This window comes from Mycobacterium sp. 852013-51886_SCH5428379 (assembly GCF_001665575.1).
Lineage (GTDB): Bacteria > Actinomycetota > Actinomycetes > Mycobacteriales > Mycobacteriaceae > Mycobacterium.
In genome coordinates this window covers 57,672-113,723 of the sequence record NZ_LZSU01000051.1, presented here as the reverse complement: position 1 = coordinate 113,723, position 56,052 = coordinate 57,672, and the positions used below count along the sequence as shown (strand labels likewise).

The 56,052-nt window shown below is 66.4% G+C and carries 59 protein-coding genes and 3 pseudogenes (2 of these 62 running past the window's edge); 27 read left to right on the top strand and 35 right to left on the bottom strand.

Annotated features, from left to right (window positions below; genetic code table 11):
* The 9 genes from A5757_RS20705 to A5757_RS20665 all read right to left on the bottom strand — a co-directional run.
* Window positions 1-871: the 5' portion of an MCE family protein gene (locus A5757_RS20705; protein WP_066838043.1), read on the bottom strand. It extends 500 nt beyond the left edge of the window; the window shows 871 of its 1,371 coding nt (coding positions 1-871); its start codon is at window positions 869-871; the stop codon falls past the left edge of the window.
* On the bottom strand, window positions 868-2,328 hold the full coding sequence (locus tag A5757_RS20700) for an MCE family protein (protein ID WP_066838040.1): 1,461 nt from the start codon (window positions 2,326-2,328) through the stop codon (window positions 868-870). The genes A5757_RS20705 and A5757_RS20700 overlap by 4 nt, the downstream gene beginning before the upstream one ends.
* Window positions 2,328-3,410: an MCE family protein gene (locus A5757_RS20695; protein WP_066838038.1), complete on the bottom strand. Its 1,083-nt coding sequence runs from the start codon at window positions 3,408-3,410 to the stop codon at window positions 2,328-2,330. The genes A5757_RS20700 and A5757_RS20695 overlap by 1 nt, the downstream gene beginning before the upstream one ends.
* Window positions 3,410-4,435 carry an MCE family protein gene (locus A5757_RS20690; protein WP_066838035.1) on the bottom strand — a complete coding sequence of 342 codons (1,026 nt, stop codon included), beginning with the start codon at window positions 4,433-4,435 and terminating at the stop codon, window positions 3,410-3,412. The genes A5757_RS20695 and A5757_RS20690 overlap by 1 nt, the downstream gene beginning before the upstream one ends.
* On the bottom strand, window positions 4,432-5,622 hold the full coding sequence (locus A5757_RS20685; RefSeq protein ID WP_082929604.1) for an MCE family protein: 1,191 nt from the start codon (window positions 5,620-5,622) through the stop codon (window positions 4,432-4,434). Before A5757_RS20685 ends, A5757_RS20690 begins: the two co-directional genes overlap by 4 nt.
* A 6-nt stretch (window positions 5,623-5,628) precedes the next feature.
* Entirely contained in the window at window positions 5,629-6,477 is an 849-nt protein-coding gene (locus A5757_RS20680; RefSeq protein WP_156618636.1) for an ABC transporter permease, read from the bottom strand.
* A gap of 17 nt (window positions 6,478-6,494) precedes the next feature.
* Window positions 6,495-7,292, bottom strand: a complete 798-nt coding sequence (locus tag A5757_RS20675) for an ABC transporter permease (protein WP_066838702.1) — start codon at window positions 7,290-7,292, stop codon at window positions 6,495-6,497.
* A gap of 252 nt (window positions 7,293-7,544) precedes the next feature.
* On the bottom strand, window positions 7,545-8,759 hold the full coding sequence (locus A5757_RS20670) for a CaiB/BaiF CoA-transferase family protein (protein WP_066838028.1): 1,215 nt from the start codon (window positions 8,757-8,759) through the stop codon (window positions 7,545-7,547).
* Window positions 8,756-10,258, bottom strand: coding sequence for an aldehyde dehydrogenase family protein (locus tag A5757_RS20665; protein ID WP_066838699.1), 1,503 nt, complete (start codon window positions 10,256-10,258; stop codon window positions 8,756-8,758). Before A5757_RS20665 ends, A5757_RS20670 begins: the two co-directional genes overlap by 4 nt.
* A gap of 254 nt (window positions 10,259-10,512) precedes the next feature.
* Here A5757_RS20665 and A5757_RS20660 point away from each other — a divergent pair, with 254 nt between their 5' ends.
* The 5 genes from A5757_RS20660 to A5757_RS20640 all read left to right on the top strand — a co-directional run bounded on the left by A5757_RS20660 (window position 10,513) and on the right by A5757_RS20640 (window position 14,266).
* Window positions 10,513-11,214, top strand: a complete 702-nt coding sequence (locus A5757_RS20660) for an SDR family NAD(P)-dependent oxidoreductase (RefSeq protein ID WP_066838025.1) — start codon at window positions 10,513-10,515, stop codon at window positions 11,212-11,214.
* 45 nt (window positions 11,215-11,259) lie between these two features.
* Entirely contained in the window at window positions 11,260-12,120 is an 861-nt protein-coding gene (locus A5757_RS20655; RefSeq protein WP_066838023.1) for a mycofactocin-coupled SDR family oxidoreductase, read from the top strand.
* Between the two features lie 44 nt (window positions 12,121-12,164).
* On the top strand, window positions 12,165-12,359 hold the full coding sequence (locus A5757_RS20650) for a ferredoxin (RefSeq protein ID WP_066838020.1): 195 nt from the start codon (window positions 12,165-12,167) through the stop codon (window positions 12,357-12,359).
* Window positions 12,360-12,396: 37 nt separating this feature from the next.
* On the top strand, window positions 12,397-13,770 hold the full coding sequence (locus tag A5757_RS20645) for a cytochrome P450 (RefSeq protein ID WP_066838017.1): 1,374 nt from the start codon (window positions 12,397-12,399) through the stop codon (window positions 13,768-13,770).
* Between the two features lie 148 nt (window positions 13,771-13,918).
* The gene (locus A5757_RS20640) at window positions 13,919-14,266 is read left to right on the top strand and encodes a hemophore-related protein (protein ID WP_066838015.1); all 348 of its coding nucleotides are present in this window, start codon (window positions 13,919-13,921) and stop codon (window positions 14,264-14,266) included.
* Window positions 14,267-14,293: 27 nt separating this feature from the next.
* Here A5757_RS20640 and A5757_RS20635 read toward each other — a convergent pair whose 3' ends face one another.
* Entirely contained in the window at window positions 14,294-15,469 is a 1,176-nt protein-coding gene (locus tag A5757_RS20635) for an acyl-CoA dehydrogenase family protein (RefSeq protein WP_066838012.1), read from the bottom strand.
* Window positions 15,469-16,464 carry an acyl-CoA dehydrogenase family protein gene (locus tag A5757_RS20630; RefSeq protein ID WP_066838009.1) on the bottom strand — a complete coding sequence of 332 codons (996 nt, stop codon included), beginning with the start codon at window positions 16,462-16,464 and terminating at the stop codon, window positions 15,469-15,471. Before A5757_RS20630 ends, A5757_RS20635 begins: the two co-directional genes overlap by 1 nt.
* Window positions 16,465-16,754: 290 nt before the next feature.
* Here A5757_RS20630 and A5757_RS20625 point away from each other — a divergent pair, with 290 nt between their 5' ends.
* Genes A5757_RS20625 through A5757_RS20610 form a run of 4 tightly spaced genes read left to right on the top strand, consistent with a single transcriptional unit; the run spans window position 16,755 to window position 20,354 of the window.
* Window positions 16,755-17,843 (top strand): amidohydrolase family protein, encoded by a 1,089-nt coding sequence (locus A5757_RS20625; RefSeq protein ID WP_197497403.1) that lies wholly within the window; start codon window positions 16,755-16,757, stop codon window positions 17,841-17,843.
* 30 nt (window positions 17,844-17,873) lie between these two features.
* Complete coding sequence (locus A5757_RS20620; protein WP_066837992.1) at window positions 17,874-19,016, top strand: amidohydrolase family protein; 1,143 nt, start codon at window positions 17,874-17,876, stop codon at window positions 19,014-19,016.
* Between the two features lie 4 nt (window positions 19,017-19,020).
* A complete protein-coding gene (locus A5757_RS20615; protein ID WP_066837989.1) occupies window positions 19,021-19,425 on the top strand; it encodes a Rieske 2Fe-2S domain-containing protein in 405 nt (134 codons plus the stop codon).
* Window positions 19,422-20,354, top strand: a complete 933-nt coding sequence (locus A5757_RS20610) for an alpha/beta fold hydrolase (protein WP_066837986.1) — start codon at window positions 19,422-19,424, stop codon at window positions 20,352-20,354. The genes A5757_RS20615 and A5757_RS20610 overlap by 4 nt, the downstream gene beginning before the upstream one ends.
* A gap of 10 nt (window positions 20,355-20,364) precedes the next feature.
* Here A5757_RS20610 and A5757_RS20605 read toward each other — a convergent pair whose 3' ends face one another.
* On the bottom strand, window positions 20,365-20,838 hold the full coding sequence (locus A5757_RS20605; protein ID WP_066837983.1) for a hypothetical protein: 474 nt from the start codon (window positions 20,836-20,838) through the stop codon (window positions 20,365-20,367).
* A 39-nt stretch (window positions 20,839-20,877) separates the two neighbouring features.
* Here A5757_RS20605 and A5757_RS20600 point away from each other — a divergent pair, with 39 nt between their 5' ends.
* The 9 genes from A5757_RS20600 (at window position 20,878) to A5757_RS20560 (ending at window position 29,416) form a co-directional block, all read left to right on the top strand.
* Entirely contained in the window at window positions 20,878-22,185 is a 1,308-nt protein-coding gene (locus A5757_RS20600) for an NADH-ubiquinone oxidoreductase-F iron-sulfur binding region domain-containing protein (protein WP_066837980.1), read from the top strand.
* Window positions 22,122-22,511, top strand: a complete 390-nt coding sequence (locus A5757_RS20595; RefSeq protein WP_082929603.1) for a ferredoxin — start codon at window positions 22,122-22,124, stop codon at window positions 22,509-22,511. Before A5757_RS20600 ends, A5757_RS20595 begins: the two co-directional genes overlap by 64 nt.
* Before the next feature lies 1 nt (window position 22,512).
* A complete protein-coding gene (locus A5757_RS20590) occupies window positions 22,513-24,168 on the top strand; it encodes an OB-fold domain-containing protein (protein ID WP_066837974.1) in 1,656 nt (551 codons plus the stop codon).
* A 44-nt stretch (window positions 24,169-24,212) separates the two neighbouring features.
* Complete coding sequence (locus A5757_RS20585; RefSeq protein WP_066838696.1) at window positions 24,213-25,052, top strand: alpha/beta hydrolase; 840 nt, start codon at window positions 24,213-24,215, stop codon at window positions 25,050-25,052.
* Entirely contained in the window at window positions 25,052-25,870 is an 819-nt protein-coding gene (locus tag A5757_RS20580; RefSeq protein WP_066837971.1) for an NAD(P)-dependent oxidoreductase, read from the top strand. The genes A5757_RS20585 and A5757_RS20580 overlap by 1 nt, the downstream gene beginning before the upstream one ends.
* Window positions 25,867-26,667 (top strand): NAD(P)-dependent oxidoreductase, encoded by an 801-nt coding sequence (locus A5757_RS20575; RefSeq protein WP_066837968.1) that lies wholly within the window; start codon window positions 25,867-25,869, stop codon window positions 26,665-26,667. Before A5757_RS20580 ends, A5757_RS20575 begins: the two co-directional genes overlap by 4 nt.
* 121 nt (window positions 26,668-26,788) lie before the next feature.
* Window positions 26,789-27,991 carry a cytochrome P450 gene (locus tag A5757_RS20570; RefSeq protein WP_066837965.1) on the top strand — a complete coding sequence of 401 codons (1,203 nt, stop codon included), beginning with the start codon at window positions 26,789-26,791 and terminating at the stop codon, window positions 27,989-27,991.
* Window positions 27,988-28,188 (top strand): ferredoxin, encoded by a 201-nt coding sequence (locus tag A5757_RS20565; protein ID WP_066837962.1) that lies wholly within the window; start codon window positions 27,988-27,990, stop codon window positions 28,186-28,188. Before A5757_RS20570 ends, A5757_RS20565 begins: the two co-directional genes overlap by 4 nt.
* 10 nt (window positions 28,189-28,198) lie before the next feature.
* Window positions 28,199-29,416, top strand: coding sequence for a cytochrome P450 (locus tag A5757_RS20560; protein WP_066837959.1), 1,218 nt, complete (start codon window positions 28,199-28,201; stop codon window positions 29,414-29,416).
* Window positions 29,417-29,518: 102 nt separating this feature from the next.
* Here A5757_RS20560 and A5757_RS20555 read toward each other — a convergent pair whose 3' ends face one another.
* The 5 genes and pseudogenes from A5757_RS20555 to A5757_RS20540 all read right to left on the bottom strand — a co-directional run bounded on the left by A5757_RS20555 (window position 29,519) and on the right by A5757_RS20540 (window position 32,975).
* Complete coding sequence (locus tag A5757_RS20555; RefSeq protein ID WP_066837956.1) at window positions 29,519-30,121, bottom strand: carboxymuconolactone decarboxylase family protein; 603 nt, start codon at window positions 30,119-30,121, stop codon at window positions 29,519-29,521.
* Window positions 30,118-30,873: an SDR family NAD(P)-dependent oxidoreductase gene (locus A5757_RS20550; RefSeq protein ID WP_066837953.1), complete on the bottom strand. Its 756-nt coding sequence runs from the start codon at window positions 30,871-30,873 to the stop codon at window positions 30,118-30,120. The genes A5757_RS20555 and A5757_RS20550 overlap by 4 nt, the downstream gene beginning before the upstream one ends.
* A 13-nt stretch (window positions 30,874-30,886) precedes the next feature.
* A pseudogene (locus A5757_RS23015) lies at window positions 30,887-31,129 on the bottom strand (cytochrome P450); the annotation flags it as partial.
* A 14-nt stretch (window positions 31,130-31,143) separates the two neighbouring features.
* Window positions 31,144-31,608, bottom strand: a complete 465-nt coding sequence (locus tag A5757_RS20545) for a hypothetical protein (protein WP_066837944.1) — start codon at window positions 31,606-31,608, stop codon at window positions 31,144-31,146.
* A pseudogene (locus tag A5757_RS20540) lies at window positions 31,605-32,975 on the bottom strand (SRPBCC family protein). The gene A5757_RS20545 and the pseudogene A5757_RS20540 overlap by 4 nt, the downstream one beginning before the upstream one ends.
* Before the next feature lie 194 nt (window positions 32,976-33,169).
* Between A5757_RS20540 and A5757_RS20535 the strand changes: the two are divergent.
* Window positions 33,170-33,655, top strand: a complete 486-nt coding sequence (locus A5757_RS20535) for a hypothetical protein (protein WP_066837941.1) — start codon at window positions 33,170-33,172, stop codon at window positions 33,653-33,655.
* A 4-nt stretch (window positions 33,656-33,659) separates the two neighbouring features.
* Window positions 33,660-34,259, top strand: a complete 600-nt coding sequence (locus tag A5757_RS20530; protein ID WP_066837939.1) for a TetR/AcrR family transcriptional regulator — start codon at window positions 33,660-33,662, stop codon at window positions 34,257-34,259.
* A 72-nt stretch (window positions 34,260-34,331) separates the two neighbouring features.
* Here A5757_RS20530 and A5757_RS20525 read toward each other — a convergent pair whose 3' ends face one another.
* The 15 genes from A5757_RS20525 to A5757_RS20455 all read right to left on the bottom strand — a co-directional run bounded on the left by A5757_RS20525 (window position 34,332) and on the right by A5757_RS20455 (window position 46,497).
* Window positions 34,332-34,619 carry a DUF1330 domain-containing protein gene (locus A5757_RS20525; protein WP_066837936.1) on the bottom strand — a complete coding sequence of 96 codons (288 nt, stop codon included), beginning with the start codon at window positions 34,617-34,619 and terminating at the stop codon, window positions 34,332-34,334.
* Window positions 34,620-34,667: 48 nt separating this feature from the next.
* A complete protein-coding gene (locus tag A5757_RS20520) occupies window positions 34,668-34,859 on the bottom strand; it encodes a ferredoxin (protein WP_066837933.1) in 192 nt (63 codons plus the stop codon).
* Window positions 34,856-36,160, bottom strand: coding sequence for a cytochrome P450 (locus tag A5757_RS20515; protein WP_066837931.1), 1,305 nt, complete (start codon window positions 36,158-36,160; stop codon window positions 34,856-34,858). The genes A5757_RS20520 and A5757_RS20515 overlap by 4 nt, the downstream gene beginning before the upstream one ends.
* Window positions 36,161-36,245: 85 nt before the next feature.
* On the bottom strand, window positions 36,246-36,770 hold the full coding sequence (locus A5757_RS20510; protein ID WP_066837928.1) for a carboxymuconolactone decarboxylase family protein: 525 nt from the start codon (window positions 36,768-36,770) through the stop codon (window positions 36,246-36,248).
* Window positions 36,767-37,612, bottom strand: coding sequence for a TauD/TfdA family dioxygenase (locus A5757_RS20505; RefSeq protein ID WP_066837926.1), 846 nt, complete (start codon window positions 37,610-37,612; stop codon window positions 36,767-36,769). The genes A5757_RS20510 and A5757_RS20505 overlap by 4 nt, the downstream gene beginning before the upstream one ends.
* Window positions 37,613-37,626: 14 nt before the next feature.
* Window positions 37,627-37,968 (bottom strand): hypothetical protein, encoded by a 342-nt coding sequence (locus A5757_RS20500; protein ID WP_066837923.1) that lies wholly within the window; start codon window positions 37,966-37,968, stop codon window positions 37,627-37,629.
* 1 nt (window position 37,969) lies between these two features.
* Window positions 37,970-39,241 (bottom strand): aromatic ring-hydroxylating dioxygenase subunit alpha, encoded by a 1,272-nt coding sequence (locus A5757_RS20495; RefSeq protein WP_066837919.1) that lies wholly within the window; start codon window positions 39,239-39,241, stop codon window positions 37,970-37,972.
* 36 nt (window positions 39,242-39,277) lie between these two features.
* Window positions 39,278-40,021, bottom strand: coding sequence for an SDR family NAD(P)-dependent oxidoreductase (locus A5757_RS20490; RefSeq protein ID WP_066837917.1), 744 nt, complete (start codon window positions 40,019-40,021; stop codon window positions 39,278-39,280).
* An 11-nt stretch (window positions 40,022-40,032) separates the two neighbouring features.
* Complete coding sequence (locus A5757_RS20485; RefSeq protein WP_066837914.1) at window positions 40,033-41,088, bottom strand: ferredoxin--NADP reductase; 1,056 nt, start codon at window positions 41,086-41,088, stop codon at window positions 40,033-40,035.
* Between the two features lie 66 nt (window positions 41,089-41,154).
* On the bottom strand, window positions 41,155-41,607 hold the full coding sequence (locus tag A5757_RS20480) for a MarR family winged helix-turn-helix transcriptional regulator (RefSeq protein WP_066838693.1): 453 nt from the start codon (window positions 41,605-41,607) through the stop codon (window positions 41,155-41,157).
* 35 nt (window positions 41,608-41,642) lie between these two features.
* Window positions 41,643-42,905, bottom strand: a complete 1,263-nt coding sequence (locus tag A5757_RS20475; protein ID WP_066837911.1) for an amidohydrolase family protein — start codon at window positions 42,903-42,905, stop codon at window positions 41,643-41,645.
* Window positions 42,902-43,246, bottom strand: coding sequence for a hypothetical protein (locus tag A5757_RS20470; protein ID WP_066837908.1), 345 nt, complete (start codon window positions 43,244-43,246; stop codon window positions 42,902-42,904). Before A5757_RS20470 ends, A5757_RS20475 begins: the two co-directional genes overlap by 4 nt.
* 4 nt (window positions 43,247-43,250) lie before the next feature.
* Window positions 43,251-44,528 (bottom strand): aromatic ring-hydroxylating dioxygenase subunit alpha, encoded by a 1,278-nt coding sequence (locus tag A5757_RS20465; RefSeq protein WP_066837905.1) that lies wholly within the window; start codon window positions 44,526-44,528, stop codon window positions 43,251-43,253.
* Window positions 44,529-44,673: 145 nt separating this feature from the next.
* Window positions 44,674-45,876, bottom strand: a complete 1,203-nt coding sequence (locus A5757_RS20460; RefSeq protein ID WP_066837902.1) for a cytochrome P450 — start codon at window positions 45,874-45,876, stop codon at window positions 44,674-44,676.
* A 15-nt stretch (window positions 45,877-45,891) separates the two neighbouring features.
* Window positions 45,892-46,497 carry a TetR/AcrR family transcriptional regulator gene (locus A5757_RS20455; protein WP_066837899.1) on the bottom strand — a complete coding sequence of 202 codons (606 nt, stop codon included), beginning with the start codon at window positions 46,495-46,497 and terminating at the stop codon, window positions 45,892-45,894.
* Between the two features lie 105 nt (window positions 46,498-46,602).
* On the opposite strand from A5757_RS20455, the gene A5757_RS20450 reads away from it, so the two are divergent.
* From A5757_RS20450 to A5757_RS20420, 7 genes are all read left to right on the top strand, one after another.
* Window positions 46,603-47,769, top strand: coding sequence for a spirocyclase AveC family protein (locus tag A5757_RS20450; protein ID WP_066838690.1), 1,167 nt, complete (start codon window positions 46,603-46,605; stop codon window positions 47,767-47,769).
* Window positions 47,770-47,771: 2 nt separating this feature from the next.
* Complete coding sequence (locus A5757_RS20445) at window positions 47,772-48,593, top strand: CbbQ/NirQ/NorQ/GpvN family protein (RefSeq protein WP_066838686.1); 822 nt, start codon at window positions 47,772-47,774, stop codon at window positions 48,591-48,593.
* On the top strand, window positions 48,590-50,281 hold the full coding sequence (locus A5757_RS20440) for a nitric oxide reductase activation protein NorD (protein ID WP_066837890.1): 1,692 nt from the start codon (window positions 48,590-48,592) through the stop codon (window positions 50,279-50,281). The genes A5757_RS20445 and A5757_RS20440 overlap by 4 nt, the downstream gene beginning before the upstream one ends.
* Window positions 50,282-50,378: 97 nt before the next feature.
* Window positions 50,379-51,155, top strand: coding sequence for an emopamil-binding protein (locus tag A5757_RS20435; RefSeq protein ID WP_066838683.1), 777 nt, complete (start codon window positions 50,379-50,381; stop codon window positions 51,153-51,155).
* Window positions 51,156-51,159: 4 nt separating this feature from the next.
* The gene (locus A5757_RS20430) at window positions 51,160-52,059 is read left to right on the top strand and encodes an NAD(P)-dependent oxidoreductase (protein ID WP_066837887.1); all 900 of its coding nucleotides are present in this window, start codon (window positions 51,160-51,162) and stop codon (window positions 52,057-52,059) included.
* 11 nt (window positions 52,060-52,070) lie between these two features.
* A complete protein-coding gene (locus tag A5757_RS20425; RefSeq protein WP_066837884.1) occupies window positions 52,071-52,814 on the top strand; it encodes a hypothetical protein in 744 nt (247 codons plus the stop codon).
* A 12-nt stretch (window positions 52,815-52,826) separates the two neighbouring features.
* Window positions 52,827-53,786: a TIGR03564 family F420-dependent LLM class oxidoreductase gene (locus A5757_RS20420; protein ID WP_066837881.1), complete on the top strand. Its 960-nt coding sequence runs from the start codon at window positions 52,827-52,829 to the stop codon at window positions 53,784-53,786.
* A gap of 18 nt (window positions 53,787-53,804) precedes the next feature.
* On the opposite strand, the gene A5757_RS20415 is transcribed toward A5757_RS20420, so the two are convergent.
* From A5757_RS20415 to A5757_RS20405, 3 genes and pseudogenes are all read right to left on the bottom strand, one after another.
* Window positions 53,805-54,635 (bottom strand): TauD/TfdA family dioxygenase, encoded by an 831-nt coding sequence (locus tag A5757_RS20415; RefSeq protein WP_066837878.1) that lies wholly within the window; start codon window positions 54,633-54,635, stop codon window positions 53,805-53,807.
* 5 nt (window positions 54,636-54,640) lie between these two features.
* Window positions 54,641-54,964, bottom strand: coding sequence for a hypothetical protein (locus tag A5757_RS20410; protein WP_066837875.1), 324 nt, complete (start codon window positions 54,962-54,964; stop codon window positions 54,641-54,643).
* Window positions 54,961-56,052: pseudogene (locus tag A5757_RS20405) on the bottom strand (aromatic ring-hydroxylating dioxygenase subunit alpha) (it continues 216 nt past the right edge of the window). The gene A5757_RS20410 and the pseudogene A5757_RS20405 overlap by 4 nt, the downstream one beginning before the upstream one ends.

Here is a 56,052-nt window from a genome sequence, read left to right as displayed (position 1 = left end):
GGTCCGGGCCGACGTCGGCGAACGCCTTGATCGCTGGTTCGAGGTTCTGCAGGTTCTTCACCAGGTCAGCCTGTGACTCGTTGACGAACTGTGTCGCGGTGTCGCTGAAGGTACCGAGCCGCTGCAGCGCCGTCGTCAACCGCGGCCGTTCCCTCACCAGCACCTCGATCGCCGGCGGGATGCGGTCGAGCGCCTCGGTGATGTCGTCGCGCTGCTGGGCGAACGTCGACGACAACCGGTTGAGCGACTCGATCGAGGCCACGATGTTGTCGCGCTGGGCATCCAGCGTGCCGACGAAGTTGTCGAGCCGGGTGAGCACTTCGCGCACCTCGCCCTGCCGACCGTCGAGTGCAGCACTGAAGTTGTGGATGACGTCCCCGATTTGGCCGAGGCCACCGCCGTTGACCACCGCAGCCAGCGATGACAGCGTCTGTTCGGTGGTGGGATAGGTCGACGTGTCGTTGAGCGAGATCGTGCCGCCCGGCGACAGCGCACCCTCGGGCGCTTCACCGAGGGGTGGGTTCAGCGCGAGATGCATCGACCCCAGCAGCGACGTCTGCGCGACGCTCGCCACCGCGTTCGCCGGAACCCTGATCTCGGGTTTCACCGAGATCTCGACGTTGGCATGCCAGTCCTCGACGGACATGCTCTTCACGCTGCCGACGACCACGTCGTTCATCATCACCGGCGAATTCGGTTCCAGCTGAGCGACGTTGGCGATCTCGACGCGGTAGGTGTGCGCATCGGCGCCGCGGCCCACCGCACCGGGCAGCGGCAGGGTGTTGACGCCCTGGAAGCCGCAACCACTCAGGGTGAGGGCAACACACGATCCCGCGATAATGGTGCAGCGCTTGGCTTTTCCGCCCGTCATGCCGGTGGCGTCCCTTCTGCCGGTGCCGATGCGGCGGCTACGGGCGCTTCTGCGGGCAGCGGCGGTCCGGCAGGAGGCGGCGGTCCCGGTAGCGCACCGGCCGGGTTGAGCACGTTGTCCACGGACGTCGGGAGGTTCGGCGGAATCACCGGTGCCGCACCGGGCAGCAGCTGCTGCGCACCCGGCCCCGGCACACCGGGGGGTCGCCCGGTGTAGGGCGGCGGTCCGGGCGCCACGCCCTCGTAGGCGGAGATGCTGGGCGGCACCAGCGGCGGCTGCGGCGAGCCGCCTGCACCGGGTGCGAGATTCGGCTCGGAGTAGATGATGTTCTCCGGGTTCGCCGAGGGGCTCAGATACGGGTCGAGTCCGAGCGGCAGGTAGTTGAAGTTCAGCAGTCGCAGCGCCGGTCCGAGGTACTGCGAGCAGAGCTTGGCGGTCTCCGGCGCGGTGGTGTTCTCGACTGCGCCGATGGCCCCGCAGATGAACTGCACCGGATTGGAGAAGTTGTTGAGCACGAACTGCCCGACGGCGCTGCCGGTGTCCGGGTTGTAGATGTTGTAGGCGTTGCCGAGCGCGTTCGGTGCGATGTGCAGCAGGTTCTCGATCTCGATCTTGTTGTCGAGCAGGTTGCGCGTGACGTTGGCGAGCCGCTGCACCTGTTCGGAGGTCTGGTTGCGGCTGCCGGCCACGAAGCGCTGGACCTCGACGACCGCGACCGACAGATCCTTCAGTGCCGCATCGAGATCCGAACGGCTGCCGTCGACCACGCTGGTCAGCGTGGCCAGCCGGTTCTGGAACAGCATCACCTGCTCGTTGCTGCCCTTGAGGGCGGTGATGAAGGTCTGCAGGTTCTTGATGATGTCGACGATGTTGCCGCTGCCCTCAGCCAGCACCCGGGCTGCGCCGGACAGCTCGGTGATCACCTGGCGCAGCTTGTCGCCGTTGCCATCCATCGCATTTGCGGCGCTGTCGATGAACCGCGACACCGAGGTGCCGTCGACACCGCCGGTCGGACCGAGGTCGGTCGCCAACCGGGTGAGCTGTTCCTTGACCTCGTCCCATTCGACCGGAACCGCGGTGCGGTCCAGCGGGATCACCGTGTCGTCGGGCATCGTCGGACCACTCGTCCGGTATGCCGGCGTCAGCTGGACGTAGCGCGCCGAGATGAGGTTCGGCGCGACGATGACGGCCTTGGCGTCCGCGGGGATCGGCACATCGCGATCGACGTGCATGACCAGCCGCGTCTGCGTGCCCTCCGGCTCGATGGACTCGATGGTGCCCACCTCGACCCCGGACACTCGCACCTCGTCCCCGGGATAGATTCCGGTCGCTGAGGTGAACAACGCGGAGATCGTCCGGGGTCCGAAGAACGTCTGGCGCAACAGCACTGCACCACCGGCCACCAGCAGGGCCACCAGGCCGATCGCCAGCAGCGTCATCGAGCGCTTGCGGTTCATCAGCGCGACCCTCCCGGAATTCCGTTGTAGGGCAACGGCAGTTCGGCGCGCGGACCCGCGGTGTCCGGCGGCTGGCCGGCATTGGTTCCGCGCCGGAACCCGAATGCGTAGTCCATGAACGGCTGCAGCAGCTGTGCCGGTTGCAGGTTCGGCACGTACGCGTTGTAGTACGGCCCGTTGGCGAGCGTCTCGCCCTGGGCCAGGATGAATTTCTTCAGGCTGGGCAGGATCTTGGCGATGTTGTCGCGGTTGCGCTCCAGCATCGCCTCGACCGAGTTCAGCCGCGCGAGAGTGGGCGCCAGCTCCGCTTCGTTGTCCGCCACCAGACCGGTGAGCTGCTGGGCCACCGCGGAGGTGTTGGCCAGCAGGTCGACGATCGCCTCCCGGCGCTCGTTGAGCACGCCGAGCAGATCGTTCGCGTTGAGGATCAGCGTGTTCAGCTGTTGGCTGCGCTGGGACAGCACGTCGGTGACCTCACTGGCGCTCTTGAGCAGCCCGGCAAGGTTCTCGTTACGGCTGTTGAGTGAACGCGACAGCCGGCTCAACCCGTCGAAGGTGGACCCGAGCTGCGGCGCCACCTGGTCGATGGTGGCTGCCAGGGTGTCCAGCGACTGGTTCAGCGAAGCGGTGTCGGTGTCGGTGGTGTTGGCGGCCAGATCACCGACGGCGTCGGTCAGCGAATAGGGCGACGACGTGCGCGATACCGGAATGACGGCCGACTGGCTGAGCGAGCCGCTGCCGTCGGATTCGAGGGTGAGGACCCGCTCGCCCAACAGCGAGCCGATGCGGATGTGTGCGGTGGTCTGCGATCCGAGCTGGTAGCGGCCGTCAGTGGTGAACGTGACGAGCGCATCCCCGTTCTGCAGTTCGACGTCGGTGATGGTGCCGATCTTGATACCCGACACCGTGACGTCGTTTCCGGCCATGATGCCGCCGGCCTCGGTGAACAACGCCTGGTGCCGCACGGAGGTGCCCCACTGGATGATCTTCTCCGGCTGGAGCCCGACGGCGATGATGAGCAGGACCAGCATGGCTCCGATGAAGCCCGCCTTGATCAGATTCGATTCCCGGTATTTACGCATCAGGGCTCTCCACACCTCCCGCCTTCTTGTTTGACCCAGGGGAAGACCGCTGTCCGGCCCTGCAGATCGGTGACACGGAAGGAAAGGCCGCAAATGTAGTACATGATCCAACTGCCGTAGGCGCCCAACCGTGCGACCTTGCGGTAGTTCTCGGGGCCCTTCTGCAATGCCATGTCGAGGACGATCTGGTGGTCGTCGAGCAGCGGCGCCAGCCGGTTGAGTTCGTTGACGCTGCGGTCCAGCGGCGGGCGCGCCTCGGTCAGCAGATCGGCGATGGACGCGGTTCCGTTGTCCAGCGCCGTGATCGCGGTACCGATCGGGTCCCGGTCCTCGGACAGACCGCTGATCAGTCGCTCGAGCCCGTCGATGGCTCCGGAGAACTTGTCGCCGTCCTTGGACAGGGTGTCGACGACGGTGTTGAGGTTGTCGATGAGCTGCTCGATGACCTCGCTGTTGTCGGCGAGGGTGTTCGAGAAGGACGACGTCTTGCTGAGCAGCGAGTTCAACGTGTCGCCCTGACCCTGGAAGATCTGGATCAGCGAGGTCGTCAGCGCGTTGACGTCCTGAGGGTTGAGGCCCTGGATCACCGGGCGCAGACCGCCGAGGAGCAGGTCGAGGTCGAGCGCTGGTGTGGTGCGTTCCTTCGGGATCTGCGCGCCTGCACCGACCTTGCGGGTCGATCCGGGACCGTCGATCAGTTCGAGGTAGCGGTCGCCGGTCAGGTTGAGGTAGCGCACGGCCGCTTTCGTCCCGGACGTCAGCACGATGTTCTGGTCGGCGTCGAAGTTCACCAGCACGGTCTTGTCGGGTTGCAGCTCAACGCTTTTCACTGTGCCCACCCGGACGCCGGCGACGCGCACCGTATCGCCGGTCTCCAGCCGCGACGCGTCGGTGAACACCGCGGAGTACTTCTCGGTGGAGCCGCTGCGGTACTGGCTGAACGCCATGAACAGGAAGGCGGTCAGCAGGGTCATCACGGTGGCGAACACCGCGAATTTGATCAGCGTGCCTCTCACGCCCGTCATCCTGGTTGTCCGATCTGCGCGGTGTTACGCGGTGGGCCGTCCAAGGGCCCGAACAGCATCTGCTTGAGACCGTCCGAGTTGAGCAGGATCCCCTGATTGCCGTACTGCCACGGGTTGGCGTTGTTGTCGGTGACCAGGAACTTGGACCGGTTGCCGAATCCGATGTAGGGCAGCCCCATACACTGCGGCCCACCCTTGGCGGCGACCTTCGGCAGGTTGCGCGGATAGCGGTAGCGCTCGATACCCATGGTGAACGCCACGTTCACCAGCACGCCGGGGTCCATCTGCGGCGGCTGGTGAAGCACGTAGCTCATGCCCTCGAGGGTGCAGTTGATCGCCGGCGCGTACTTGTTGAACAGATCGGTGGTGGGGACGAGCAGCCCGAGCAACTCGCTGACCGCCGCCCGGTTGCCGCCGATCACGTCGTTGCCGATGTCGGCGAGCCCGATCGCACTGACCAGGAACGCGTCCAGGTTGTCCTGTTCGTCGACGATGCTGTTGCTGATCGACGTCGCATTCTCCATGGTGCGCAGCAAATCCGGCGCGATGTCGGCGTACGCGGACGCCACCGGGGCGGTGAGTTCCATGTCCCGGGCGAAGTTGGGCAGCCCGGGCTCCAACTCGGCGAGCAGGGCGTTGAAATCGCTGAGCGTCTGCCCCATGCTCTCGCCGCGGCCGGAGAACGCCGACGAGATCGCGCCGAGCGTCTGATTCAGTTTGGCTGGGTCGATCCGGTCGAGGACGGCCACCAGGTTCTGGAACACGGTGTTGATCTCGACCATCACCCGGTCGCCCCGCAGGACCTGACCCGCACTGAGCGGTGTGGCCGAGGGCTCGGGCGGCATCACGAACTGCACGGACTTCGCGCCGAACACCGTCGAGGATTCGATGTCGACGCCGACGTTGCCGGGGATCAGGTGCATCTGGGACGGCTGCATGGCCAGGTGCAGGGCCGCGGTGCCGTCGGGGCGCTGCTCGATGGAGTCGACCTTGCCGACCTCGACGCCGCGCATCTTGACCTTGGCGTCGGGGTTCATCACCAGGCCGGCACGGTCGGCGATGACGGTGACCGGAACCGATTCGGTGAAGCTGCCGCGGAACAGCCCGACGGCCAGGGCGATCACCAACACGATGCCCACGACCAGCCCGGCTCCTGCCAGCGGACGCGCGGAATTGCCACTCACCATGCTCCCCTAACCCGACAGGTTGAAGTTGCCGTTGGAGCCGTAGATGGACAGCGACACCAGCAGCGTCACCGAGACCACCACGATCAGCGAAGTCCGCACCGCATTACCGACCGCGACCCCCACACCCGACGGCCCGCCGGTGGCGAAATAGCCGAAGTACGTGTGGATCAACAGGATCGTGATCGCCATCAGGATCGCCTGCAGGAACGACCAGAGCAGGTCGATCGGGTTGAGGAACGTGTCGAAGTAGTGGTCGTAGAGACCACCGGACTGTCCGAACAACACGACCGTGGTGAACTGCGACGCCACGAACGACAGGATGACCGCGATCGAGTACAGCGGGGTGATCGCGATCATCCCGGCCACGATCCTTGTGCTGACCAGGTATTCGACCGGCCGGATGCCCATGGACTCCAGCGCGTCGACCTCTTCGTTGATGCGCATCGCGCCCAGCTGGGCGGTGACGCCCGCGCCGAACGTGGCGGCCAGGCCGATGCCGGCGACCACGGGTGCGGAGATGCGCACGTTGATGAATGCGGCGAGGAAGCCGGTGAGCGCCTCGATGCCGATGTTGCCCAGCGAGCTGTAGCCCTGCACGGCCAGGGTGCCGCCGGCGGCGAGAGTGAGGAAGCCGACGATGACGACGGTGCCGCCGATCATCGCCAGAGTGCCCGCGCCCATGGAGATCTCGGCGATCAGCCGGATGATCTCCTTGCGGAAGTGGATGGCCGCGTGGGGCGTTCCGGCCAGCGCGCGGATGTAGAACAGGGCGTGATCGCCGATCGTGCTCAGCGTCGACACCGGTCTGCCGAGCGTCCGGAAAACCCGCGGGTACGTCGCCCGCAACGTGCTCATCGTGCTCATACCGTCACCTAGCCCGTCGTCATCCGGATGCCGATGGCGGTGACCAGCACATTGATCACGAACAACGCCATGAACGCGTACACCACCGTCTCGTTGACGGCGTTACCGACCGCCTTGGCGCCGCCGCCGGAGATCGTCAATCCGCGGTAGCACGCCACCAGTCCGGCGATCAGACCGAACAGTGCGGCCTTGATGCAGGAGATGATCACCTCGGGCACCCCGGTGAGCAGGGTGATGCCCGCGGCGAACGCGCCGGGGTTCACGTCCTGGATGAAGACCGAGAAGACGTAGCCGCCCAGGATGCCGATGATCACCACGAGGCTGTTGAGCAGCAGCGCGACCAGCCCGGAGGCGAGCATGCGCGGGGTGACCAGGCGCTGGACCGGGTTGATGCCCAATACCTCCATCGCGTCGATCTCCTCGCGGATGGTGCGGGATCCGAGATCGGCGCACATCGCGGTGGCGCCCGCCCCGGCGACGATCAGCACGGTCACCATCGGACCGACCTGGGTCACCGCGCCGAACGCCGCACCGGCACCGGACAGATCGGCGGCGCCGAGCTCACGAAGGAGGATGTTGAGGATGAAACTCACCAGCACCGTGAACGGAATCGCCACCAACAGGGTGGGCGCCAGCGACACCCGGGCCACGAACCAGCACTGCTCGATGAACTCGCGCCACTGGAACGGCCGTTGGAAGATGAACTTCACCGCGTCGGCGGACATCGCGAACAACCCGCCCACGGCCTGCATGGGCCCGGACAGGTTGCGGCCCAGCGATATGCCGGGAGTCCACCGCTCAGCCATTGACTGCAGTTCCTTCCAGAATGGTGACCGCCGCGCTCCCGCGATCACGTCCACAAGTCGTGGCAGTGCCGTTCCCGTGAGCCTCGCCGTGCCCGCCCCGCGGTGCCCGCCCGACGTGGCTGCTCCACGGCATCCGGGGCGCCGATGGTATCGAACTCCCTGCGGCCGGTGAGGGCGAATGAGCCCGACCCAGGAGGTGGGTCCCGGTCGAAGCGATGAGCGACATGGCGGATTCTCTCGGTGTCTAGACGGTCAGGTGACGGCGCCGGCCGTCTTCAGCTCGATGATTCGGTCCCAGTCCAGACCGAGCTCGACGAGGATGTCGTCGGTCTGCTCCGCGAATCCCGGGGCGGGCCCGGTCTGCGGCGCACTGACATCGAACTGCACCGGATTGGCCACCAGTTCGAGTTCGCCTGCGGTGACCAGATATTCATTGGCCCGGATCTGAGCGTCGTTGGCGGCCTGCAGGGTGTCCTGCACCGGAGCCCAGGGCCCGGCCAGTGTCGCGAAGCGTTCGCTCCACTCCGGCAGCGTCCGCTTCTGCATGGCCTCGGTCAGGATTTCGTTGGCCGCCGCGGTATTCTCGGCGATCGACTCGGCGGTCGCGAAGCGCGGATCGTCGATCAGATCGTCCAGATCCATGTGCCGGCAGACGTCGGCCCAGAACTTCGTGGGCTGCATCATCACGAACGAGATGTAACGGTCGTCGGCGGTCGGATACAGCCCGACGAGCGGATTGAACGGCGAACCCTGCGTTCCCGGGGGGAAGGCCTCCATCCGCTCCTGCAGGTGATTGGTCAGCGCAACCGTGTGCCCCATCGCCCACAGCCCGCTGCCCAGCAGCGAGACGTCGACGACGGACGGCTCGCCCGTGCGCTCCCGCTTGAACAGCGCGGCGGCGATGCCACCGGCCAGATTCGTGCCGGAGATGGTGTCGCCGTAGGCCGGACCCGGAGGGCCGATCATCCCCGGCATGTCCGGTGGGGTGATGGTGCGCGCGGTGCCGGCCCGGCACCAGAAGGCGGTCATGTCGTAGCCGCCCTTGACAGCCTCTTCGCCGCGCGGCCCGAGAGCGCTGCCGCGGGCGTAGATGACCGACGGATTCACCGCGCGGATGTCATCGACGTCGATGCCGAACTTCTGCCGGTGGCCGGGCAGGAAGCTGGTGAGGAAGACGTCGGCGCGACGAGCCAGTTCCAGCAGCACCTCGCGGCCCTCGGGGACCGACATGTCCAAGCCGATGCTGCGCTTGCCGCGGTTGGCGTGCTCGATGTTCGGGTTGGGATCACCCTCGACGCGCAGCAGCCCGGTCTGGCGCAGGCCTCGCTGCGGATCGCCGGTGACGGCGTGCTCGACCTTGATGACGTCGGCGCCCCACTCGCCCAGTACGGCTCCCGCCGAGGGGACGAATCCGTACATCGCGACCTCGAGGATGCGGATGCCCGCCAGCGGCCCCGACCCACTCATGAGACCACCGTCGCGAACGTCTTCGACTCGAGGAACTCCTCGAGTCCGGCGCGCCCCATCTCTCGGCCGATCCCGGACTGTTTGAACCCGCCGAACGGCGTGTCGGGGCTGAAGTAGTTGCCGCCGTTGATGGAGAAGGTGCCGGTGCGGATCCGCCGTGCCACCGCGAGCGCACGCTCCTCGCTGCCGAACACCGCGCCCGAGAGCCCGTAGATCGAGTTGTTGGCGATCCGCACGGCGTCGTCGTCGTCGGTGTAGGAGATGACCACGAGGACCGGCCCGAACACCTCTTCCTGGGCGATCTCGCTGTCGGGGTCGACGTCGGCGAGCAGCGTCGGGGTGTAGAAGTAGCCGGGGTCGACCTTGTCGCCGCCGGTGACGAGCGTGGCGCCGGCCTCGACGGCCCGCTTGACCATGCCGTCGACCTTGTCGCGCTGCTTCTCGCTGATCAGCGGGCCCATGTAGGTCGACGGGTCCGCGGGATCCCCGTGCCGCACCATGCCGAAGTTGTTCTTGATCAGACCGACGATCTCGTCCTTGTGCCGCTCCGGGACGAGCAGCCGCGAGGTCAGGGCACAGCCCTGACCGGCGTGGGTGACCATCGAGAACGCGGAGAACAGTGCGGCGGTGTTGAAGTCCGCGTCGTCGAGCACGATCGCGGCCGACTTGCCACCGAGTTCGAGGAAGACCTTCTTCAACGTCTCACTGGCCGCGGCCATGATGCGCCTGCCGGTCGGGGTGGAACCGGTGAAGGTCACCATGTCGACGTCGGCGCTCGTGGTCAGCACCGCACCGACCTCGGGGTCGGCGCCGGAGACGATGTTGACCACCCCGGCCGGGATGTCGGTGTGCTCGGCGATCAGTTCGCCGAGCGCCAGCGTGATCAGCGGGGTGTCAGGCGCGGCCTTGAGCACCACGGTGCAGCCGGCGGCCAGCGCCGGGGCGAGCTTGGCCAGCGCGAGCTGGTTCGGATAGTTGTAGGCGATGATCGCGGCGACGACGCCGGCGGCCTCTTTCTCGACCCACCGGTGGTGCTGCATCCCCCGGCTCTCGATGTTGCCGAGGTCTTCGGTCATCGGATAGCTGCGCAGCAGATCGGCGTAGTAGCGCACGATGTCGATGGGCTGATCGAGCTGCGCCCCCTTGCAGAGGGCCTCCGTGGCGCCGACCTCCGCGATCGTCAGCGCGGCAAGCTCGTCGCGGTTCGCGAGGAGCGCGGCGTGCAACTGCTCGAGGCAGTGCACGCGCCGTTCGGTGTTCGTCGACCAGTCGGTCTCGTCGAAGGCACGACGCGCCGCGGCGACCGCGTCCTGCGCGTCGGCCACCGTCGCGTCGGGGGCCTGGCCCAGGACCTCGCCGGTGGCCGGGTTCAGGGAGGGATAGGTGCGCTCGGCGTCACGTAGCTCCCCGCCGATCAGCAGCCGCCGGGCGGCCGTTGAACCGGCGGTTCCGGTGTGGTCCGGTCCCCGGTGATCCGTAGCTGTGGGCGCCTGACCCATCATCCTCCTCGATGTGATGGAAATTGCATTCTCATTGACGGCGAATCATACAGTCGGCAGATGAGAACTCAACCAACCCAGAGATGGGCTTGTCGGAGGCCTCACGGCGACGCTGTGGAGCATAGGACGCGGTTGGCGCGCCGCGGTTCGGATCTTGCAGAATCGCAAGTAACGAGATTATCGTTCTCATATTCGGAAGGAAGATTCTTGGTGCCTGAAATGACCGCGACAACGCGCGTGGTGGAGGTTGTGCAGTGAAGAACGCCGTGGTCACCGGCGGCGGCTCGGGCATCGGCCTGGCCATCGTCGAGCGCCTCCGTGCCGACGGGCTCCACGTCTCGACGTTCGACCTCAATCCGGGAGACGACGAGTTCGGCCACGCCGTCGACGTCACCGACCGCGAGGCGGTCGAGGCCGCGTTCACCGCCGTGCGCGGTCAACTCGGGCCGGTCAGCGTGTTGGTCAACGCCGCCGGCCTGGATTGCTTCAAGCGGTTCACCGACGTGAACTTCGAGCGCTGGCAGAAGGTCATCGACGTCAACCTCAACGGTGTCTTCCACACCGTCCAGGCGGTGCTGCCCGACATGATCGAGGCGGGATGGGGCCGCATCGTCAACATCTCCTCGTCGAGCACCCACTCCGGGGCGCCGTACATGACGCCCTATGTCGCCGCGAAGTCCGCGGTGAACGGGCTGACCAAATCCCTCGCGCTGGAGTACGGCGAGTACGGAATCACGGTCAACGCGGTCCCGCCGGGCTTCATCGACACCCCCATGCTGCGGGCGGCGGCCGAGCGCGGGTATCTCGGTGACATCGACAAGACCATCGCGGCCACCCCGGTGCGCCGGATCGGCAGGCCCGAGGACATCGCGGCGGCGTGTTCCTTCCTCGTCTCCGAGGACGCCGGTTACATCACCGGCCAGATCTTGGGCGTCAACGGCGGCCGGAACACCTGACAGTCAAGTCAATGAGAGATGTCGATGAGAGATAAGGAAACAACAGTGGGTCGTGTAGAGGGCAAGGTCGCATTCATCACCGGCGCAGCGCGCGGCCAGGGCCGCAGCCATGCCGTCCGGCTCGCCGAGGAAGGCGCCGACATCATCGCCGTCGACATCTGCGCCGACATCGACACCGTCGGATATCCGCTGGCGCGGCCCGAGGATCTCGAGGAGACCGCGCAGTACGTCGAGAAGACGGGGCGTCGGGCGATCACCGTCCAGGCCGATGTCCGCGATGCCGCGGCGCTCAAGGAGGCGCTCGACAACGGCGTTGCCGAACTGGGTCGTCTCGACATCGTCGTCGCTCAGGCCGGCATCGCCGCGATGAAGGGCGCTCCGCCCATGCAGGCGTGGACCGACGGCATCAACACCAACTTCGTCGGCACCATCAACGCGATCCAGGTCGCGCTGCCCCACCTCAAGGAGGGTGCGTCCATCATCGCGACGGCGTCCGCCGCGGCGCTGATGGACGCCTCGAAGAAGGACCGTCCGGGCGCCGATCCGGGCGGTATGGGTTACATGACCTCCAAACGCCTCATCTCCCAGTACGTCCACGATCTGGCGACAGAGCTGGCGGTGCGCAGCATCCGCGCGAACGTCATCCACCCCACCAACTGCAACACCGACATGCTGCAGAGCGAGCCGATGTACCGCTCCTTCCGGCCCGACCTCGAGAAGCCGACGCGTGCCGACGCCGAGCTGGCCTTCGGTGTCCAGCAGGCCATGCCCGTGCCGTTCATCGAGCCCGAGGACATCAGCAACGCGGTGCTGTGGCTGGCCTCCGACGAATCCCGCTTCGTCACCGGTATGCAGCTGCGCGTCGACGCGGGCGGATATCTGAAGTGGTACGACTATCACGTGTAGATCCGTTCTGTGACAAGAGGTTTCGTTCCGATGGGAGGATCGATGTGAGAGTCTCGGTAGACGCTGGACGGTGCCAGGGCCACACGCTGTGCGCGATGATCGCGCCGGAGTCGTTCATCTTGGATGACGTCGACGGCACGGCCTCACCGGCCAACGAGGTGGTGCCGGCGGATCAGGAGGACGCCGTGCGGGAGGCCGCGCAGTCATGCCCCGAACAGGCGATATCGATCGTCGATTGACATCGCCCGGGCACCACACACGTAAGGGGAACCCATCTTGAGCACCGTCGACGATGTCCGCGACGACCCAGCCGAGCAGGATCGCAAGAAGAACCGCTACCACTTCGACCGGCACACACCGGAATACCGACTGCAGTTCCAGAACATCACCGAGGAGATGCAGGCGAAGTGCCCGATGGCGTGGACGGACGCCTATAACGGGCATTGGGTGGCGGCGGACAGCAAGCACGTCTTCGAACTGGCCCGCTGCCCGGCTGTGTCCAACCACCACGACATCACCGGTGAGACGCCGTTCCAGGGCATCACGATCCCGAAGGCCAGCCGCGCCACCGTCGTTCGTGGCGGCATCCTCGAGATGGACGAGCCGGAGCACAGCATCTACCGCGGTGCACTCAACCCGTACCTGTCCCCCGCCGCGATCAAACGCTGGGTCCCGTTCGTCGACGAGATCACGCGCGCCGCACTCGACGAGCACATCGAGTCGGGACGCATCGACTTCGTCGAGCACCTGGCGAACGTGGTGCCGGCCGTGTTCACGCTGGCGATGATGGGCATCGACCTGAAGAAGTGGAACGTCTACAGCGAGCCGACGCACGCCTCGGTCTACACGCCGGAGCACGCGCCCGAACGCGAGAAGATCAACGAACAGCACCGTGAGATGGGCATCGACCTCATCAACAACATGATGCAGATCCGGGAGAACCCGCGACCCGGTCTCGTCAACGCCCTGCTGCAGCTGCGGATCGACGGCGAACCCGCACCCGACATGGAGATCCTGGGCAACCTCGGGCTGATCATCGGCGGCGGCTTCGACACCACCACCGCCCTGACGGCCCACGCGCTGGAGTGGCTCGGCGAGCATCCCGACGAGCGGATTCGGCTCAGCCGTGAGCGCGCCACGCTGCTCGACCCGGCGACCGAGGAGTTCCTGCGGTACTTCACCCCGGCGCCCGGCGATGGCCGGACTTTCGCCGAGGACGTCGAGGTCGCCGGCAATCAGTTCAAACAGTACGAACGGCTGTGGCTGTCCTGGGCGATGGCCAACCGCGATCCCGTGGTGTTCGAGAATCCGAACGACATCGTCCTCGACCGTAAGGGCAACCGCCACTTCAGCTTCGGCATCGGGGTGCACCGCTGCGTGGGGTCCAACGTGGCGCGCACGGTGTTCAAGTCGATGCTCACCGCCGTGCTCGACCGGATGCCCGACTATGTCTGCGACCCCGAGGGCACGGTGCACTACGACACGATCGGCGTCATCCAGGGCATGCGGAACCTGCCCGCGACGTTCACGCCGAGCAAGCCACTCGGACCGGGTCTGGACGAGACGCTGGAGAGGCTGCAGCGCATCTGCGACGAGCAGGAGCTGGCCCGGCCGATCACCGAACGCAAGGACGCCGCGGTCATCGACTGACCAAGATCATCCGTGAGCGAAACAACCGTTTGTGCGAAGGACTATCTGGTAACAAGTCGGTTGTTAATCTCGATGTACTGATAGCCGGGGTGAGTTCTGCCCTGGCCGCGAGTTCCGGAATCGTTGTCGAAAGCTAGGGGAATCACACATGCGCAAGCTGTCGCGTACCACGTTGGCCGTCACGCTCGGCGGCTTCGCCGCAGCGCTGCCGATGTCCATGTTCGTCTCGATGGGCACTGCGTCGGCCCAGGATCTGAGCCCGATCGTCAACACGACCTGCAGCTACGACCAGGTCATCGCGGCGCTCAACGATCAGCAGCCGGCACTGGCCGGCCAACTCGCCGCCCAGCCGGCCAGCCAGGGCATGCTGCGCAACTTCCTCGCCTCGCCGCCGCCTCAGCGCCAGGTGACCGCGACGCAGTTGGCCAGCTACCCGGGCGCACAGTCGGTCATCGGCCCGCTGCTCGGCATCGCGGGCACCTGCAACAACTACTGATCTGCGGCGGTTGCCGCGGGGGTGTGCTCACCCCCGCGGCAACCCCAGCACCTGCGTGGCGATGATGTTGCGCTGGATCTCCGACGTGCCGCCGGCGATGGTGCCCGAGAAGCTGCGGGCGTAGCGCTCGAACCAGCTGGCGAAGTAGTGGTCGAGGTTCATGTGCTCGTAACGCCCTGTGGTCGACGGGTGCACCAGACCCTCTGAGCAGGATGCCGTCAGCGCGGCATCGGCCACTCTCATCTCGGCCTCCGAGCCGAACAGCTTCAGCACCGACACCGACGCGGTGTCCATCTCCCCACGCGCAGCCCGGGCCAGCGACGCCGAACCCATGGCGCGCAACGCCTGGTAGTCCATCACCGAAGACGCGTACTGATCGCGCTCGATCTCGGTGGTGGGCCGGAAGTCGGCGATCATGTTGTCGATCCGGTCGGCGAAGCCCAACCACATCATCGTCCGCTCATGGCCGAGGGACCCGTTGGCCACCTTCCAGCCCTGGTTCAGCGGTCCGACCAGGTTCTCCTCGGGGACCCGGGCGTCGGTGAAGAAGACCTCGTTGAAGTCGGTGTTCTCCTCTCCGCACAGATCGGCGAACGGCCGGCAGACCACCCCCGGGGTGTCGGTGGGGATGAGCAGCACGCTGATGCCCTTGTGTTTGGGGGCGTCCGGGTCGGTGCGCACGAAGGTGAGCAGGAAGTCGGCATCGTGCGCGCCGGAGGTCCACACTTTCTGACCGTTGACGACGAAGTGGGACCCGTCTTTGACCGCACGGGTGCGCAGCGACGCCAGATCGGAGCCGGCGCTGGGCTCGCTCATCCCCAGCGACGCGGTGCGTTCCCCGCGCAGCACCGGCACCGCCCACTGGTGCTTCTGCTCGTCGGACCCGAACGTCAGCAGTGACGCCGCGATGATGTTCACGCCCTGCGGGTTGAAGCTGTGGTAGATCCGCCTGCGGCACAACTCGTCGAGGTGCACGAACTGCTGCAGGACCGAGGCGTTACGACCGCCGAACTCCGGCGGCTGGGCGGGCAGGAGCCAGCCGTTGTCGAACAGCAGCCGCTGCCAGTCCCGCGCCCACTGCGGCATGTGCGAGACCGAGCGGGGGCGCTCCTGAGTGGCGGTTTCCGGCGGCAGGTTCTCGTCGAGGAAGGCGGAGAACTCCGCGCGGAACTCCTCGACGTCACGATCGAAAACTAACTGCATCAGAAGGTACTCCTGTATTCCTCCGCGATGACGGCGCGATGCTCGGCTGCGCCGCCGAGCAGCAGCTCGCCGGCCTTGGCCCGCTTGAGCGCGAACTGAAGATCGTTCTCCCAGGTGAAGCCCATGGCCCCGAAGAGCTGCAGACCGTGGCGGAACACCAGCGACTGGCACTCCCCCGCCGCGGCCTTGGCCATGCGCGAGGCCAACCGGCGGCGCGGATCGTCCGCCGCGATGGTCAGCGCGGCGAAGTAACTCAGGGCGCGGGCCCGCTCGGTGGCCACGTGCATGTCGACGGCCTTGTGCTGAACGGCCTGGAAGGAACCGATCGGCACGCCGAACTGCTGACGTTGCTTGACGTGGTCGAGTGCCAGATCGAGGATCCGCTGGCAGGCGCCGACCATCGTGATCGCCATTCCGGTCAGTGCGAGGTGGTGGGCACGCTCGGCATCGGCGTGCACCCGGTCGGCGTCGGAGACCACGACCCCGGCGAAGGAGACCTCGCCGACGTGCAGCACCGGGTCGAATACCGGGCTGCGCCGGGTGACGGCGGTGGCGGCGTCGACGACGAACACCCCGGCGTCGGTGACGACGGCCAGCCGCTCGGCCCGGTCGGCGTCGAGGACGAACCGCGAGGTCCCGTCCAGCACCCAGCCCTCGGCGTTGCGGTGCGCCGTCACTCCGGAGTACACCGCGGCCCCGGCCTGACCGGTGTCATAGCGGTCGCCGGCCAGCGGCGCGTACTGGGTGAGAGTGGCCAGGAACGGGGTCGGATCGGTGGCGCGCCCCATCTCCTCGAGCACGATGGCGAGCTCGACCGCGTTCTCCGGATCGGTCAGTTCCGTCCATCCGGCATCGACGTAGCTCTGCCACAGCGGCGTCGGATCGACCCCGTTCTCCGCGATGTCGCGGACCAGCGAGGCCGGGCATTGTTTGGCGACCGCGTCGCGGACCGTCTCCTGCCACAACCGCTGGTCAGCATCGAACTCGAGTAGCATCCGGCGCCTCCTGGTGCGATGTCGGCTCGCGCACCCACCACGCGAACGCGATGAGAATAGCATTCTCTTCCAGCGCAGATCCGTTCTCCCGACACGATGATGCACTGCTTAAGCGACGTGCTGGCCGACTGACCAGCACACATGTCACCTGGGCAGATAGCGGAAGCCGGAAAGAGAACTCCGTTCTTGAAATCGAAGAATCACGACATACACTGTCGGAACGGTCCGGTTCTGCGCACAGCCCGGTATGGAGGCGCGCACCGGGCGGACTATCGGAGGCAATCTTGGTCATGCACCACCCCGACGGCAGTCGGACGCCGGTCATCGACGCCAGCGTGCACATCTTCGCCAAGTCGAACAAGGACCTGCGGAAGACCTTCCTGCGTGAACCGTTCCGCAGCCGCGGTTTCCCGGACTACGAGATGGACTGGTACGGCGCACCGGGCGGTGAATACGCCAAGGGCACCGAGGGGCCGGACGGGCAGTACCCCGGTTCGGATCCGGACGTCGTCGCCGATCATCTGTTCGGCAGGCGCGGTGTGGACATCGCGATCCTGCATCCGATGACCCGCGGTGTCATGCCCGACCGTCATCTCGGCACCGCCATCGCCTCGGCACACAACGACATGATGGTCACGCGCTGGCTCGACCACCCGGAGTTCGGCGACCGGTTCCGCGGCACCCTACGGGTCAATCCCGACGACATCAGCGGCGCGCTGCGCGAGATCGACCGGTACCGCGATCATCCGCGCATCGTGCAGCTGGGCATCCCGCTGCAGACCCGTGAGTTGTACGGAAAGCCGCAGTACTGGCCGTTGTGGGAAGCCGCCGTCGAGGCGAAGCTCCCGGTCGCCGTGCACTTCGAGGTCGGTTCGGGCGTGATGCTGCCGCCCACGCCCAACGGTCTGACGCGCACCTACGAGCAGTTCGTCGGCTTCACCGCGCTGAATTTCCTGTACCACCAGATGAACATGATCGCCGAGGGCGTGTTCGAGCGGCTTCCCGAGCTGAAGTTCGTGTGGGCCGACGGCGCGGCCGACATGCTCACCCCGTTCATGTGGCGAATGGACTGTTTCGGCCGACCGCATCTCGAGCAGACTCCGTGGGCGCCGAAGATGCCCAGCGATTACCTGCCCGGCCACGTCTACTTCGTCGAGGGGTTTCTGGACGGGCCCGGCGATGTCGAGTTCGCCGGGGAGTGGGCCGGTTTCACCGGTAAGGACGACATGGTCATGTTCGGCTCCAGCTATCCGCACTGGCAGCTCAACGAGCTCTCAGTGCCGAGCGCCTACAGCGCCGAGCAACGCGACAAGTTGTGCTGGCGTAATGCCGCCGAGCTCTACGGCATAGACGTCGGCGCCGGTGTCAGCGCACAGTGATAGCAGAGTTCTCGAGCAGAGGAGACCACGATGACGGTCACAGCCACGGAGCGTAAGCCGGCCGCCGAGCGCGTCGCGGTGCGTTGCGTCGACTCCGATGTGCACCCGGCCCCCCGCAGCGGCGAGCTCGGGCAGTACATCCCCGAACCGTGGCGCAGCCGCTATTTCGGCACCCACAAGGTGGGCGACCAGATCTATTACGACGCCCCCGACTACGCGCACTCCTACGCAATGCGCGTCGACGCGTTCCCCCCGGACGGCGAATTCGCCTGCAGCGACCCCGATCTGGCGTTCAAACAGCTGATCATGGAGGCCGGTGCCGACATCGCCATCCTGGAGCCCGCCGCCTATCCGGCGCGCATCCCCGAGGCGCAGCACGCGATGTCGGTCGCGCTCAACGACTGGCAGGCCAACCACTGGCTGGACAGCCACAACAACTGGCACGAACGGTGGCGCGGGTCGATCTGCCTGGCGATCGAGGAGCCGGAGGCCAGCGTGGCCGAGATCGAGCGCTGGGCCGGCCATCCGTACATGGCGCAGATTCTGATCAAGGCTGAACCGCGGCCGTCGTGGGGCAACCCGAAGTACGACCCGATCTGGGCCGCCGCCGCCAAACACGACATCACCGTCAGCTGCCATCTGTCGCGCAGCCACTACGACGAACTGCCGATGCCGCCTGTCGGGTTGCCGAGCTACAACCACGACTTCATGGTCACCTACTCGCTGTTGGCGGCCAATCAGGTGATGAGCCTGATCTTCGACGGCACCTTCGACCGCCACCCCGGTCTGCGCATCGTGTTCGTCGAACACGCTTTCACCTGGATCCTGCCCCTGATGTGGCGGATGGACGCACTCTACGAGGCCCGCAAGTCCTGGATGGACATCAAGCGCAAGCCGAGCGAGTACGTCAAGGACCACATCAAGTTCACCACCCAGCCCCTGGACTATCCCGAGGACAAGACGGAACTGACCCGGGCGTTCGAGTGGATGGAGTGCGAGAAGATCCTGCTGTTCTCCAGCGACTATCCACACTGGACCTTCGACGACCCCCGTTGGCTGGTCAAGCACCTGCCCGAACACGCCCGTGAGGCCATCATGTTCCGCAACGGCATCGACATCTACCACCTTCCCGAGACCGTGCCGGCTCTCGAGGGACAGGTTCGGGTGTTCTGACCCCATGACCGAGAACAGCACATCGCCCGTGGCTGCGAAGAGATTGGCCCAGGGGCGCGAACACGTCGTGGCCACGGTCGACGAGATCCCCTCAGGCTCACACAAGGTGGTGCCCATCGGGCGGCACGGCGTCGGCGTCTACAACGTCAACGGCACCTTCTACGCGATCGCGAACTACTGCCCGCACGAAGGAGGTCCGCTGTGTTCGGGACGGGCCCGCGGCCGCAACGTGGTCGACACCAGCGTGCCGGGTGACGCGGTCATGGTGCGCGATCAGGAGTTCATCTTCTGCCCCTGGCACCAGTGGGGTTTCGAGTTGGCCACCGGCACGACGGCCGTCAAACCGGAGTGGAGCATCCGCACCTATCCGGTGCGGGTCGTCGGCAACGATGTGCTGGTGATGGCATGACCACCACCGAGCAGACGGGGCCCAAACTCAAGCGCGGCGAGAAGTCCATCGAGATCAACGGTGGAAACGTCGTCTACGAAATCCTCGGCAGCGAGGGCGAATTCATCGCGCTGACGCCGGGCGGACGATTCAGTAAAGACATCCCGGGGCTGCGGCCGCTGGCACAGGCCCTGGTCAAGGGCGGCTACCGGGTGCTGCTGTGGGACCGGCCGAACTGCGGTAAGTCCGACGTCCAGTTCTACGGCCAGAGCGAATCGCACATGCGTGCCGAAACTCTCTACCGACTCATCACCGAACTGGGCATCGGCCCGTGCATCCTCGCCGGCGGGTCCGGCGGCGCCCGCGACTCGATGCTGACCACGATGCTCTATCCGGAGATCGTCACCAAGCTCGTGGTGTGGAACATCGTCGGCGGCGTCTACGGCTCGTTCGTGCTCGGCTCGTACTACATCATCCCGAGCATCCTGGCCGTCCGCGGCACCGGCATGAAAGGTGTTGCCGACGTTGCGGAGTGGCGTGAGCGCATCGCGGAAAATCCCGCCAACCGCGACCGGCTGCTGACCCAGGACGACGACGCGTTCCTCAAGCTGATGATGCGCTGGCTCAACGCATTCGTGCCCAAGCCGGGACAGACCATTCCCGGTGTGGAGGACGAGATGTTCGACAACATCACCGTGCCGACGCTGATCATCCGCGGCGGGGAGAACGACCTCGACCATCCGAAGCGGACGTCGCTGGAGGTGAGCTGCCTGATCAAGGGCTCCAAGCTCATCGATCCACCGTGGCCGGAGGACGCCTGGGAGCGCGCCGCGGAAAAGCGTGCGCAGGGAAAGGTCAAGCGTTTCAACATGTTCGACACCTGGGTGCAGGCGGCTCCGCCGATCCTGGAGTTCCTGGACGGTTCCGCCGGCAAACCGGCCGGTCGCTGATGGCCCGACCTCACCTCAGCACGATGCGAACCTCACAGTTCAACGAGGCCTCCAGCGCGGTGTGGATGCGGCTCTCGGGGATCCGCTCGAGATCGGTCCGGTTCAGCGTCACCTCCACGATGTCCCAGCCCTCGTCCCCCGCGGTGCGCACGATGTCGCCGGTGATGCCGAACCCGGCCAGCACGCCGAGCGCGTCGTCGTCGGTGCCGCGGCTGATGAAGGTCACCACGCCCGGCGCGGGCCGCGTCCCGAACGCGTCCGCGCACATCTGGGCGGCGATGCGGGTCAGTTCGCCTGCATCGTCGCCGGCCAGCAGCACCTCGACCTCCCGGCGCGCCGGCGGCAGCCCCGCCAGGTTGTTCTCGACCACGTCGGCGCCGGCGTCCCGCGCGAGGTCCCGCAGCGCCGCCGCGCCGCGGGTCAACTGCTCGGCGGTGAGTTCGCCGGCCGGGTCGACACCTATACGCACCACCGCGGTTCTCATGCCCGCCAGCCTATCCGCGGGCGGCAAGGAGAGGCAGTCATGAAAACCACTGCAGCGCCAGTCGATCTCACCGTCGCGGTACGGCCCGGTCTGCAGGCCCGGCTGCTGCGCACCGACCTGGGTTCGGCCACCGAGGATCTCGACGACTACCTGGTCGGCGGCGGCTATGCGCCACTGCCGGATCGCGACGGGCTGCTGGAGCAGATCGACCTCGCCGGCCTGGTGGGCCGCGGCGGGGCCGCCTTCCCGATGGCGGTCAAACTGCGCGCCGTGCGAGACAACGGCGTGCGCGCCGGCGGGACGGTCCTGGTGGCCAACGGTGAAGAGGGTGAACCGGCCTCGGTGAAAGATCGCTGGCTGCTCCGGCACCGACCCCATCTGGCGCTGGACGGGCTACGGCTGGCGGCGCGGATCATCGGCGCCGGCCATGCCTACCTCTACGTCTCCGACGGGCGCGCCGCGGGAATCGTCCGAGAGGCGCTGACACAGGCGGAGGGCCGGCTCGACGACGTCGCCGTCACGGTGGTCACCGTCGACGCCGGATACGTCGCCGGTGAGGAGTCGGCGGCGGTGCGCGTCATCAATGGCGGGCCCGCCAAACCGACCGACAAACCGCCCAGGACCTTCGAACACGGCGTGCGCGGGCTGCCGACGGCGGTGTGCAACGTCGAGACGCTGGCCAATCTGCCCTTCCTGCTGCAGCACGGTGCCCAGGCGTACCGCGCGGTGGGCACATCGACGTCGCCGGGCACCTTCTTGGCGACCGTCACCGGTGGCGGCAGGCCTGCCTCGCTCTACGAACTACCCCACGGCACACCGTTTTCCGCACTCCTCGAGCTGTACGGGGTGCCCTCGGACAACGTGCGCGGCGTGCTGATGGGCGGCTACTTCGCGGGCCTGATGAACAGTGAAGTCCTCGACACCACGCTCGACCACGAGACCATGCGCCGCCTCGGCAGCGGCCTGGGGTGCGGAGCCATCGCCCTGATCACCGAGGAGTGCCCGATCGCGGTGGCCGCCGCGGTCATGGCCTACTTCGACCGGGAGAACGCCGGTCAGTGCGGATCGTGCTTCAACGGCACCGCGGCCATGGCCGCCGTGATCGGTGCGTTGCGCGACGGCGCCGCCACCGCCGAGGACGTCACCCGGCTGGAGCGCTGGTCGGTGGTGCTGCGGGGACGCGGCGCCTGCGCGACCCTCGACGCCGCGACGAACGTCGCAGCCACCCTGTTGCGCAGCTTCCCGCAGGAGGTGGCTCGTCACCTCGACAACGATTGCAGCGCATGCGCGTCCAACGCCTACAGCGCGACCCGGCCCTACGAGGTGGAGGCGGTGATGACGCCGTGAGGATCCGACTCGATCGCACGATGTGCGACGGCTTCGGTATCTGCGCCAAGCACGCTCCGGAGTACTTCTCGCTCGACGACTGGGGTTATGCCTCGCTCGTCGGCAACGGGGTGATTCCCGAGGCCGATCAGCCCGCCGTGCGGCGCGCACTTCTGGACTGCCCGGTGCACGCCATCATCGAGATGGCCGGCGACGAGCGCTCATCGGGTGACCGGCCGCTGCAACCGCCCGCCGGTGTCGAGCGACCGGGCGACGCGCACGGCGGCGACCACAACCCGGACCATGCCGATGCGGCCCGTGAACCGCAGATGATGCCGGGGATGTGACGTGACCGATCCGGGACGGCCACTCCCCCAGCTCACCGCACAGAACGAGTTCTTCTGGACCGCAGGGGCGGACGGCGAACTGCGGCTGCAGCAGTGCCAGGACTGCGAGGCGCTGATTCATCCGCCGCAGCCGATCTGCCGGTACTGCCGCAGCCACGACCTCGAACCGCACGCGGTGTCCGGCAAAGGCACCATCGCCGGTTTCAGCGTCAACCACCGCTTCGGGTTCCCCGCTCTGCCGCCGCCGTACGTGGTCGCCGAAGTCGCCGTTCTCGAGGACCCGCGGGTGCGGCTCACCACCAACATCGTCGAGTGCGACCAGGATTCGCTCGCAATCGGTCAGCCCGTCGAGGTGGTGTTCGACCACCTCGAGGACGTCTGGTTGCCGCTGTTCAAGCCGGCGACCGATCCGCAGCAGCAGACCGCGCTGCCCCAGGACGCAATCGCACCGCAAGACTTCGGCCGCCACGTCCGCCCGATGCTCAAGCGCGAGAAGTTCGAGGACCACTCCGCCATCACCGGTATCGGCGCCTCCAGGCTGGGCCGGCGGCTGATGGTGCCGCCGCTGGCGCTGACGATCGAGGCGTGTGAAGCAGCGGTCGCCGACGCGGGCCTGACCTTCGACGACATCGACGGGCTGTCGACCTACCCGGGCCTCGACGTCGCCGGGATGGGCGAGGGCGGCGTGACCGCGCTCGAGGGCGCGCTCGGCCTGCACCCGACCTGGATCAACGGCGGCATGGACACCTTCGGGCCCGGCGGGTCCGTCATCGCCGCGATGATGGCCGTCGCGACCGGCATGGCCCGGCACGTCCTGTGTTTCCGCACGCTGTGGGAAGCGACGTTCGGCCAGCTGATGAAGGAGGGCCGGATGTCCCCGCCGGGGGGCGCCCGCACCACGAGCTGGCAGATGCCGTTCGGCGCGACCTCGGCCGCGCACACCCTGGCGCAGAATGCGCACCGCCACTTCGACCGGTACGGCACCACGCGCGAGACGCTCGGTTGGATCGCGCTGAATCAGCGGGCCAACGCGGCACTGAACCCGACGGCGATCTACCGCGATCCGATGACGATGGAGGACTACCTCTCGGCGCGGCTGATCACCACCCCGTTCGGGCTCTACGACTGCGACGTGCCGTGCGACGGCGCGGTGGCCGTGATCGTCTCGGCGGCCGACGCGGCAGCCGATCTCGCCAACCCCCCCATCTACTTCGAGGCGGTCGGCACCCAGATCGTCGAACGCACCGACTGGGATCAGACCACGCTCACCCACGAACCCCAGGTGCTCGGCCAATCCGCCCACCTGTGGACGCGAACATCGTTGCGGCCCAGCGACGTCGACGTCGCCGAACTCTACGACGGCTTCACGTTCAACTGTCTGTCGTGGTTGGAGGCGTTGGGTTTCTGCGGGATCGGCGAGGCCAAGGACTTCCTCGACGGCGGAACCAACATCGCCCGCGACGGGGTGATCCCGCTCAACACCCACGGCGGGCAGCTCTCCCACGGCCGCACCCACGGGATGGGTCTGATCCACGAGGCGGTCACCCAGCTCCGCGGTGAGGCCGGCGAACGGCAGGTGCCCGGCGCCCGGGTCGCGGTCACCAGCAGCGGTGGCCTGACGCCCAGCGGTGTGATGCTGCTGCGGAGCGACCAGTGACCAGCGCACCCCGGCCCCGCGTCGTGCTCGTCGATGGCGTGCCGATGTCGGGGTTGACCGCGGTGGTCGAGCAACCTCGGGCTGTCGTCGTCGCCCTGCACGGAGGCGCCAGCACCGCAGCGTATTTCGACTGCCCAGGCCATCCCGAGTTGTCGTTGCTGCGACTCGGCGCCGACCTCGGCTACACGATGGTGGCTCTGGACCGGCCGGGTTACGGCAGTTCCGCGCCGTATGCAGAACGGGCAGACGACCCCGCGCAGCGCACAGCGCTGGCCTACGGTGCCGTCCAGGCGATGCTGGGCGACCGGCCCCGGGGCGCAGGCACGTTCCTGGTCGCTCACTCCAACGGCTGCGAACTCGCGCTGCGGATGGCCACCGACGAGACCGCGGGCCGCGACGTCATCGGTATGGAGGTGGCGGGCACCGGATTTCACTATCAGGATGCGGCGCGCGACATCCTGCGCGACGCCACCGCGACCCGCCGTCCGTCCGGCCTCCGGGCGCTGCTGTGGGAGCCCGCCGAGCTCTATCCGGACAACGTGCTGACCGGGATCACGAATTCATCGACCGGCGCACCCTACGAGGCGGGAATGGTCGCTCATTGGCCGCGCACCGATTTCCCCGCCTTGGCGGCGCGGCTTCGGGTGCCCGTGCACTTCAGCCACGCCGAACACGAGCGCGTCTGGCGATCGGACCCCGAGGCGATCTCCGAGATCGCGGCCGCGTTCAGCGCGGCACCTCGCTTCGACAGCGAATTCGTCGCCGACGCGGGTCACAACCTCAGCCTCGGCGTCAACGCCGCGGACTACCACCGAACGGTGCTGGCGTTCGCCGAACAGTGTGTGGCGGCGCGCCGCCCGGCAATCGGATTGGAGACACGTTGATGCGGGTCGGTTTCATCGGACTGGGCAGTCAGGGTGCGCCGATGGCGCGCCGCATCGTCGAGGGCGGCTACGAGCTGACGCTGTGGGCTCGGCGCCCGGCATCGGTCGAACCGTATGCCGACACCGCCGCGAAGATCGCCGGCAGCCCGGCCGAACTCGCCGCGGCCAGTGACCTCGTATGCCTGTGCGTGGTCGGCGACGACGACGTACGGCAGGTGCTCGACGGGGACACCGGTGTACTGGCCGGTCTGGCGCCCGGCGGCATCATCGCCATCCACAGCACCGTGCACCCGGACACCTGCCGTGAGATCGCCGAGCAGGCCGCCCGCCAGGGTGTGACGGTGCTCGACGCGCCCGTCAGCGGCGGCGGTCCGGCGGCGGCCGAGGGCACACTGCTGGTCATGGTCGGTGGCGACGAAGAAGCCGTCGAGAAGGCCCGTCCGGTATTCGCCACGTTCGCCGACCCGATCGTGCATCTCGGCGGGCTGGGCAGCGGACAGGTCGCCAAGATCCTCAACAACCTGCTGTTCAGCGCGAATCTCGGGGCTGCGTTGAGCGCCCTGGAGCTCGGCGACGCGCTCGGCGTGGCCCGCAACAGCCTGTGCGAGGTCCTGGTCCGCGGTTCCGCGACGAGCAAGGCCGTCAGCAGCATCTCCATGTTCGGCGGCACCGTCGAGGGGCTCGCCCCGATCGCCGGGGCGCTGCTGCAGAAGGATGTCCGGCACGCCGCGAGCCTGGCCGCCGATGCGGGCGCCGCGGAGGGTTCGGTCTTCACCGCCGCCGACACGGCCCTGACGTCGATGGACCATCCGCGGTGACGCGGGTCGGATTCGTCGGCGCGGGACGGATGGGCGCACCGATGGTACGGCGTCTCGTCGAACATGGCCACGACGTCACCGTACTGGGCCGAAGCGACGAAACCCGCTCGGCAGCAGCACAACTCGGGTCGACGCCGGCCGCGTCGGTTGTCGAGGCCGCAACCTCCGCGGACGTGGTGGTGGTGTGCGTGTTCACCGATGACCAGGTGCGCCAGGTGTGCCTGGAGGACGGCCTGATCGCCGCGATGCGGCCCGGCGCGGTACTGGTCATCCACACGACCGGCAGCCCCGACACCGCCCGCAGCCTCGCCGCGACGGCGGCCGGCGGCGACGTCGCGGTGCTGGACGCGCCGGTCAGCGGCGGCCCGCACGACATCGCCGCGGGGGCGCTGACCGTCTTCGCCGGCGGCGACGAGGACGCTGTGGCACGCGTACGTCCGGTGCTCGAGAGCTACACCGACCCGCTGCTGCACGTCGGGCCCCTCGGCGCCGGTCAGAGCGTGAAACTGGTCAACAACGCGCTGTTCGCCGCGCAGATCGGCGCCCTGCGCGAAGCGGTGCGCCTCGGTGCCGAACTCGGTGTCGCCGAAGGTGATCTGCTGGCCGCGCTTCCGCACGGCAGCGCCGCCAGCCGGGTACTCACCCTGGTCGGCAGCCGCGGGTCGGTGACCGAGTTCGTCGACATGGCCGGTGCGTTCGTCGGCAAAGACGTCGATGTGGTCCGCCGGATCGCCTCGGCCGCCGGCGCGGACCTCGGTCTGCTCGATGGTCTGGTCGACGCCGGGGTGCACTCGTGACGGTGCGGCGTTCGGGCGATTCACCGGAATTCCGGGCTCATCTACCGCATACTGTACCCATTACAGTAATTCCGCCTTCCGTAACGTTTCCGGCCGTGAGCCCACGCCGAGGAGGTCGCCAGTGACCAAGCCCAAGCTCGTCTTCAATCCTGTGTCGCAGGAGTATTTCGACAATCCGTACGAGATCTACCAGCGGATGCGCGACGAAGCGCCGATCTACTACGACGAAGAGCAGGACTTCTACGCGCTGACCCGGCACGCCGACGTGGCGGCGGCGTTCAAGGACCACGAGTCGTTCTCGTCGGCCCGGGGCTGCGATCTCGGCATGGTCCGCTCCGGCGAGGTGCCGCAGAAGTCGATCATCTTCATGGATCCGCCCGATCACCGGCACATGCGCAGCCTGCTCAACAAGGCCTTCACGCCGCGCGCCATCCAAAGTCAGCGCGAGACCGTGCTGGAACTCGTCGAGCACTACCTGAGCCAGGCCGACCCCGACAACTTCGACGTCGTCCAGGACTTCTCCGGGCCGTTCCCGGTCGAGGTCATCACGCGGATGGCCGGAGTGCCCGAGGACTTCCGCCAACAGGTCCGTATCTGGATCGACACCAGCCTGCACCGCAAGCCCGGTCAGATCGACCAGGACGAAGAAAACATGCAGGCCAACATCGACTCGGGGATGTACTACTACAGCCTGGTCCAGGAGCGTCGCAAGAATCCGCAGGACGACATGATCAGCCGGTTGATCGCCGCGCGGATCCCCGGTCCGGACGGCGAGATGCGCCAGCTCGACGACATCGAGATCACCGGGTTCACCACGCTGCTGGGCGGGGCGGGCGCCGAGACGGTCACCAAGCTGGTCGGCAGCGCGGTCGTGGAATTCGCGCGGCACCCCGAGCAATGGCAGAAGCTGCTCGACGACCGCAGCAAGATCCCGGCAGCCGTGGAGGAACTCCTCCGGTATGTGGGTCCGGTGCAGTACAACGTCCGCTACAGCCTGCGCGATGTGGAACTGCCCAGCGGAACGGTCCCCGCCAACAAGCCGGTGTTCCTGATGGGCGCGGCGGCCAACCGCGATCCGCGCGCGTTCGACGACGGCGAGACGTTCGACATCGACCGTGACCGCACACAGGCGCAGAACCTGGGTCTGGGCTACGGCATTCACAGCTGTCTCGGCGCGGCGCTGGCCCGGATGGAGACAGCCATCGCGCTGGAGAAGCTGCTCGACTTCATGCCGCGCTACGAGGTGGCGTTCGACAAGCTCGAGCGGGTCAACATGCAGAACGTGGCGGGATACCACCATGTGCCGGTGAGGGTTTTGCGATGAGCCAGAAGATCGAGGTCGATTTCGGACTGTGCGAGAGCAACGGGGTGTGCATGGGCATCATCCCCGAGGTGTTCGATCTCGACGACGAGGACTACCTGCACGTCCTGACCGACGAGGTCACCCCCGAGAACGAACAGCAGGTTCGAGAAGCCGTCCGCCAGTGTCCGCGGCAGGCCATAGCCATCCGCGAAGAATGACGGGAAGTCGATGACAACGTCTCAGACCAATTCGGACCTCGTGTTCGATCCCTTCTCCGAGGAGTACTTCAACGAACCCTGGGAGATCTACCGGCGCATGCGGGAGGAAGCGCCGGTCTACTACAACGAGGAACTGGACTTCTACGCGCTGTCCCGGCACGCCGACGTCGCGGCCGCGTTCAAGGACTACGAGACGTTCTCGTCGGCGTACGGCCTCGACCTGTCGATGGTGAAGACCGGTGAGCCGGCGCCGTTCAAGATGATCATCCTGATGGACCCGCCGGAGCATCGGCAGATGCGCAGCCTGGTCAACAAGGTCTTCACCCCGCGTCAGATCGCGAAACTCCAGCCGATGGTCGAAGAGACCATCGATTCGTGCTTCCGCGCCGCCGATCCTGAGCACTTCGACGTCGTGCAGGAATTCGCCGCGTTCTTCCCGGTCGAGGTGATCACCCGGATGCTCGGTGTCCCGGAGGATCGCCGCCAGCAGGTACGCCAGTGGGTGGACACCTCTCTGCACCGCGAGCCCGGGCAGGAGGAGATGTCTCCGGAGGGTATGCAGGCCATCGCCGAGGCCATGGGGCTGTACTTCGAGCTGATCGCGCAGCGCCGGGAGAATCCGCAGGACGACATGTTCACCGCGTTGGTGCAGGCCGAGATCGAACGCGAGGACGGACGCATGGAGCGTCTGGATGACCTCGAGATCGCCGGTTTCGCGACGCTTCTCGGTGGGGCAGGTGCAGAGACGGTGACCAAGCTGATCGGCAACGCCGCCGTCACGTTCGCCCGCAACCCCGACCAGTGGCAGAAGCTGCTCGACGATCGCAGCAAGATCCCGGCCGCCGTCGAGGAACTCCTGCGCTATGAGGCACCGGCGCAGTACAACGTGCGGCGCTCGATGAAAGAGGTGACGATCCACGGCGTCACCATCCCGGCGGGCAAACCCGTGTTCCTGCTGGGTGGTTCGGCCAACCGCGATCCCGAGGCCTTCACCGCCGCCGACAAGTTCGACATCGAACGTGATCGCACCGAGGCGCAGAACCTGGGCTTCGGATACGGCGTGCACAGCTGCCTCGGTGCCGCACTGGCACGCATGGAGAGCGCGATCGCGCTGGAGCGGTTGCTCGATTTCATGCCGCACTACGAGGTGCTGTGGGACGAGTGCCGCCGGGTGGCGATGCAGAACGTCGCCGGCTGGTCCCATGTTCCGGTGCGGGTGCACAGGTAACGCAACGCGTTCCGAGTTCGTGCACGCCCAGGCAATGTCAGGCTGACAGCGTCACGATGGATATATCTGCGTCGTGAGGCTCTCAGACTGACATTGCGATGGTCAGTCGGGTAGCGGTGCACTGCCGGAGGGCGGGGGCAGGCGCCAGGTGTCGAAGGCCATCGCCAACATGGCGTAAGTGCCGACGACGAAGATGAGTTCCATCGCCTGATGTGTGCCGATTTCCTCGGTCAGCCGCTGCCAGGTCGAGGCGTCGGCGCGGCCGTGGGTCAGCAATTCGTCGGTGGCCTCGAGCACCACGCGGTCGGCGCCGTTGAAGCCGTCGTTACCGTCCGCCAGGCGGGCGATGTCCCCGACGGGTACCCCGCCTTCGGTGGCGACCCGGTTGTGCTCGCCCCAGAAGAACGCGGACCGCCGGGTATGCGCGACCCGCAGAATCGCCAATTCGCGTAAGCGCAGCGGTAGTTCACCCCGCTGCAGCAGCCAGCCGTTGAAGGTCAGGAACCGGCGGGTCATGTCCGGGTGGCGCGCCAGCAAGCCGATGATGTCGAAGTTCAGCGGATCGGTGGCATGCCCGGAACCAGCCCGCGGGACCTTGTCGCCGGGTAGTCCCATCAGCGCACCGTAGGCGGCGTACTCCTTGTCGCCCCATTCCTCGGCCGTCAGCGGGGCCAGCAGCGGCCTGTCGGGATGCGCGTCGGTCACGTGCGACGACCTCCATTGACCCCGATGATCTGCCCTGTGACATACGATGATTCGTCCTGACACAGGAAGATCGCTGCGTTGGCGATGTCCTCGGGACGCCCCGCCCGACGCACCGGCGTGATCTTGGCGAAATGCTCCAGCGACGCGGTGAAGCGGCCCTCGTCGATGGCCTTCTCCAGCATCGGGGTCACCACCATGCCCGGCGGGATGGTGTTGACGGTGATCCCCTTGGGACCGAGCTCGAGCGCCAGCGATTTGGTGAAGCCGATGACACCGGCCTTCGAGCTGACGTAGGCGGCCATCCGGGATTGCCCGCCCTGGGCACTCGACGACGAGATGTTCACGATCCTCCCCCAGTGGGCGTCCACCATGTCGGACAGCACCTCCTGGGTGCAGATGAACGGCCCCCTCAAGTTGATCGCCATCACCCGGTCCCATTGCTCGTCGGTGATCTCGGTGAACTTCCCGAACTGCTCGATACCGGCGTTGTTGATCAGGATGAGCACAGGGCCGAGGTCGGTGCGAACCTTCTGGACGGCGGCCCTGACCTGGCCGCGGTCGGAGACATCGACGGTGTAACCATTGACGGTGCCGCCCTGGGCCCGCAACCGGTCGACCTCGGCGTCGATCTGGGCGGTGGCGAGATCGAAGATGGCGACCTTGGTACCGCGGCCGGCGAGCGCCTCGGCGATCGCCAGGCCAAGGCCCTGCGCACCGCCGGTGACGATGGCGGTGGTGTTTTCGAAAGGCATTGCCGCAGAACTCCTACGAGCACTCGATGTGCAGACGGGTGAGTCCGCGCAGAATGAAGGTCGGCAGGTATCGGTATCGCCTGGCGTCGGCCGGCCCGTGCTAGTCCTCGTCGATCCGGGTGTCGGAGGTCCGGTCCAGCAGCCGGTTGACACTGACCTTGGCCTCCGCGCGGGCCAGCGGGGCACCGGGGCAGCTGTGCGGCCCGCGCCCGACGGCGATGTGCTGGCGCGCATTCGGACGTTGGAGGTCGAAGGTGTCGGTGTGGCCGATCACTCAGCCTCCCCGGCGCCCTGGACGTCCGGCATCGCGGCCGGGTCGGGAAGCTGCATCTGCAGGTAGACGGCGACGTAGGTGATCTTGTCGTCGGCGTTGAACTCGTACACCGACGCGGTGTTGACCACGCTGCTGAAATCGCCGATGCGACTGCTTTCTTCGAGCTCGAGGAACGCCACATCCGCTGTCTCGGTGAGCCGCTTGAACGAGCAGTCCCAGTCCGAGGACTTCGCCCAGTTGGTGAGGAATTCGGTGTATTCGGTCCAGTTCATCACCTCCTTGAACGGACCGATGCGAACGAACGCCTCGACGTCGATCAACTCCGCCAGCGGCGCCCAGCTCTCGACCGAGAATCCCGGATCCTTGGCGCTTTTCACCAGGCGGCGCATCGTCTGGCTGTACTCGAGCACCGCTCGGGACCGTCCGGTCGTCCCGCCGATGACGTCGTCGATCGTCGTCATGCCGTCACCCCCGCCGCGGCCAGGTAACGGTCCACCACCGAGTGGAAAATGCGCAATGACGACCTCCTCCTTGACCAGCGACATGTGCTGGAGCCGGTCGTTACGCAGCCCCTTCTGCTGCCGGGGCATCTGCTCGTAGTCCTGCTGCAACGCCTCGAAGTACTTGTGGCTGCCCGGTGTGTCCACCACGATCGCTTCGGCGCGCACGGCGTCGCGGAACTCCTCCGGCACATACATGTAGCTGGCCACATGCCAGATGCACCGGTTCGGGTCACCGTCGGGGTGCGGCCTCGACATGATGACGTGGCATTCCCCGGCACGCACGGTCATGAAGTAGTTCGGGAACAGCACCCAGCCCTGGTTGTCGACCATCTGACTGTCGGTCAGACCGCTGACGTCGAGACCCATACCCGTCAGCACCTCGCGAGTGGCCCGTTGCAGCAGCAGGCGCGCGGTGACACCCTGGGGGGTTCGACGTTTTCGTCTGAATCCTGGTACGGCGCAATGAGTTCCTGGAATCGCGGGATCACCGCGACGGTACCGGGAAACGTCTCGGGAAGCGCGAGGATTTCGGCGACCTGGTCCTGCGCACCGGCACCGACCACCTCGAACGGAGCCATTGCCACACTGTGGTTTTCAAAGAACCGGTAGCGTGCGGTCCTCGGGTTGATGTGCAGCACCTGCAACAGCTGGGGATGGATGTCCTTGATGTGGTAGCCCTCTTCGAAGGCATCCATGACGACTTTCCAGTTGCACTCGATGGCCTCGGTCACGTCCATGACGGTGGTGAACTGCTCGATGTTGTAGGGCTCGATCAGACTCACGACATCATCGCCGAGGTACGCGCGCAGCGGCTCGGCGCCGGGGTCCGGGTTGAGGAAGATGAAGCCCGCGAACGTATCCGCCGACACGGGCAGCAGCGAATTCTCGGTCTTGTCGATCGGCCCGGCGAGGTTCTCGCGCAGCAGACCCTTCAGGCGGCCGTCCAGGTCGTAGGACCACAGGTGGTACTGGCAGAGAAAGCCACGCTTGGCGTTACCAGTCTCGGTGACGCACAACGCGTTTCCGCGATGCCTGCAGGCGTTGACGAAGCCTCGCAGCTCTCCGTCCTTGCCGCGGACGATGAGGAATGACTGGTCGAGGATGTCGTATTTCTTCCAGTCACCGGGTTTGGGCAGATCCTCGGTGCGGCCGGCGATCTGCCAGGTGCGCATCCAGATCGCTTCCCGTTCGCGCGCGGCATATTCGGGACAGGTGTAGCGGTCGGTGCCGATGGTCATGTTGAACGTGCCCGGTTGCACATCGTCCAGCCCCTGGCCGAGACCCGAGTCCGGATCGAGCCATTCTCCGGGACGTGTCGCTGGCATCAAGGGAGTCCTCCTCTGTCGACGTCGATCACCCCTGGGGTCGCGCAGTCCGGACGAGGGCCTGTCCGAGAAGCGCCTGTGACGGGACCTACTACGGCGGCCGTCTGTGATCGCCGTCACTATATACATGCCTGTATGTGAGATACAAACATGTATAACCGTGTTGGGCATCACTTCGAAGGAAGGGGTTGACGGTGCGCTATCGAATCGACGTCCTCACCGACAGCGTCCGCGAGGCCGTTCGTCACGCCGGCGGGCTGATGTTCGATCGCCGCCGCGCCGGATGGCAGGTCGTTGTTGTCACCGACGACGTGATTGATACGCGGGCGTTGGACATCCTGGGGGTGCGCGTCGAATCACCCGGCGACGCGGATCCACGACTCCGAGCTCCGGACCGAGAGGACCGACCCGTGCTGACCGCCCGCGGTGACGTGACCGCAGAGCGTTACGGCCGGCTCCTCGTCTGGGGCGAGGTCGAGGATGCGTCGACCGGCGTCGTGCACCGGGTGCGGCATACCCTCAGTCCGGCAGCACAGAGGTTCAAAGCACAGGCGCTGTTCTCTAGGGGACTGCCCACGAGCGTCCAAGGCTGTGAAGACTTCTGGGCGGACCGCACCGTCGACGGGGGTGGCCTCTTCGACCTCGCCGTCGTCGGGAGGGAACCAGTGGTGGGAAGATAGTTCCGTGGCGGAACGATGGACCAAGGAGCGCCGTGCCGAGCACACGCGGCGGATCTTGCTCGACGCCGCGGAGGAGGTCTTCGCCCGAAAGGGGTTGACCGGTGCGGCGCTCGAAGAGATCGCCGACGCCGCGGGTTTCACCCGGGGTGCGATCTACTCACAGTTCGGCGCGAAGGAGAAGCTGTTCCTTGCCGTCGTCGACCGTCAGCGCCAACGATTCCTCGACGGCTTCGCGGAGGTGATGACGTCCTTCCATCGCCTCGAGGATGTCGACATCGACGGCCTCGCCGAGCGCTGGCGCCAACTGAGCAGCGGAACCGACCGGGCGGCGCTGGGATACGAGTTGACCCTGTTCCTCCTGCGCAATCCCGACGCGCGTGAACGCGTGGCGGCGCAACGGCTCGAAACGATCCGAGCCTTGGGGGAATTCATCAGCAAGAACACCGCTCGCATCGGCGGTAGCCTCACCATGGACCCCGAGACGTTGGCCCGAATCGTGTTGGCCGCCAACGACGGAATCACGCTCGACAGCCACCTCGACGGCGAGGACCTCTACCGGCCCTACCTCCAGCTGGTCATGTCCAGCGTCCAGCCCGTGCAGTAGCCGAGATCGACGAAATGGCCGATTCCACCCGCATCTCGCGCCCAAACGTTCGTTTGGGCGCGTGGGGATGGGTCAGCCGAGGCCCTGCAGGATGACGCCGTTGCAGTCGGCCGCTGCCTGACGCAGTTTCGCGGCGGCCTGGTACTCGTCGGAGTAGTACCACTCCTTGGCGGCGTCGACGGACTCGAATTCCAGCAGCACCGTCTGGTTGCCGTGCCACTGCCCTTCCAGGGCCTCGGCCGCCGGGCCGAAAGCCAGCACCTTCGCCGTACCCATGGTCTTGCTCGCGAGCTTGCCGTACTCGGCCATACCGGCCGCGTCCTTGACGTCTTCGGTGATCAGTACATAGGCCTTGGCCATGGTTCTCCTCGGTGGCTCGGTCTTTGATGGTCGCTCGGTCGTTGCTACTCAGTCGATGACGCGGATTGCGTTCTCCGGGCAGTTGGCGATCGCATCGTGCGCTGCCCGCTCCAGCCCTGCCGGCACCTCTTCGGGGTCGGCGACCGCCCACCCGTCGTCGGTCATCTCGAAGACCTCGGGACACATGGTCAGGCACATACCGTGACCTGCGCAGCGGTCCTCGTCGACGCGCACCTTCACGACTTGTCACCCACCACGTCGAACTCCAGATGCAGCTCGGTGAGTCCGCGCAGAATGTAGGTCGGGATGTAGTCGTAGTGACGCGCACCGACGGGGCCGTGGTGCTTCTCGCTGATGCGGATGTCGGTGGTGCGGTCCAGGAGCCGCTCGAGGCCGACGCGCGTCTCGGCGCGGGCCAGCGGTGCGCCCGGGCAGCTGTGAATTCCGCGGCCGAACGCCAGATGCTGGCGGGCGTTCTTGCGCTCGGGATCGAAGGTGTCCGGATCCTCGAAGCGGCGCGGATCACGGTTGGCCGCACCGTTGATCACCATCACCGTGCATCCCGCGCCGAGCTGCTCGTCGCCGACGGTGGTCGGCACGCGCGACAGCCGGAAGTCTCCCTTGACGGGGCTCTCGATGCGCAGACACTCCTCGATGAAGTTGGGCAGCAGACTGCGATCCGCCCGTAGCTTCTGCTGGACGTCGGGCTGGTCGCCGATGACCTTCAGCGCGGTCGACAGCAGCCGCACGGTGGTCTCCTGGCCGGCGGAGAAGACGTTGGTGGCCACCCGAACCACGTCGGCCACCTCGGGCATGGTGCCGTCCGGGAAGGTCGCGGTCGCCAGCCCGGTCAGCACGTCCCCACGGGGTGCGCGCCTGCGGTCTTCGATGTATTCGGCGAAGACGTCGTACAGGTACTCCAGCGGAGTCTTGGTCAGTGATTTTTCCGCGCTGCCGAGGGCACCGCCGTGGGTGCCCCGCGCGAGGCGCTCGAGCAGTTCGGGACGGTCCTCCTCCGGCACCCCCAGCAGGTCGGCGATGATCCGCAGCGTGAACGGTCCGGCGAAACCTTTGATGAACTCACCGTGGCCGGGCGCGAGGAATTCGTCGAGGATGTCGTCGGCCAGCACCCACATCGCGTCCTCGTTCTCCTTGAGGCGCTTCGGGGTGATCAGGCGCATCAGCAACGCGCGGTGATTGGTGTGCGTGGGCGGGTCGAGCGTCGGCAACTGGTCGCTGAACGGGATGTCGTCGCGGTGCTCGAGGATCAGGTCGGTGATGTCCTCGTTCTCTTTGCCCGCCAACGGCACCGGGAATCCCGGGAACGGACCCGTCACGGAGATGCAGGACGAGAAGGTCTCCGCGTCGTTGTAGACGTCGACGGCCTCCTGCCACCCGGTCACCATCGTCACCCCGTAGTGGTCCTCCCGGCTGACCGGGCACTTCTCGCGCAGGGCCTCGTAGAACGGGTAGGGATCGTCCAGCACACGGGTGTCGCGGAAGAAGTCGACCGCGGTGCGATCGTCGGAAGGACCGGACATGGCACTCCGTTCAACTCAATGAGAACGTAATTCTCAGAATGTGCGCATTAGATTTCCATACCGGCTCGACACCGTCAACGCCGGGTCAATCCGGCTCGATGCCGAACGCGTTGACCGCGGCGGCGAGCAGGTCGTAGCAGCCGATGGTGAACACCAGATCCATCCGCTGCCGCTCGTCGAGGACCTCCGACAGCGCCTGCCAGGTGCCCTCGGTCAGGGTGTCGCGCTCGCGCAGGTCGTCGACCACGCGGACCACCAGCCGGTCCGTGGCGTCAGCGGGCGTTCCGGTACGCAGCGCATCGATCTCGGAGTCGGTCAGGCCCGCCCGGTGCGCGATCGGGATGTGGTGGTGCCACAGGTAGGCACAGCCGCGGTGGTGCACGGCGCGCAGTACGGCGACCTCCCGCACCCGATCGGACAGCGTCGAATGACGCAGCACGTGGGCGTTGAACGTGAGGTAGGCGTGCGTCAGACCAGGATGGCGCAGCAACCGCGCCAACAGGTCGCCGGCGTCGTCGGGGTTGCGGCGCTCCTCGGGCAGCAGCGACCGCAGCGCCGCGCGTGTCTCGTCGCTCCACTCATCACCCGGCAGCGGCGCGAGGCGGCTCACTGGATCGGTTCGTCGCCGAGCACCGTGGTGCGCAGCATTTCCCGCGGGGAGTCGGGGTCGTACGGTGCCGCCCGGTGCAGCACGCCGTTGTTGTCCCAGATCACCGTGTCCCCCACCGACCAGCGGTGGCGGTAGACCAGTTCGGGTTGCGTCGCCCGGTCCAGCAGATCGGCGAGCAGCGCCTGGCCCTCCTCGCGGTCCATGCCGACGACGTAGTGCGCGGAGGCGCCCAGCACCAACGACTTTCGGCCACTGCGGTGCGTCCAGACCAGTGGATGCTCGTGTGTGGGGCGCGACCGCCACCTGGCCAGCTGCTCCGGTGACGGGTCCGGGTAGACGCGGCTTTGCGACGCTTCCAGAGAGTGCACCACCCGCAGCCTTCCGAAGCGCTCCTTCTCCTCGTCGGTGAACGCCTCGTAGGCGGCGTAGGAGTTCGCGAACTCCGTCTCACCGCCGCTCTCGGCGACCTGCTTGGCCGAGAGCACCGTCGCCTTCTGCGGGCACTCGTCGCCCAGTGGCGTGCAGCCGTCGATGTGCCAGTCGAACGTGGCCCGCAGGTAGCCGGCGCTGGCATTCTTCGACTTGTCCAGGGTCACCGGATAGATGCCGGCCACCGGGTGGTGGCCGTCGGAGGAATGGTCGATGGCGCCGAGGCAGCGGCTGAACGCCACCTGCGCTTCCGGGTCGAGGCCCAGACCCGGGAACACCAGCACGCCGTTGTCTTCGAGTGCGTCGAGCACGGCCGTCACCAGCGAGTCGTCGCCGGCCAATCGGTCGGAGTCCACGCCGGTGACCTCGGCGCCGACCGACTCGGTCAGTTTGTTGATGGTCAGAAGGCTCATGGTGGTCCTGTCGGTCAGGGGACGGGTGCGCTGACGCGGTTGATGACGGCGTCGGCGGAGTCGGCGGGTTTCTGGGTACCGAAGACCTCGACGGCCATCGAGATCATGATCATCGAGTAGATGAGGTGCAGGAGGTTCAGTGCATCCTCCGGCACCTCGTCGAGCGGGAATTTGTCGCAGTAGTCGATCGCCTCTTCGAAGCGGGGCGAGAAGGCGTCGTAGAACCGGCGGATCTCCGGCATCGGGGTGGTCAGCCGGGTATTCCATCGTTCCGGTTCGGTTGCCCGACACCACGTCTCGGCGAACTCCTCGTATTCGGAGAAGGCGCTGGGAAGTTTCGGCGACGTCGCGGTCATCTCACACCCCCACCGGACGCTGTTCGGCCTTGTACTCCTCGACCCATTTCACCGCCTCGTGGTGCAGGTGACGCACCAGGATCTCCTGGTCGTTGAGGGGGTAGTCGTCGACGATCGGTTCACCCAGACCGTATTCGAGTGCGGCCTGGGTGCCGCCGAGCATGCCGGCATCCTGCAGCGCGAACTCCTTGAGTACCACCGAGGCGACCTCGTGCTCGATGCGCTCCCGCACCGTGCGTGCCGGGTGAAACGCGTTGTACGCCTCGAACCGATGGGTGTTGTGCGAGGTCGGCCAGTAGCGGTAGAGCAGATACCAGCCGTGGTAGATGAGGATCTCCAGGTTCGGGAAGATCTGGAAGTTCGTGATCCCCCACGGCTCGATGTTGCCCGGGTTCAGCCCCGCCGACTGGTGGGTCTCCGGGGTCCGCCACGGGCCGACAAGTCCACTGCGCGTGGCGCGTTCGACCGGATACATGTACTCGGGGGCCAGCAGCCAGCGCCGGGTGCCGGCCGTGGACACCAACCGGTGCGGTCCGTCGATCTGGAAGTGGCCGCATTCGAAGGACGCGTTGGGCTGGCGGACCTCCGACGGCACCTGCTGGCTGTGCAGCGACGGCACGTGGTAGTACTCCTGGAAGGCGTCGGCGAAGATCTTCCAGTTGCTGTTGTTGTGCGCCTCGAATTCGTAACGCTCGGTCATCATCTCGAACGGGTAGTCGTCGAGCGCGGTGATCATCGGTCCGAGGAATTCGCGCAGCGACTGGCGGGGTTCGGGGTCGAAGTTGATGAAGATGAACCCATTCCACACATCGCACTGCACCGCACGCAGTCCGTATTTGTCGGTGTCGAGGTCGAAGAACTCGCCCGGCTGCTGGACGAACGTCAGCTCACCCTTGAGGTCGTAGCGCCAGCCGTGGTACTTGCAGGTGAACTGACGGCACGCGCCGCGCGTCTCCTCGCCTGGGAAGTCGTTCCATACCAGCTTGTTTCCGCGGTGCCGGCAGATGTTGTGGAACGCACGGATCTGCTGATCCTTACCCCGGACCACGATGATCGAGGTCCTGGCGGCGTCGATCTCCTTGGTGAGGTAGCTGCCGACGCGTGGGAGTTCCTCGACGCGGGCGACGTTGAGCCACGCGCGCTTGAAGATCGCCTCTCGCTCCAGTTCGTAGAACTCCGGCGAGATCGAATCGCGGAACGACACCGGCCCGGTGCCCAGCTCCGGATAGTGCTCGGTCCAGCTGCCCTCCGGCGGCTTGGGCCACTTAGCCATGCGAATCCTCCTGTCGTGCCTGACTCCGATGCGTGATCACAGGACCGAACCTCCGTTGACCCCGAGCACCTGGCCGGTGATGAAGCCCGCCTCGGGCGAACAGAGGAAGCCGACTGCCGCGGCGATGTCGTCACCGGTACCGAGATGACCCACCGGGACGCTCGCCGCCATCTGCTCGTTGGACGGCATGTGACCGGCTGCCTGACCCGCGTGTTGCATGGGCGTCTCGATGGCTGACGGCGGGATGTTGTTCACCGTGATCCCCACCGGGCCGTACTCGCGTGCAAGCGATCTGGTCAGCGACAGCAATGCGCCCTTGGAGGCGGCGTAGTGGGCCATCTTCGGCGATCCGCGCTGCGCACTGGACGACGAGATCATCACGATGCGGCCCCATCCGGCGGCCAGCATGTCGGGTACCGCGACCTGGCAGCAGTGAAAGGTGCCGGTGAGGTTGACGTCGACCAGGCGCTGCCAGGCTTCGACCGTGATCTCGGTGAACGGGGCCCAGTCCACCACACCGGCGCTGGTGACGAGGATGTGCACCGGCGCCAGTTCGGAGCGGATCTTCGCGAACGCCTCCTCGACGGCAGCCCGGTCGCTGACGTCCGCGGCGACACCGAGCGCCGTCACCCCGGCGCCGCGCAGATCCTCGGCGACGCGCTGTGCCGCATCACCGTTGACGTCGAGCACCGCCACGCTGTGACCGCGTCGGCCGAGTTCGTGACAGATCGCCTCGCCCATCCCGGACGCCCCGCCCGTCACCACCGCCACTCTCGACATCGCTGCGCTCCCTACTCGTAGACCACGTGGACTGTTCGGCTGGTCGGCAGTGACTGGCAGGTCAGCACCCAGCCATCGGCGACCTCGTCGTCGTCGAGGGCGTCGTTGTTGAGCATCCGTGCGCTGCCCTCGACGATGCGAGCCATACACGTTCCGCACGAACCGGTTTCGCACGACGCCGGTGCCCGCAGGCCGGCTGTGCGTGCCACCTGCAGCAGCGTGTTGCCCACGCGGTACGCAACCCTGGTGGTGCGGCGGTCCAGATCGATGACGACCTCCTCGGTCGTCTCAGACGCCTCGGCCGCCTCCCGTTCCGCCACCTCGTCGACGGCCACGGTGAAGCGCTCGAGGTGCACCCGTTCGGGCGGGACACCCGCAGCGAGGATCGCCGATTCGACGGTGTCCATGAACGGACCTGGGCCGCAGATGTAGTGGTCGGCGAGACGCGGGCCACCGGAGTGCGCCCCGACGAAGCCCGCGATCGCGGATGCGGTGACGACGCCCCCGATGTCGTCGAAGTGATGGGTGACCGTCAGCCGGCCGGCGTGGTCTGCGGCGAGCCGGTCCAGCGCGTCGGCGAAGATGACCGCGTCGCGACTGCGATTGGCGTAGAACAGCCGCACCGGCCGCCGAGACGTCGCCAGCACGGTACGGACGAGGGACATGATCGGCGTGATTCCGCTGCCACCTGCGAAAGCCATGACGGCATCGTCGGCGACCTCGGCGCCGGCGCGCAGCAGGAACCGGCCTTCGGGCGGGGCGGCGTGGATCTCGGCGCCTTCAGCAGCCGTGTCGTTCAGCCAGTTCGACACCAGTCCGCCGGGGTCGCGTTTGACGGTGATCCGCATTTCGTCCTCCAGCGGAGCCGAGGACATCGAATAGCACCGTCGCAACTCCTGGCCGCCGACGGTGACGCGCAGCGTGAGGAACTGGCCGGCTTCGTAGCGGAACTGCGACGCACAGTGCGGCGGCACGTCGAGCACGAGGGATACGGCATCGGTGGTCTCGCGCACGATCCGCTTGATGCGAAGTGCCGCAAAGCCGTCCGGTTCGAAGTTCTCGGCCATCGACCAAACTGTATCAAGTACTTGTCATTAATCTCAAGGAGTTGATATCAACGGCGTCTGCGGTGATCAGCGCTCGATGTGATCGTCGTGCCATTCGTGGCCGGTGCCCTGTTCGACGACCCGGCTGAGCAGGTCGCGTAGCGTCCGCTGCTCGGCCTTGCTCAGCACGCCGAACACGCGGTCGTGCGCGGCGATGGCATCGCTGACCACAGCGTCGGCGACCTTGCGTCCACTGTCGGTGAGGAACGCCTGCAGGATCCGGCCGTGCTGCGGATCCTGTTTGCGCTCAACCAGTCCCCGCTTCTCGAGTGCCGTCAGGGCGAGCTGCACACCTTGCGGACTGATCAGCAGCCGGCGAGCCAGCTCGGCCCCCGACAATCCCGGTTCGTCGGTCAGCTGCCGCAACACACCGATCTGGGCGGTACTCACCCCGTGCTGGCTGACCGCGTCGTTGACCGAGGTCAAAGAGAAGTACCAGGCCTGTTTGAGCAACCACAGGATGTTGTCGGTCTGCTCCATACCAGCCTCCATACCGTCCGTGGGTGTCCCAGAGATTAGCCCTTCGAACCGTCGACGCGCTTGTGCACCGATCCGTCCTTCATCACGAACCGGACGTCGAGAGTGGCGCCGATGTCGCGGGTCGGGTCGCCGGCGACGGCGATGACGTCGGCCAGATAGCCGGGCGCGAGCCGGCCGAGCTCGTCGTCGGCGTCGATCAGTTCGGCGCTGGTGACGGTGGCCGCCCGCAGCGCCTGCATCGGCGTCATCCCGCGCGAGACCAGGGCGCGGAGCTCTTTGGCGTTCTCTCCGTGCGGAACGGCGGGGGCGTCCGTGCCGCAGGCGATCCGCACCCCGGCCGCGATCGCCTTGGGCAGCATGGCCTGTGCGCGCGGGAACACCTCCTCGGCCTTGCGGCGTAGTTCCGGGGCGATGCGGTCGACGGCCATCGCCTCGGTCAGGTAGGTGGTGGACACCAGGTACGTCCCGTGGTCGACCATCATCTGGATGGTCTCGTCCGAGGCCAGAAAACCGTGTTCGATGCAGTCGATACCGGCCCGGATGCAGGCGCGGATCGCGCTGTCCCCCACTGCGTGGGCGGCGACGCGCACCCCGGCGCGATGCGCCTCGTCGGCGATCGCGGCGAATTCGTCGTCGGAGTACTGCTGCGCGCCCGGCGCGGTGCTGTGCGACATCACTCCACCGGAGGCGGACACCTTGATCAGCTTGGCGCCGTGGCGGATCTGGTAGCGCACACAGGTCCGCACGTCGTCGACACCGTTGGCGATGCCCTCGGCCACCGACAGCGGCATGATGCCCGGCGCCAACCGCTGGAACACGGTGGGATCGAGGTGCCCCCCGTACGGCGTCACTGCGTGACCGGCCGGGTAGATGCGCGGCCCCGCGTGCCACCCCTGTTCGATGGCGCGCTGCAACGCCACGTCGAGCAGGTAGCCACCCGTCTTGACCATCAGCCCCAGGTTGCGCACCGTGGTGAAACCGGCGTCGAGGGTGGTGCGCGCGTTGACCGCGCCGCGCAGCGTGCGGTAGGCCGGATCGTCCTGCACCCCGTGCATCGGGCTCGGCAGCCCCTCGGGACCACCGGGCCCGCCGATGAGCAGGTTGAGTTCCATGTCCATCAGGCCCGGCAACAGCGTCACGTCACCGAGGTCGACGACGTCTGCGCCCTCCGACTCCTGTGGCGCGGCCGCCGGATCGACTGAGACGATCCGATTCCCCTCGACCACCACCGCGGCCGGCGAACGCACCTCGCCTGCATCGACGTCCACCCAGCGGGCGGCACGCAGAACGGTTCTCACGGAACAGGTTCGGAGACGCAGTCCAGCGTCGTCGCACCCGAGTCCGGTACCTTGGGTTGCTTCCAGCACTCGACCGGGAACGACGCCTGGATCATCGAGTAGAGCAGGCGCATCAGGTTCAGCACGTCCTCGGGCATGTCGTCGAGGCTGAACTTGTCGCAGTAGGCGATCGCCTCTTCCGCCCGCGCGGTGATCGCATCGTAGAACGCCTGCAGCTCGGTCATCGTACTGTTCAGCCGTTTGCCGTACCGGTCTGCCTCGGTGGCCAGACACCAGTCGGAGAACTGCTCGAGGTCGGCGAATTCAGTTGGCAGTTTGGCTTCTTCGGTGTGGACGGTCATGCGCTCAGACTCCCTGGCCGACCTGCTCGGTCTTGCGTTGGTATTCCTCGACCCACGCCGCGGTCTCCTGGTGCAGATGGCGGATCAGCACCTCCTGATCGCACAGGACGAAGTCGTCGAGAACCCGCGACTCGACCATCGACTGCGTGGCCTCGAGGGTGTTGGCGTCCTGCAGTCCGTACTCCTTGAACGACACTGCGGCCAGTTCCTGGGCGATTCGCTCGCGCGGGGTGCGCGGTTGGGGGAAGTAGACGGTGCCCTCAAAGATGTGGGTGTTGTGCGACGTCGGCCAATAGTGATAGGTCAGATACCAGCCCTGACCCCAGAACAGGATCACGAAGTTGGGGAACAGCTGGAACGAATCCAAGCCCCACGGATCGCATTTCGCGGGATTGAGGCCGACGGGCATCTCTCCCAGATCGGGTTTGTCCCACGGCCCGAACAGTCCGCTCTGACAGATGTCCTCGATCGGCTTGCGCATCTCGTCGGCCATCTCCCAGGCCCGGATGCCGGACGTGCTCACGAGCCGGTGCGGGCCCTCGATGCGATAGTGCGGCGCCTCGAATCCCGCCTCCGCCGCGGCCTTCGAATAGGCCGTCGGCGACTGGTTCGCATGCAGTACGGGTGCGTGGTAGAACTCCTGGAACGCGTCCATGTAGAGCTTCCAGTTGGCCTTGACCTCGGAGCGGTACTGGAATCGCGACGTCATCTTGTCGAACGGGTAGCCCTCGAGGTCGGTGATCATCGGCCCGAGGAATTCCCGCAGGGTCTGCTCGGGCTGTGCGGCGAAGTTGACGAAGATGAAGCCTTCCCACACCTCGCAGTGCACGCCGACCAGACCGTAGCGGCTCTTGTCGAGGTCGAAGAACTCCCCCTCCTGCTGCACGAACGTCAGATTGCCGTCGAGGTCGTAGCGCCACGCGTGGTACTTGCAGGTGAACTGGCGGCACACTCCGCTGGTCTCCTCCAGCGGCATGTCGTTCCACACGAGCTTGTTGCCCCGATGCCGGCAGATGTTGTGATACGCCTTGACCTCACCGCTACCGGTGCGCACCACGATGATCGAGGTGTTCGCGACCTTGAGTTCCTTGGTGAAGTAGCTGCCTTTTCGCGGCACCTGCTCCACACGGCCGACGTTGAGCCAGGCGCGTTGGAACACCGCTCTGCGCTCTACTTCGTAGAACTGCGGGTCGATCGAGTCGTGGTAGGAGACCGGGCCGGTGCCCAGTTGCGGATAGTGCTGCGTCCAACTGCCTTCCGGCGGTTTCGGAAAACGGGCCATTCTCGTCTCCTGTCGACGGCGCGTCGTGCTCAGTGTGGCGGCAAAGAGTCACGCAGAGCGGTCTTTTCAGCGATGCAGGGCCTTTTCAGCGAGGCCGCTCCTCCGACGGTAGCCGCCGGCGCGCACAATCACAAGTAGTTGATATTCAGACCCTGGCCGGCATGCTGTCCCAGCCGCGCACCGCCGACGACGAGCCGAACACCGCGTTGTCGAGGTCCACCTCCCAGTCCGGGAAGCGGTTCAGGATCTCCTCGAGACCGATCCGGCCCTCGAGCCGCGCCAGGGCGTTCCCGAGGCAGTAGTGCGCACCGACGCCGAATGACACGTGCTGTTTGGGCACCCGGGTGACGTCGAAGGATTCCGCGTTCGGACCGAATCGGGACTCGTCCCGGTTCGCGGCGCCGATCAGCGCCAGGATGGCACTTCCCTGCGGCACGGTCCGGCCGTGGAACTCGACGTCGCGGGTGACGTAGCGGGCGGCCTGCAGCGCGGGCGGCTCGTAGCGCAGGATCTCCTCGATCGCCCCGGGCAGCAGCGAGCGGTCCTCGACCAAGCGCCGCCGCTGGTGTTGATGCTCGGAGAGCAACTTGCCCGCCCAGCCCAGCAGCCGCGCAGTGGTCTCCGATCCGGCCACGGCCACGACGTTCATGAACATGAGCAGTTCGTCGCGGTGCAGTTTGCGGGTGACGCCATGCTCGTCCTCGAACTCGGCCTCGAGCAGCTCGGTGGTCAGATCGTCGGCGGGATGGTCGGTGCGCCAATCGATGAAGTCGGCGAACACCTGACCGTCGGTGAGGACTCCGTCGGGGTTGTCGGTCATCTGTCCGCCGCGCTGGGTGCGCACGTGCTTGTCGCCGTCCTCCTGGAGTCGGCGCTGATGATCCTCGGGGATGCCGAACAACATGCCGACAACCCGCATGGGCATGATCGCGCCGAGGTCGGTGACGAAGTCGAAACGGTCGCCACCCACCAGCGGATCCAGACACCGCTGGGTGAAGTCGCGGATCATCGGCTCCAGCGCGTTGATCTTGCGGGGCGTGAAAGCCCGTGCCAGCAGATTCCGGTGGATGTCGTGGATCGGCGGATCCTCGAAGATCAGCACTCCCGGCGGAATCTCCATGCCGGATTTGATGATCTCGAGAATGATCCCGCGCGCGGAGCTGAAGGTCTTGTTGTCGACGAGCGTCCGGTTCACGTCGTCGAAGCGGCTCACCGCGTAGAAATCGTGGGCTTCGTTGTAGTAGAGCGGCGCCTCGTCGCGGATCCGCTTGAACATCGGATACGGATCGGCGTTGAGCTCGGAGTGCCAGGGGTCGTAATAAAGCTCTTCGGTCGCGCTGGCCGTCATGGACGATCCTTTCGATCACTCGGGAAGTTTGATGACCGAGGTGTACATCTGCACCATCGGCCGATACAGATCCACATCGTCGAGTTCGCTGCCCAACACCACGGAGTCACTGGTGGCGACCAGCGCCTGAGCGAAGGCCAGCGGCGGGATGGTCAGCGTGGCGCCCAGCCGGTCCATCCCCTCGCTGATGAACTTCGCCAGCGCCTCGACCACCTCGGCCCGCTTGGCGGCGACGCGTTCCCGAGCCTCGGGGTTGCGCCGGAGGTAGAGCGTGAACTCCAGGCCCAACGCGGCATGCTCGGCGCCGCGGTCACCACTGAGCTGGCGCCAGCGCTCGGCGATCTGATCGAGTTCTCGTGCCCCGACCTCCCCGGACGCCGACATGACCTCGGCGAAGTTGTCGAAGTAACGACGCCAGTACCGGTCACTGACCGCGAGGAACAGATCCTCCTTGGCGGTGAAGTGTTTGTAGATCGCGCCCTTGGTATAGCCCGCGGCGTGCGCAATGTCATCGAGAGTCGCTGCGGTGAAACCCTTTTCGGCGAACACCTCCTCCGCGGCATCCAACAGGACCGACCGCGTGTGCTCGAGGCGCCGCTCCCGTGTCCACCGCTCCACCATGCCTGCATTCTGACACAGAATCTGAGCAACCTATTGGATACTCAGATACTCGCGGGTATATTTCCGCCCAGTTGCGCACCGTGTGTGACGTTCGAGGAGGCGTGTGTGAGCGAGCTGTCGGCCAGGAAGTCCCCCGTCACCGAATCGGTCGGCAGGACCGCCGACCTCGGGCGGCAGGGTCCGTCGTCGTCGGGCGCCTTCAAGTTCTGGGCGGCCGTCGGCGCCGTGTTCTTGGCGTACACGCTCTACGTGTTCATCCGGTGGGTCACCGGACCCTTCTTCGAACCGGTGGCGGGCGGTCCGACCGAACCACCGATGTACATGAAGATCCCGCTGATGGCCAATGCCATCGTGCTCTGGATTGGCCTGCCGTTCGCACTCTGGTTCTTCATCATCCGGCCGTGGGTGCGCGAGAAGCGCATCACCCTCGACGGCATGCTGCTCGTGTCGATGGGCCTGATGATGTTCCAGGATCCGATGCTCAACTACTACAGCACCTGGTGCACCTACAACGCATGGCTGTTCAACCAGGGTTCCTGGGCACCGCACATCCCCGGCTGGGTGGCACACGAAGAGCCGGGCCATACGGTGCCCGAACCGCTGCTGACCAATATCCCGGGCTACATGTACGGCGTACTGCTGCTCACCATCGTCGGGTGCGCGATCATGCGCAAGATCAAGAACCGCTGGCCTGCGATCAGCAATCTGCGGCTGATCCTGGTCACCTACGCGATCGCGATCGTGTTCGACTTCATCATGGAGGCACTCATCCTCCTCCCGATCGGCTTCTACTCCTACCCCGGTGCCATCCAGTCGTTGTCATTCAACGCGGGCACGTACTACCAATGGCCGATCTACGAGGGCTTTATGTGGGGCGGCGTTCAGGCGGCGCTGTGCTGTCTGCGGTTCTTCACCGATGACCGGGGCCGAACCGTGGTCGAACGCGGACTGGACAGTGTCCGTGGCGGATTCGTCAAACAACAGTTCATTCGATTCCTGGCGATCTTCGGCGGGGTCAGCGCATGCTTCTTCCTCTTCTACAACGTGCCCGCGACATGGCTCGGCATGCACGGCGATCCCTGGCCGGAGGATGTGCAGAAGCGCTCGTACTTCAACCCGGGTATCTGCGGCGAGGGAACCGATCGACCGTGCCCGAATCCTGATCTGCCGCTACCCACCAAGCACTCGGGCTACATCAACCACGACGGTCAACTGGTACTGCCCGAAGGGGTCCAGATGCCGCCGGTCGTACCGATCCAACGTCCCGAGTGATGATGACCGTCAGTGATTTCCGGCCGATCGGCGAACCCGGTTCATCGCCGCCGTTCTACCGTGCCGTAGGTGGGGAGGTCGCGGTCTTCCGGGCGGCTGCCCGCCGCGGATCCCCGGTGTTACTCAAAGGACCTACCGGATGCGGCAAGACCCGCTTCGTCGAGTCGATGGCGCACGAACTCGGCCGCGAGCTCATCACCGTCGCCGGTCACGAGGACATGACATCGGCGGATCTGGTGGGCCGATTCCTGCTCAAGGGCGGCGAAACCGTCTGGGCGGATGGCCCATTGACAAGAGCGGTGCGAAGCGGCGCCATCTGCTACCTCGATGAGATCGTCGAGGCGCGCCAGGACACGACGGTGGTGATCCACCCGCTCACCGACCACCGCCGGGAGCTACCCATCGATCGGCTCGGCATCACGCTGTCGGCAGCGCCGGGCTTTCTACTCGTGGTCTCCTACAACCCCGGCTACCAGAGCATCCTGAAAAGCCTCAAAGACTCGACTCGTCAGCGCTTCGTCGCGATCAGCCTCGACTTTCCGGCGGCAGTGATCGAAACCGAGGTCGTGGCCCGTGAAGCAGGGATAGATGCGTCCACCGCCGAGTCGTTGGTCGTCCTCGGAAACGCCATCCGTGATCTCGACGGCTCGGCACTGAGCGAGGTGGCGTCGACCCGCATGTTGATTCTCGCCGGCGGATTGGTCGCCGAAGGACTCAGTCTGCGTGATGCCGTTCAGTCCGCAGTCATCGAGGTGCTCTCCGACGATCCCGACGTGATCCGGGGTCTCGGGGCACTCGCCGAAGCGGTCCTACCCCAGAAGTGAACGCCGAATCCTGCGCACCGCAACACTTCCGGCTCCTCGCAAGCTTCCTTGCAGCCCGACGCGTCGACGTCGCGGTCGCGCCCGCGGGCGGGTTCGCGTACACCGACGGGCAGATCATTTACGTGTCGGCGAACGCCGATCCGGATAGACAGCGCCGCGAAGTGCTGCTTCAGAGTGCACTGCTGGGCGCCGGGAGCCTCGACGGTCGGTACGTCAAACGGTTGCGGGCGCGCCCCCCGCTTGCTCGGCGTTACCTCGCGCTCGAAGGCCACCGTGTTCTGGACGAGCTCGGGCGGCGGGTCCCGCTGGCGGCAGCCGTCGGGCAGGACTTCCCGCCACGGTCGGCCAGTTCCGAAGAGTCCCTGCAGATCGCCGCGGGCAGAATGCGACTCGATGCCCCGCCAGACTGGTTCGGCACGATCAAGCCGTCCAAACTCGTCGGCGTGCGAGCGGGGTCGGGTTCGCCGGCGACGGACACCGACGTACTGGCCAGCTTCGAGCTCGCCGAACGGGCCGAGATCGACGAGGACCACGACGACGAGGGGCCGCCCGAGAAGAGCTGGATCCTCAAGCTGTTCGAGGTTCCGCTCGGCACGCAGGCGCCCGCGCGGTTCCTGCGCAAGCTGTTCGGTGGGGCCCGGTCGTCCGGGAGCGAGACCGCAGGCGGCGAGTTGGGGGTCGGCTCGATGAAGCGGACATCGCGCGCCGGTGTGAACGCGCGGCCCCTGCCCACCCCCATCCGCTTCACCGGTGATGACAAGCCCGGTGCCGGACTCGGAGTTGGTGGGGCCCTGTATCCGGAATGGGACGTCTTTGGGGAGCGGTATCGAGAGGACTGGTGCCGCGTCGTCGACTTCCCGGTCGCGGTCACCGTGGGCGCGGCGGCCACCGGTGCGGCACGCGATGCCGCGCTCCGGCGCAGGTTGGCTCGTGTCGGCCTGGGTCCGAGAGCGTTGCGGGCACGCACCGACGGCGACGAGCTAGATACAGAAGCGCTGATCGACCTGTTCGTCGACTTACGTTCGGGCCATTCACCACTCGAGAACGTCTACATCGAGCGCCGCAGAATCGCCCGCAACCTGGGTGTGCTCATCCTCGTCGATGCGTCGGGATCGGCGACCGACGCCGACGGCGGCGGTCTCGCCGTCCATGAGCACCAACGCCGTGCGGCAGCCACGCTTGCGGCGACCCTCGAAGAACTCGGTGACCGCGTCGCGGTGTATGGATTCCGCTCACAGGGCCGACATGCGGTGCATCTTCCGGTGATCAAGAGTTTCAGCGAGCGGTTCGGCGCGCGTGCTCTGGCCCGCCTCGGCGACCTGCAGCCGTCGGGCTATACCCGATTGGGAGCCGGCATCCGCGGCGCAGGTGAGATCCTCAAAGCCCACGCCGGAACCCCGCATCGGTTGTTGCTGGTGCTCTCCGACGGCTTCCCCTATGACGATGGCTACGAAGGCCGGTACGCCGAAGCCGATTCCCGCAAGGCTCTCGAGGAGCTGCGCACCGACGGCATGGGTTGCCTGTGCCTTTCGATCGGCGCCACCGCCGACGCGGCTGCACTCGAGCGGCTGTTCGGCTCGGCGAGCCATGCGAGCGCCCCCAGCCTGGCCGACCTGAGTCCCCGGATGGACGTGTTGTTCCTGTCCGCGCTACGGGAGCTCGCCGCACCGAAACCGCGTGGGGGTTGAGCGAAGGATTGGGCAATCGCCCAAACGGTTTCCGGTAGCGAGATACCCTTGCTCGCAGAATTCGCAAGTAGTTGATATGTGCGGAGGTGTCGACGACATGACGACGGTCGGCGAACGGGAACCCAACCTCGCGCAGCCGTGGGCGCCGCACCGGCTCCGGATCTACACCTGGACCGGCATCTTCACGTTCGCGGTGTTCCTGGCGGTGACCATCGGCGTCAGCGTGGGCGTCATCGCGCCGACGTTCACCACCGATGTCGTGGTCAACCTGATCTTCGGGGTTCCCGTGATCCTGCTGCCGTTCGTGATCCTGTGGGACGCACCCGGCGAGCGACGGACGCGCCTCGACAAGGCGGCGGAGCTCTCGCTGTTCTACATGCCCTACACCGCGGGCAGCCAGATCGGTTACGAGCTGATGTTCCTCATCGGCCACCCCCTCGGCTTCTGGGCACCGACCGACGACCCGGGCTGGAAATGGCTGTGGTGGCAGTACGCGCTGGCCGACACCCGGTACGTCAGCGGCAATCCGTGGATCTTCGCGCTCGAGGTGGTCGGCGTCCTCACCGGCTGCACCGTCTTCGTGATGTGGACCCGCCTGATCCGCACAGATCTTGCGCCCGAGGCGCGGATCAAAGCCCTGTGGATCGCCTTCACCGGGTGCGCGATCCTGATGAGCAGCACCGCGGTGTACTTCCTGGCCGAGGTGGGCGCCGGGTTCGAGAACATCGGCCAGGGCGCGTGGGGCCTGTGGTTCAAATTCGTCGGCGAGAACATTCCGTTCATGGTGCTACCGCCCCTGGTCCTGTATTCGCTGCACCTGCAGATCGACTATCTGACCCGGCGGGCCGGTCCACAGACCGCGCGCCGGGTCTGATCGGATGCTCGACGCGCAGAAGATTCTCGTCACCGGCGCGACAGGCAAGATCGCCTTTCCACTCGCCCGGACACTCGCCCGAAACAACGAGGTATGGGGCGTCGCACGGTTGCGGGATCCGGACGACCGCCGGAAATTGACCGACGCCGGGATCACCCCGGTGGCATTCGATGTCGGTTCCGGCGACTTCTCTACGCTGCCCGACGATTTCACCTACGTGTTCCACGCGGCCGTCGACCCCGGCACGACCGGTTGGACCGGGTGCCTCGAGACCAATGCGCAGCGGTCCGGTGAATTGTTGTTCCACTGCCGGACCGCGAAAGGCTTCGTGTTCTGCTCCACCGGATCGATCTACGGGTATCAGGGCCGGCGGCCGCTGCGCGAAGACGATCCGCCCGGCGTGCCACTGCGCGCGAACTACAGCTTCTCCAAGGTGGCCGCGGAGGCCGTCTGCACATGGATCGCCCGACAGCACGGGATACCGCTGACCATCATCCGGATCTGCTCGACCTATGGGCCGCAGGGCGGTGCACCGGCCGACCGGCTCGCGATGATGTTGGCGGGCAGGCCGATCCGGCTGTACCCCGACGGCCCCAACAACTACAACCCGATCTACGAAGATGACTACGTCGCGCTCGGCATCCGGGCCATGGAGGTGAGCGCGACGCCACCGGTCGTGGTGAACTGGGCGGGCAGTGAGACGGTCAGCGTCGAGGATTATTGCGCCTACATGGGTGAACTGGTCGGCGTCGAGCCGGTCTTCGAGTACACCCCGGACGCCCATCCCCCGCTGTGGCCCGACGTGACCTATATGCATCAGATCCTCGGTGTGACGAAAGTTCCGTGGCACGAGGGCTTTCGGCGCATGATCGAGGCTCGGCATCCTGAGATCCCCCTGCACTGAAGGCGAACCGCATGCAACTTCCCGGGACACCGTCCGACGAGGTACCCGCCGTTCTCACTGCCGGGCGCGGCGATGTCACCACCCTCTTCGTGTCCATGGCTAGGCGCCATCCCGATGGCGCCGACGCCGACTATCTGCGCTGGCACAGCCTCGATCACCGGCCCGAGCAGCACCGGTTGTCCGCCGTGCGCGCGTCGCTGCGCCTGGTGTCCACCCCGGAGTGCCGGGCGGCGCGGGCGGTGAGCACAGGTCCCCACGACGCCGTCGACCATGTGATGACGTACTTCTTCACCGACCCGGGCGGGATGGAACCCTTCATGGCGCTGTCCACGGCGCTCGGGGACTCCTGCCGCAAGCTCCCGCTGTTACCGCCGGTGGAGCGCGGGGTCTACCGGGTGGACGACCGCGCCGCCGCGCCGCGCGTCAAGGTCGGCGGCGACGTGCTGCCGTGGTGGCCGGTACGCGGCGCCTATGTCCTGCTCGAACGCGGGGCCGCGCCGGTCGACGAGTTGCTGGACGTCGACGGTGTCGCCGGGGTGTGGACGGCGACCTCTCTGGCGGTGGGCCGTCGTCTTGCGAGCGCCCCTGCGGGACAGACGATCTCCTACCTCTTCCTCGACGACGATCCGGTCCTCGTGGCCGGCCGGCTGCGGCCGAACCTGACGAAGCGATGGCGTGGCGATGACGTCGCACCGCTGTTCGCCGCGCCGTTCCAGACCGTGGTGCCGCATGAATGGGATCGCTATGTGCCGTGAACGGAGGACCGCATGAGGATTGGGTTGATGGTGGGGTCCGACCGGGAACGGGGGCGTGCGGACCGGTTGAGCGGGCTCCTCGAGCACGTCCGGGCAGCCGAGACCCAGGGCTTCGCATCGTTCTGGTTCCCGCAGGTGCCGGGTTATCTCGATGCGATGACGGTCGTGGCTCTGCTCGGCGCGGCCACCGAACGGATCGAGCTCGGCACCGCGGTCGTGCCTATTCAGACCCGCCACCCGCTGATCATGGCGCAGCAGGCGCTCACCACCCAGATCGCCTGCGACGGAAGGTTCTCCCTCGGTATCGGGCCCTCGCACCACTGGATCGTCGCCGACCAACTCGGCCTGTCCTACGACCGTCCGGCCGCCCAGGTCCGCGACTATCTCGACGTGCTGGCAGCCGCCCTGTCGGGACCCGGCCCCGTCGACGTCGAGAACGACCACCACCGCGTGCACGGATCCATCGACGTCACCGACTCTTTCGGCGCGCCCGTCCTCATCGCCGCGCTGGGTCCGGCGATGCTGCGTATCGCCGGTGAGCGCGCCGCGGGAACCATTCTGTGGATGGCCGACGAACGCACCGTCGAGGGCCATATCGCTCCCCGCCTCACCGCTGCCGCCGAGGCGGCCGGCCGGACCGCGCCGCGCATCGTCGCCGGTGTGCCGGTTGCGCTCTGCGCCCCCGGCGAGGTCGACACCGCACGCGCGTACGCCAGTGAGGTGCTCGGGCACGCCGAACTCTCCCCCAACTATGTGCGCCTGCTCGAACACGGCGACGCCAGCGACGTCGGGGACACCATGGCCGCCGGTGACGAGCAGGCTGTGCTGGCGCGGCTGCGCCGATACCGGAACGCGGGGGTCACCGACCTCGCCGTGCGGGTCATCCCGCTGGGCGCGGACGCGTCGGAACGGCAGGAGTCGGGTTGGCGCACACAGGAATTCGTGGCGTCGCTGACTGCCGAACTGGCCTAGCGCGTCGACGCACCTACGTCAGTGCAGCGGTTCCTCGCCTGCCAGGATCGTGCGATGCATCAACCGTCCGCTGTCCTCGGCGTAGGGGAGCACTCGGTGCATGGTGCCGGTGTTGTCCCAGATCAGCAGATCCCCCGGCTGCCATTCGTGACGGTAGACGTACTGAGGCTGGGTCGCCCAGTCGCGCAGGCGGGTCAGTAGCGCGCGACTCTCCTCCACCGGCATCCCGGTGACGTAGTCGGCCGTCGCGCCGAGCAACAGTGACTTGCGCCCGGACCGGTGCGTCCACACGATCGGGCACACCTTCGTCGGCGACTTCTGCCAGAAGGTGAGTTCTTCGTAGCTCATCTCGGGACGCACGTAGTACTGCGAGCGTTCGGCGCTGTGCACCACGCGCAGATCGCCGATGAGATCCTTGTCGGCTTGCGGCAGATCGTCGTATGCGGCGTAGGTGTTGCAGAACTCGGTCTCTCCCCCGGTCTGCGAGAGACGCACCGCGCGGAGCAGTGTCGCGAGATTGGGGTAGGGCTGCAACGAGCCGTCGAAATGCCAGAACATCGATCCCTTGAGGTAGTCCGCCTTCTGGTTGACACTCTTGTCCAGCGAGATCTTGTAGATGCCGCTGTCGCCCTCGTTGTCCACCAGATTGCCCAGGGTGCGGGCGATGGCCACCTGCTGCTCGTCGGTGAAGTCCAGTCCGCGGACGAAGACCACTCCGCGCTGTTCTAGGATGGCGCGGATCCCGGCGGCTTCCCGGCCGCTGAGCAGGGTGTCCAGATCGGTGCGGATCTCGCTGGCGATACGGGGCGCGACGTTGACGACTTCAAGCCCCGCGGAGGTCAGATTCATCGCAGTCAGCTCACTCTCGTCAGAATCGTGCTCGCCGAGTGCTTCACGCGGGGCTGGTTCCACAACTCGACCGCCAGGGACACCGTGATCAGGGAGTAGAGCAGGTTGCGCAAGTTCGCCACGTCGTCGGGCAGTGGTTCGGCGTAGTCGAACTTGTCGACGTAGGCCACCGCATCTTCGGCGTTCGGGAAGATTTCGTCATAGAAGGCGCGAATCTGCTCCATGGAACTGTTCACCCGCTTGAGGTAGCGCTGGTGCCCGTCCTCGATCGCCCACTCGTCGACCAGATGTTCCAGATGCGAGAACTCCCGCGGCAGAAGGCCAGTCATGATCGGTTCACCGGCTGCGTCTGGGCTGCCACTCCCTGATCGACATAATCGCCGACGACCTTGTGGAGGTGGCGCAGCAGGATCTCCTCGTCGTTCATCGTGAAGTGCGTGAGTACGCCGCTGTTGAGCATCGCTTGCAGACCTTCGGACGGACTCGCGTCCTCGAGGATGATGTCGTTGAGAAACGTCATCGTCAGTTCCTGGCCCAGCCGTTCGCGGTGGGTCGTGGGCGGCTGGTAATACGCCTCGGTCTCGAAGAGGTGCGAATGCGGCCCGGTGGGCCAGTGGGTGTGCACCGTGTATCCCGACGCTCCGAAGATGAGCACGAAGTTCGGGAAGAACTGATACGAATCGAAGCCGTGTTTCTCCGACCGGGTCGGGTTGATACCCGGTGGCATCGGACCGCGATCGGGCTTCTTGTTCCACGGGCCCGCCGCGCTGGCCTCCATGACGCATTCGATCGGTTTGGAGTACGGGGTCTTTCGCGACGGCTCCCCGGCGAAGGAGAACATCCGGTGCGGGCCCTTGAGCTGTTAGGCCAGCGCGTCGGTGAACGGGTTCGGTTGGTCGAAGGCTTCCCTGGCCTCCGCGGTGACCGCCCCGAACGACGACGCGTGCAGGTATGGCCCGTGGTAGCTCTCTGCGAAACCGTCCAGGAATATCTTCCAGTTGCACTGCAATTCGGCTCTGAACCGGTAGACCTCGTGCGGTCCCGCGAACGGATACCCCTCCAGATCGTGTGCGAGTTCGCCGAGGAAGTCGCGCACCGATTCGGTGTTGTGCGGATTGAGGTTGATGAAGATGAAGCCCTCCCAGACCTCACACTGGATGGCAGGTACACGACAGCTGTCTGCGTCGAAGTCGAGCAGCAGATCCTTGCGGGTGACCGAATGCAGAGAGCCGTCCAGCTTGTAGCGCCATCCGTGGAATCGGCAGTACAGCAGCGGAGCGCGCCCTGACACCTCCTGGAACGGATCGTCCTCCCACAGCATCTTGTTGCCGCGGTGCGGGCAGATGTTGTGCATCGCCCGGATTGTCGGCTCGCCCCCTGAGTCCTTGCCACGCACGATGATGACGGAGGTGTTCAG

Bases quoted from the DNA above. Each gene is read 5' to 3' on its own strand.
- A5757_RS20700 (WP_066838040.1), bottom strand. From the start codon at position 2,328: ATGAACCGCAAGCGCTCGATGACGCTGCTGGCGATCGGCCTGGTGGCC.
- A5757_RS20695 (WP_066838038.1), bottom strand. From the start codon at position 3,410: ATGCGTAAATACCGGGAATCGAATCTGATCAAGGCGGGCTTCATCGGA.
- A5757_RS20690 (WP_066838035.1), bottom strand. From the start codon at position 4,435: ATGACGGGCGTGAGAGGCACGCTGATCAAATTCGCGGTGTTCGCCACC.
- A5757_RS20685 (WP_082929604.1), bottom strand. From the start codon at position 5,622: ATGGTGAGTGGCAATTCCGCGCGTCCGCTGGCAGGAGCCGGGCTGGTC.
- A5757_RS20680 (WP_156618636.1), bottom strand. From the start codon at position 6,477: ATGAGCACGTTGCGGGCGACGTACCCGCGGGTTTTCCGGACGCTCGGC.
- A5757_RS20675 (WP_066838702.1), bottom strand. From the start codon at position 7,292: ATGGCTGAGCGGTGGACTCCCGGCATATCGCTGGGCCGCAACCTGTCC.
- A5757_RS20670 (WP_066838028.1), bottom strand. From the start codon at position 8,759: ATGAGTGGGTCGGGGCCGCTGGCGGGCATCCGCATCCTCGAGGTCGCG.
- A5757_RS20665 (WP_066838699.1), bottom strand. From the start codon at position 10,258: ATGGGTCAGGCGCCCACAGCTACGGATCACCGGGGACCGGACCACACC.
- A5757_RS20640 (WP_066838015.1), top strand. From the start codon at position 13,919: ATGCGCAAGCTGTCGCGTACCACGTTGGCCGTCACGCTCGGCGGCTTC.
- A5757_RS20635 (WP_066838012.1), bottom strand. From the start codon at position 15,469: ATGCAGTTAGTTTTCGATCGTGACGTCGAGGAGTTCCGCGCGGAGTTC.
- A5757_RS20630 (WP_066838009.1), bottom strand. From the start codon at position 16,464: ATGCTACTCGAGTTCGATGCTGACCAGCGGTTGTGGCAGGAGACGGTC.
- A5757_RS20625 (WP_197497403.1), top strand. From the start codon at position 16,755: ATGCACCACCCCGACGGCAGTCGGACGCCGGTCATCGACGCCAGCGTG.
- A5757_RS20620 (WP_066837992.1), top strand. From the start codon at position 17,874: ATGACGGTCACAGCCACGGAGCGTAAGCCGGCCGCCGAGCGCGTCGCG.
- A5757_RS20615 (WP_066837989.1), top strand. From the start codon at position 19,021: ATGACCGAGAACAGCACATCGCCCGTGGCTGCGAAGAGATTGGCCCAG.
- A5757_RS20610 (WP_066837986.1), top strand. From the start codon at position 19,422: ATGACCACCACCGAGCAGACGGGGCCCAAACTCAAGCGCGGCGAGAAG.
- A5757_RS20605 (WP_066837983.1), bottom strand. From the start codon at position 20,838: ATGAGAACCGCGGTGGTGCGTATAGGTGTCGACCCGGCCGGCGAACTC.
- A5757_RS20600 (WP_066837980.1), top strand. From the start codon at position 20,878: ATGAAAACCACTGCAGCGCCAGTCGATCTCACCGTCGCGGTACGGCCC.
- A5757_RS20595 (WP_082929603.1), top strand. From the start codon at position 22,122: ATGCGCGTCCAACGCCTACAGCGCGACCCGGCCCTACGAGGTGGAGGC.
- A5757_RS20585 (WP_066838696.1), top strand. From the start codon at position 24,213: ATGTCGGGGTTGACCGCGGTGGTCGAGCAACCTCGGGCTGTCGTCGTC.
- A5757_RS20580 (WP_066837971.1), top strand. From the start codon at position 25,052: ATGCGGGTCGGTTTCATCGGACTGGGCAGTCAGGGTGCGCCGATGGCG.
- A5757_RS20565 (WP_066837962.1), top strand. From the start codon at position 27,988: ATGAGCCAGAAGATCGAGGTCGATTTCGGACTGTGCGAGAGCAACGGG.
- A5757_RS20560 (WP_066837959.1), top strand. From the start codon at position 28,199: ATGACAACGTCTCAGACCAATTCGGACCTCGTGTTCGATCCCTTCTCC.
- A5757_RS20550 (WP_066837953.1), bottom strand. From the start codon at position 30,873: ATGCCTTTCGAAAACACCACCGCCATCGTCACCGGCGGTGCGCAGGGC.
- A5757_RS20545 (WP_066837944.1), bottom strand. From the start codon at position 31,608: ATGACGACGATCGACGACGTCATCGGCGGGACGACCGGACGGTCCCGA.
- A5757_RS20525 (WP_066837936.1), bottom strand. From the start codon at position 34,619: ATGGCCAAGGCCTATGTACTGATCACCGAAGACGTCAAGGACGCGGCC.
- A5757_RS20515 (WP_066837931.1), bottom strand. From the start codon at position 36,160: ATGTCCGGTCCTTCCGACGATCGCACCGCGGTCGACTTCTTCCGCGAC.
- A5757_RS20505 (WP_066837926.1), bottom strand. From the start codon at position 37,612: ATGAGCCTTCTGACCATCAACAAACTGACCGAGTCGGTCGGCGCCGAG.
- A5757_RS20500 (WP_066837923.1), bottom strand. From the start codon at position 37,968: ATGACCGCGACGTCGCCGAAACTTCCCAGCGCCTTCTCCGAATACGAG.
- A5757_RS20495 (WP_066837919.1), bottom strand. From the start codon at position 39,241: ATGGCTAAGTGGCCCAAGCCGCCGGAGGGCAGCTGGACCGAGCACTAT.
- A5757_RS20490 (WP_066837917.1), bottom strand. From the start codon at position 40,021: ATGTCGAGAGTGGCGGTGGTGACGGGCGGGGCGTCCGGGATGGGCGAG.
- A5757_RS20485 (WP_066837914.1), bottom strand. From the start codon at position 41,088: ATGGCCGAGAACTTCGAACCGGACGGCTTTGCGGCACTTCGCATCAAG.
- A5757_RS20480 (WP_066838693.1), bottom strand. From the start codon at position 41,607: ATGGAGCAGACCGACAACATCCTGTGGTTGCTCAAACAGGCCTGGTAC.
- A5757_RS20470 (WP_066837908.1), bottom strand. From the start codon at position 43,246: ATGACCGTCCACACCGAAGAAGCCAAACTGCCAACTGAATTCGCCGAC.
- A5757_RS20465 (WP_066837905.1), bottom strand. From the start codon at position 44,528: ATGGCCCGTTTTCCGAAACCGCCGGAAGGCAGTTGGACGCAGCACTAT.
- A5757_RS20460 (WP_066837902.1), bottom strand. From the start codon at position 45,876: ATGACGGCCAGCGCGACCGAAGAGCTTTATTACGACCCCTGGCACTCC.
- A5757_RS20455 (WP_066837899.1), bottom strand. From the start codon at position 46,497: ATGGTGGAGCGGTGGACACGGGAGCGGCGCCTCGAGCACACGCGGTCG.
- A5757_RS20445 (WP_066838686.1), top strand. From the start codon at position 47,772: ATGACCGTCAGTGATTTCCGGCCGATCGGCGAACCCGGTTCATCGCCG.
- A5757_RS20435 (WP_066838683.1), top strand. From the start codon at position 50,379: ATGACGACGGTCGGCGAACGGGAACCCAACCTCGCGCAGCCGTGGGCG.
- A5757_RS20430 (WP_066837887.1), top strand. From the start codon at position 51,160: ATGCTCGACGCGCAGAAGATTCTCGTCACCGGCGCGACAGGCAAGATC.
- A5757_RS20425 (WP_066837884.1), top strand. From the start codon at position 52,071: ATGCAACTTCCCGGGACACCGTCCGACGAGGTACCCGCCGTTCTCACT.
- A5757_RS20420 (WP_066837881.1), top strand. From the start codon at position 52,827: ATGAGGATTGGGTTGATGGTGGGGTCCGACCGGGAACGGGGGCGTGCG.
- A5757_RS20415 (WP_066837878.1), bottom strand. From the start codon at position 54,635: ATGAATCTGACCTCCGCGGGGCTTGAAGTCGTCAACGTCGCGCCCCGT.
- A5757_RS20410 (WP_066837875.1), bottom strand. From the start codon at position 54,964: ATGACTGGCCTTCTGCCGCGGGAGTTCTCGCATCTGGAACATCTGGTC.